General features: G+C 60.6%; 45 protein-coding genes and 1 riboswitch (2 of these 46 cut by a window edge). Of the genes, 19 read left to right on the top strand and 26 right to left on the bottom strand.

Annotation, left to right across the window (positions count from 1 at the left end):
* A protein-coding gene (locus tag QQL64_RS12795) for a DedA family protein (protein ID WP_284400238.1) crosses the window boundary here: on the top strand, nt 1-254 show its final stretch. It extends 364 nt beyond the left edge of the window; the window shows 254 of its 618 coding nt (coding positions 365-618); its start codon lies beyond the left edge, outside the window; the stop codon is at nt 252-254.
* Here QQL64_RS12795 and QQL64_RS12790 read toward each other — a convergent pair.
* The 12 genes from QQL64_RS12790 to QQL64_RS12735 all read right to left on the bottom strand — a co-directional run bounded on the left by QQL64_RS12790 (nt 251) and on the right by QQL64_RS12735 (nt 17,259).
* Nucleotides 251-1,024, bottom strand: coding sequence for a bestrophin-like domain (locus tag QQL64_RS12790; RefSeq protein WP_284400235.1), 774 nt, complete (start codon nt 1,022-1,024; stop codon nt 251-253). The two genes, QQL64_RS12795 and QQL64_RS12790, sit on opposite strands and share 4 nt — an antisense overlap.
* Before the next feature lie 141 nt (nt 1,025-1,165).
* The gene (locus QQL64_RS12785; RefSeq protein WP_284400233.1) at nt 1,166-2,680 is read right to left on the bottom strand and encodes an efflux transporter outer membrane subunit; all 1,515 of its coding nucleotides are present in this window, start codon (nt 2,678-2,680) and stop codon (nt 1,166-1,168) included.
* A gap of 2 nt (nt 2,681-2,682) precedes the next feature.
* On the bottom strand, nt 2,683-5,778 hold the full coding sequence (locus QQL64_RS12780) for an efflux RND transporter permease subunit (RefSeq protein ID WP_284400231.1): 3,096 nt from the start codon (nt 5,776-5,778) through the stop codon (nt 2,683-2,685).
* Complete coding sequence (locus QQL64_RS12775; RefSeq protein WP_284400229.1) at nt 5,771-6,898, bottom strand: efflux RND transporter periplasmic adaptor subunit; 1,128 nt, start codon at nt 6,896-6,898, stop codon at nt 5,771-5,773. The genes QQL64_RS12780 and QQL64_RS12775 overlap by 8 nt, the downstream gene beginning before the upstream one ends.
* A gap of 246 nt (nt 6,899-7,144) precedes the next feature.
* A complete protein-coding gene (locus QQL64_RS12770; protein ID WP_284400224.1) occupies nt 7,145-8,812 on the bottom strand; it encodes a Na/Pi cotransporter family protein in 1,668 nt (555 codons plus the stop codon).
* A gap of 220 nt (nt 8,813-9,032) precedes the next feature.
* Nucleotides 9,033-11,699: a magnesium-translocating P-type ATPase gene (gene mgtA, locus QQL64_RS12765; protein WP_284400221.1), complete on the bottom strand. Its 2,667-nt coding sequence runs from the start codon at nt 11,697-11,699 to the stop codon at nt 9,033-9,035.
* Nucleotides 11,700-11,853: 154 nt separating this feature from the next.
* The gene (locus QQL64_RS12760) at nt 11,854-12,108 is read right to left on the bottom strand and encodes a hypothetical protein (RefSeq protein WP_284400218.1); all 255 of its coding nucleotides are present in this window, start codon (nt 12,106-12,108) and stop codon (nt 11,854-11,856) included.
* A 370-nt stretch (nt 12,109-12,478) separates the two neighbouring features.
* Complete coding sequence (locus QQL64_RS12755; RefSeq protein ID WP_284400215.1) at nt 12,479-13,891, bottom strand: dienelactone hydrolase family protein; 1,413 nt, start codon at nt 13,889-13,891, stop codon at nt 12,479-12,481.
* Between the two features lie 14 nt (nt 13,892-13,905).
* Nucleotides 13,906-14,799, bottom strand: a complete 894-nt coding sequence (gene cyoE, locus QQL64_RS12750; protein WP_284400213.1) for a heme o synthase — start codon at nt 14,797-14,799, stop codon at nt 13,906-13,908.
* Entirely contained in the window at nt 14,796-15,953 is a 1,158-nt protein-coding gene (locus tag QQL64_RS12745) for a COX15/CtaA family protein (protein ID WP_284400211.1), read from the bottom strand. Before QQL64_RS12745 ends, cyoE begins: the two co-directional genes overlap by 4 nt.
* Nucleotides 15,953-16,522 (bottom strand): hypothetical protein, encoded by a 570-nt coding sequence (locus QQL64_RS12740; RefSeq protein WP_284400209.1) that lies wholly within the window; start codon nt 16,520-16,522, stop codon nt 15,953-15,955. Before QQL64_RS12740 ends, QQL64_RS12745 begins: the two co-directional genes overlap by 1 nt.
* Nucleotides 16,519-17,259 carry an SURF1 family protein gene (locus tag QQL64_RS12735; RefSeq protein ID WP_284400207.1) on the bottom strand — a complete coding sequence of 247 codons (741 nt, stop codon included), beginning with the start codon at nt 17,257-17,259 and terminating at the stop codon, nt 16,519-16,521. The genes QQL64_RS12740 and QQL64_RS12735 overlap by 4 nt, the downstream gene beginning before the upstream one ends.
* Nucleotides 17,260-17,318: 59 nt before the next feature.
* Between QQL64_RS12735 and QQL64_RS12730 the strand changes: the two genes are divergently transcribed.
* Nucleotides 17,319-17,534, top strand: a complete 216-nt coding sequence (locus QQL64_RS12730; RefSeq protein WP_284400204.1) for a twin transmembrane helix small protein — start codon at nt 17,319-17,321, stop codon at nt 17,532-17,534.
* Between the two features lie 292 nt (nt 17,535-17,826).
* On the opposite strand, the gene QQL64_RS12725 is transcribed toward QQL64_RS12730, so the two are convergent.
* The 5 genes from QQL64_RS12725 to QQL64_RS12705 are packed head-to-tail and all read right to left on the bottom strand — an operon-like array spanning nt 17,827 to nt 22,111.
* Complete coding sequence (locus QQL64_RS12725; RefSeq protein WP_284400201.1) at nt 17,827-18,714, bottom strand: cytochrome c oxidase subunit 3; 888 nt, start codon at nt 18,712-18,714, stop codon at nt 17,827-17,829.
* Between the two features lie 51 nt (nt 18,715-18,765).
* Complete coding sequence (locus QQL64_RS12720) at nt 18,766-18,972, bottom strand: hypothetical protein (RefSeq protein ID WP_284400199.1); 207 nt, start codon at nt 18,970-18,972, stop codon at nt 18,766-18,768.
* On the bottom strand, nt 18,953-20,578 hold the full coding sequence (gene ctaD, locus QQL64_RS12715) for a cytochrome c oxidase subunit I (protein ID WP_284400197.1): 1,626 nt from the start codon (nt 20,576-20,578) through the stop codon (nt 18,953-18,955). The genes QQL64_RS12720 and ctaD overlap by 20 nt, the downstream gene beginning before the upstream one ends.
* A gap of 59 nt (nt 20,579-20,637) precedes the next feature.
* Nucleotides 20,638-21,606, bottom strand: a complete 969-nt coding sequence (gene coxB, locus QQL64_RS12710; protein ID WP_284400196.1) for a cytochrome c oxidase subunit II — start codon at nt 21,604-21,606, stop codon at nt 20,638-20,640.
* Nucleotides 21,607-21,625: 19 nt separating this feature from the next.
* Nucleotides 21,626-22,111, bottom strand: a complete 486-nt coding sequence (locus QQL64_RS12705; RefSeq protein WP_284400195.1) for a DUF2244 domain-containing protein — start codon at nt 22,109-22,111, stop codon at nt 21,626-21,628.
* A gap of 358 nt (nt 22,112-22,469) precedes the next feature.
* Between QQL64_RS12705 and putA the strand changes: the two genes are divergently transcribed.
* Both putA and QQL64_RS12695 read left to right on the top strand, forming a co-directional pair.
* Entirely contained in the window at nt 22,470-25,655 is a 3,186-nt protein-coding gene (gene putA, locus QQL64_RS12700) for a bifunctional proline dehydrogenase/L-glutamate gamma-semialdehyde dehydrogenase PutA (RefSeq protein WP_284400193.1), read from the top strand.
* A gap of 137 nt (nt 25,656-25,792) precedes the next feature.
* A complete protein-coding gene (locus QQL64_RS12695; RefSeq protein ID WP_284400192.1) occupies nt 25,793-26,872 on the top strand; it encodes an AraC family transcriptional regulator in 1,080 nt (359 codons plus the stop codon).
* Nucleotides 26,873-26,893: 21 nt separating this feature from the next.
* On the opposite strand, the gene QQL64_RS12690 is transcribed toward QQL64_RS12695, so the two are convergent.
* Nucleotides 26,894-27,658: a DUF4386 domain-containing protein gene (locus tag QQL64_RS12690; protein ID WP_284400190.1), complete on the bottom strand. Its 765-nt coding sequence runs from the start codon at nt 27,656-27,658 to the stop codon at nt 26,894-26,896.
* Between the two features lie 218 nt (nt 27,659-27,876).
* Complete coding sequence (locus QQL64_RS12685; RefSeq protein ID WP_284400188.1) at nt 27,877-30,102, bottom strand: NADP-dependent isocitrate dehydrogenase; 2,226 nt, start codon at nt 30,100-30,102, stop codon at nt 27,877-27,879.
* 315 nt (nt 30,103-30,417) lie between these two features.
* On the opposite strand from QQL64_RS12685, the gene QQL64_RS12680 reads away from it, so the two are divergent.
* Nucleotides 30,418-30,783 (top strand): hypothetical protein, encoded by a 366-nt coding sequence (locus tag QQL64_RS12680; protein ID WP_284400183.1) that lies wholly within the window; start codon nt 30,418-30,420, stop codon nt 30,781-30,783.
* A gap of 502 nt (nt 30,784-31,285) precedes the next feature.
* A complete protein-coding gene (locus QQL64_RS12675) occupies nt 31,286-34,387 on the top strand; it encodes a TonB-dependent receptor plug domain-containing protein (RefSeq protein ID WP_284400180.1) in 3,102 nt (1,033 codons plus the stop codon).
* Between the two features lie 120 nt (nt 34,388-34,507).
* Here QQL64_RS12675 and QQL64_RS12670 read toward each other — a convergent pair whose 3' ends face one another.
* From QQL64_RS12670 to QQL64_RS12650, 5 genes are all read right to left on the bottom strand, one after another.
* Nucleotides 34,508-34,996 (bottom strand): hypothetical protein, encoded by a 489-nt coding sequence (locus QQL64_RS12670; RefSeq protein ID WP_284400176.1) that lies wholly within the window; start codon nt 34,994-34,996, stop codon nt 34,508-34,510.
* A gap of 15 nt (nt 34,997-35,011) precedes the next feature.
* Nucleotides 35,012-35,299 (bottom strand): LysM peptidoglycan-binding domain-containing protein, encoded by a 288-nt coding sequence (locus tag QQL64_RS12665; RefSeq protein ID WP_284400173.1) that lies wholly within the window; start codon nt 35,297-35,299, stop codon nt 35,012-35,014.
* A gap of 221 nt (nt 35,300-35,520) precedes the next feature.
* On the bottom strand, nt 35,521-38,646 hold the full coding sequence (locus QQL64_RS12660) for an efflux RND transporter permease subunit (RefSeq protein ID WP_284400172.1): 3,126 nt from the start codon (nt 38,644-38,646) through the stop codon (nt 35,521-35,523).
* A 191-nt stretch (nt 38,647-38,837) separates the two neighbouring features.
* Complete coding sequence (locus QQL64_RS12655; protein ID WP_284400170.1) at nt 38,838-42,074, bottom strand: efflux RND transporter permease subunit; 3,237 nt, start codon at nt 42,072-42,074, stop codon at nt 38,838-38,840.
* Between the two features lie 181 nt (nt 42,075-42,255).
* Entirely contained in the window at nt 42,256-43,533 is a 1,278-nt protein-coding gene (locus QQL64_RS12650) for an efflux RND transporter periplasmic adaptor subunit (RefSeq protein WP_284400169.1), read from the bottom strand.
* A gap of 411 nt (nt 43,534-43,944) precedes the next feature.
* Between QQL64_RS12650 and QQL64_RS12645 the strand changes: the two genes are divergently transcribed.
* From QQL64_RS12645 to QQL64_RS12605, 9 genes are all read left to right on the top strand, one after another.
* Nucleotides 43,945-44,466, top strand: coding sequence for a c-type cytochrome (locus QQL64_RS12645; protein WP_284400167.1), 522 nt, complete (start codon nt 43,945-43,947; stop codon nt 44,464-44,466).
* Nucleotides 44,467-44,577: 111 nt separating this feature from the next.
* Nucleotides 44,578-45,264 carry an alpha/beta hydrolase gene (locus tag QQL64_RS12640; RefSeq protein ID WP_284400166.1) on the top strand — a complete coding sequence of 229 codons (687 nt, stop codon included), beginning with the start codon at nt 44,578-44,580 and terminating at the stop codon, nt 45,262-45,264.
* 122 nt (nt 45,265-45,386) lie between these two features.
* Nucleotides 45,387-46,505, top strand: coding sequence for a cell division protein ZapE (zapE, locus tag QQL64_RS12635; protein WP_284400165.1), 1,119 nt, complete (start codon nt 45,387-45,389; stop codon nt 46,503-46,505).
* Between the two features lie 74 nt (nt 46,506-46,579).
* Nucleotides 46,580-46,966, top strand: a complete 387-nt coding sequence (locus QQL64_RS12630) for a peptidase C13 (RefSeq protein ID WP_284400164.1) — start codon at nt 46,580-46,582, stop codon at nt 46,964-46,966.
* Between the two features lie 10 nt (nt 46,967-46,976).
* The gene (locus QQL64_RS12625) at nt 46,977-47,840 is read left to right on the top strand and encodes a type 1 glutamine amidotransferase domain-containing protein (RefSeq protein ID WP_284400162.1); all 864 of its coding nucleotides are present in this window, start codon (nt 46,977-46,979) and stop codon (nt 47,838-47,840) included.
* Between the two features lie 133 nt (nt 47,841-47,973).
* Nucleotides 47,974-48,297, top strand: coding sequence for a metalloregulator ArsR/SmtB family transcription factor (locus tag QQL64_RS12620; RefSeq protein ID WP_284400160.1), 324 nt, complete (start codon nt 47,974-47,976; stop codon nt 48,295-48,297).
* 27 nt (nt 48,298-48,324) lie between these two features.
* A complete protein-coding gene (locus QQL64_RS12615) occupies nt 48,325-49,728 on the top strand; it encodes a DUF2867 domain-containing protein (protein WP_284400158.1) in 1,404 nt (467 codons plus the stop codon).
* Between the two features lie 97 nt (nt 49,729-49,825).
* On the top strand, nt 49,826-50,062 hold the full coding sequence (locus QQL64_RS12610) for a hypothetical protein (RefSeq protein WP_284400156.1): 237 nt from the start codon (nt 49,826-49,828) through the stop codon (nt 50,060-50,062).
* Between the two features lie 107 nt (nt 50,063-50,169).
* A riboswitch (cobalamin riboswitch) is annotated at nt 50,170-50,378 on the top strand.
* 197 nt (nt 50,379-50,575) lie between these two features.
* The gene (locus QQL64_RS12605; protein ID WP_284400153.1) at nt 50,576-53,083 is read left to right on the top strand and encodes a ribonucleoside-diphosphate reductase subunit alpha; all 2,508 of its coding nucleotides are present in this window, start codon (nt 50,576-50,578) and stop codon (nt 53,081-53,083) included.
* Between the two features lie 90 nt (nt 53,084-53,173).
* On the opposite strand, the gene QQL64_RS12600 is transcribed toward QQL64_RS12605, so the two are convergent.
* Nucleotides 53,174-53,467: a GIY-YIG nuclease family protein gene (locus QQL64_RS12600; protein ID WP_284400151.1), complete on the bottom strand. Its 294-nt coding sequence runs from the start codon at nt 53,465-53,467 to the stop codon at nt 53,174-53,176.
* 136 nt (nt 53,468-53,603) lie between these two features.
* On the opposite strand from QQL64_RS12600, the gene QQL64_RS12595 reads away from it, so the two are divergent.
* Nucleotides 53,604-54,626 carry a ribonucleotide-diphosphate reductase subunit beta gene (locus QQL64_RS12595; RefSeq protein WP_284400148.1) on the top strand — a complete coding sequence of 341 codons (1,023 nt, stop codon included), beginning with the start codon at nt 53,604-53,606 and terminating at the stop codon, nt 54,624-54,626.
* A 12-nt stretch (nt 54,627-54,638) separates the two neighbouring features.
* Nucleotides 54,639-55,076, top strand: a complete 438-nt coding sequence (locus QQL64_RS12590) for a GNAT family N-acetyltransferase (protein ID WP_284400145.1) — start codon at nt 54,639-54,641, stop codon at nt 55,074-55,076.
* A gap of 47 nt (nt 55,077-55,123) precedes the next feature.
* On the opposite strand, the gene QQL64_RS12585 is transcribed toward QQL64_RS12590, so the two are convergent.
* Nucleotides 55,124-55,753 carry a DUF2076 domain-containing protein gene (locus QQL64_RS12585; protein WP_284400144.1) on the bottom strand — a complete coding sequence of 210 codons (630 nt, stop codon included), beginning with the start codon at nt 55,751-55,753 and terminating at the stop codon, nt 55,124-55,126.
* Nucleotides 55,754-55,959: 206 nt separating this feature from the next.
* Here QQL64_RS12585 and QQL64_RS12580 point away from each other — a divergent pair, with 206 nt between their 5' ends.
* Together QQL64_RS12580 and QQL64_RS12575 are read left to right on the top strand one after the other, a co-directional pair.
* Nucleotides 55,960-56,346 carry a BlaI/MecI/CopY family transcriptional regulator gene (locus tag QQL64_RS12580; RefSeq protein WP_284400143.1) on the top strand — a complete coding sequence of 129 codons (387 nt, stop codon included), beginning with the start codon at nt 55,960-55,962 and terminating at the stop codon, nt 56,344-56,346.
* Nucleotides 56,346-57,671, top strand: partial view of a M56 family metallopeptidase gene (locus tag QQL64_RS12575; protein WP_284400142.1) — the 5' portion only. 555 nt of this gene lie beyond the right edge of the window; 1,326 of the gene's 1,881 nt are visible here — the first part of the coding sequence; it begins with the start codon at nt 56,346-56,348; its stop codon lies off the right edge, out of view. Before QQL64_RS12580 ends, QQL64_RS12575 begins: the two co-directional genes overlap by 1 nt.

Here is a 57,671-nt window from a genome sequence, read left to right as displayed (position 1 = left end):
CGGCGGTCTACATCACCGCCGGCGCGACGCATCGCGTTACCTTTATGCGCTTTCTGCTGCTTGATGGCCTGGCCGCATTGATCAGCGTGCCGTTCTGGGTCTACCTGGGCTACTTCGGCGCGAACCGGCACGAGTGGCTGGTGATGTGGATCCGTCGCGGCCAGAGCAGCCTATGGGTGCTTGGCGGTCTGGCCGCACTGGTGGTGCTGATCCTGTGGTGGCGTCACAGCAAGCGCAAGCAGCTTGCTCGCTAGTGAGCGGCGGCATTCCCTGGTGCGGATAGTTGCATGTGCAAATCCGCGCTCAAGGTTTGCATGCTCTGCTGACTGACCTGAATGAGTCCGCTTACCGGCGAATCGAGATCCGCAATCAGGCTGACCGCAATCGCCACCATCAGCACCGGCACAAACGTGGCCAACGCCCCCCGGTGACGCTGTCCGTAGCCGACCACCACCGACGTCATGATCGACAACAAGGCCAACAGCACCCAGATGTCCAAAGGTATGCGATTGAGTCTGGCTGCTATGCGCTTGCCGTCCAGGTCGATCATGTCGTTCAGCGCTGACACGTAGATCGCTACGATCGGCGTCGGGGTTTGTTGCGCTTCGGCGGTGGCTTCACTCCATAGTTCGTCCTGGATCTGCTTGGAGCGCTGGACCGCGCTGTTCCGCGCATCTTCTTCAGCCGCATTCCCATAGATCGCAATGCGTGAGTCGACGTAATCGCGCAGCAGAACCGGCGCCTTGCTGCGAACGGGTTCGGCCTGCATGCCTGCGCGTAAATAGGCGGTGCCGATCGCGTTGGCTTCGTCGATCACCAGTTCCTTGCGTAGATCGAAGCGGCTCAGCGCCATCGACATGGAAAAGCCAATGAGCAGGCTGAGCAAGATCGCAATCTGATTGCGCGTCTCGTGAACCTGCTTTTCCCAGTCTTTATCGTCACGATTTTTTGCCAGCGCCCGCAGACGGAAGCCTATTTCGTGCGCCAGCAGCAGCACGCCGCCGGCCACAAAAAACAGTGCCATGGGATGATCGAGCAGGTACATCGCATTCCCCTCTGCCAGATGTCCAATCCAGTCAGCGCTGCCGCGTGACGCGGCAGCACCTTACAACTCCACGACACTTTAGCTTCTTACGAGCCGGCCGTAAGCATCGACGGCTTATAACTACTGCGCCGGAACGCCAGGTGCCGCAACTACATCCTTGCGATTCCACCAACCGCCGCCCAACGCCTGGAACAGTGCAACGGTATCGGCATAGCGGGCAGCGCGCGCCTGAATCAGGGCCAGCTCGGCCTGTCGATACGTTACCTGTGCGTTGAGCAAAGCAACCATGCTGATATCGCCCAGCGCGAATTGCTTCTGCGCGATGCTCAGGCTGCGTGCGGCAGCCTGTTCGGCGCGTGCCGTGGCAGCCATGGCCTCGGCGTCGGATTGCACGGCATGCAGCGAGTCAGCCACGTTCTGCAAAGCCGACATCACCGTGCTGCGATACTGCTCGGCGGCTTGGCGATAGGTAGCTTCAGCAGCGCGCTGGCGATGCTTGAGCGTACCGGCATCGAAAATCGGTTCAGTGATCGCGGCGCCGAGATTCCAGAAGCCGGTGCCGGAACCGAACAGGCTGTGCATCTGGTCGGTGGCGCTACCCCAATTGGCGGTGATCTGGATATTGGGCAAGCGAGCGGCGAAAGCCACCCCGACCTGCGCGCAAGCCGCATGCAACTGAGCGTCCGCCACGCGCACATCCGGGCGCTGCTCGACCAGACGGGCCGGCAAGCTCATCGGCAAATCTTGCGGCAGTTGCAGCGCATCGAGTTCGAAGTGTGCCGGTACATCCTGGTCCGGCGAACGGCCGCTGAGCACGGCGAGCAGGTCGCGTTGCTGCGCGAGCTGCTTCTGCAACGGGGGCAACGTCGCGCGTGTCTGTTCCAGCGTGGCTTCCTGCGAGGCGATATCGCTTTCCGCCACGTCGCCCAACGAAAATTGTCGACGATTCGTGTCGAGGATCTTCGACTGGCTGTCGATCATGTCCTGCGTTGCCGCAATCTGCGCGCGCAGCGATGCCTCGCCTACGGCCGCGTTAACCAGGTTTGTGGTGAGCGTGAGATAGGTTGCCTCCAACTGGAAGCGCTGCACGTCCGCCTGGGCCACGAGCGATTCCACTTGACGTCGATTGCTACCCCACAAGTCTGGCGTGTACGAAATACTGAGCTGTGCGGTAGTAAGGCTGTAGAACGTTGCTCCCGAGAAAGCGGGGCTCGCCAGTGTTCCCGCAATCTTCTGACGCGTTGAATTGACGCCGGCATCGACTTCGGGGAAATACGCGCCGCGCTGCGCGTACACGTTTTCCCACGCTGCCTTCAGCGCATGCTGCGCCGCTGCCAGATCGGGATTGTGTTTGAGCGAATCATCGACCAGCGCGTTCAACGGTTCGGAGTGGAACAAGGTCCACCACTGCCCTGGAATATCCATCTCGCGCACGAACTGCTGCGCGTTGCCACCCGGACCTGATGCCGATGCCGTGGTCTGCGGCATCGGTGTGGGTGCATAGCTTTGGCCGGCCGGAGCCGCCGGCCGCTGGTAGTTCGGTCCGACTGCGCACGCGCCGAGTGCGAGACAAATGCCAACAGCAAGCGTGCTACGACTGATGCGCCATGATGCAACGTTGTGTATTGCGTTCATGGTCAGATCTCCGCCGCCGACGGCGCAATGCCCCAACGTTTCTGGATAAAGTTTTCCAGTCCGAAATAAAAGCCGGGAAGGATGTAGAGCGTAAGCAAGGTCGCGATCGGCAAGCCGCCTACCACGACAGTAGCCAGGCCACGCTGCACGTCGGTGCCGATACCTGTAGCCAAAGCCGCGGGCAACATGCCGATACTGGCGACGGTCGCCGTCATGAGTACAGGACGGAATCGTTCCGTCGCACCCACTAGCACCGCTTCGTTGAGCGACAAGCCCTCCTTCCGCACGCGATTGATGTTCGACACCATGATGATGCCGTTCTGCACCGCCACGCCGAACAAGGCGATGAAGCCGACGGCCGTAGCGATGTTCAAGGTTTCACCACGAAGATGCAGCGATATCAAACCACCCACGGTCGCCAAGGGCACCACGGCCAGCACTAAGACAGCCTGATGGAACTTGCCGAATTCGGCGAACAAAAGCACCGCCATGATCGCGAGCACCAATCCCATGACCACGATCAGCCGTGCCTGGGCACGCTGCTCGTTTTCGAAATTGCCGGCCCATTCGAGCCGGTATTTCTGCGGGTCGAAATGGACCTTCGCAGCGATTTGCGTCTGTGCATCGACAAGGTAATCCGACAGCGCGCGATCGCGGTTGTCGATGCGAATGGTCAATTCACGCTTGTTATGCTCGTGCGCAATGGTGCTTTCACCCATCGCCAAGGCGATATGCGCCACCTGTTTGAGCGGCACCTGCGCGCCGGTGGCGGATGTCAACGGCAATTCGCCAACGGCCTGGATACTGTTGGCTACGTCATTGGATGTGCGTGCGGTGACATTGTAGATGCGGTCGGCCACATAGACCTGAGTAATCGGCGCACCACCGATAACGGTCTGGATCAGGTTGGTGATGTCGCTGACATTGACGCCATAACGTGCGGCCGCATCTCGGTCCGCCGTGATGGCCAACTGGGGAATCGGCGGTTCCTGGAAGATCGACGCATCGCCCGTGCCGCGCACGCCCTTGAGTACGTCCACCATCTCTCCGCCTATACGGCGCATTTCCTTCAAATCGTCGCCATAGATGCGTAGCACCAGCGGACTGTGCGCGCCGCCGACCATATCGTTCTCGCCATCGATGATCGGCTGACTGATGCCTACCGAGATGCCGGGAATCTGCTGCATCCGCGCGTTGAATTTACGCAAAAATTCCGCTTTGGTCTCGCCATTGGCCCAGGTGCTGTACGGTTTCAGACCCACACCCGCTTCGACATGCGATGGTGTCCACGGGTCGCTGCCAGTGTCGTTGCGGCCAAGCTGCGTGACGATATACGAGACCTCGGGAAATTCGCGCACGACTTTACGCAGCTGCGACGTCATCGCGCTGGCTTTGTCCAGCGACAGGCCTGTCGGCATTTGCACCTGCAGCCACAGAGAGCCCTCGTCCAAGTCGGGCAAGAACTCGCGACCGATCGTCGCCCCAAGTATCAGTACGCCGAAGAACGCGACCGCAGCGACCGAATAGGCGATCGGCAGCCGGTGCAATAGCCTTCCCAGGCTTGCCGTATAAGCGGCCTGCAATCTCTCCAACGGCTTGTTGTGGAACAACTTGCGTGGCTTGCGCAGTGCGAGATAGGCCAGACCCGGCGTCAATGTCACGGTGCACAACAGCGCGGCCAGCAAGGCATAGCCCACGGTAAAGGCCATCGGGCGAAACAGCTTGCCTTCCGCGTGCTCGAAAGCGAACAGCGGCAGGTAAGCCGTAATGATGATCAGCGTAGCGAAAAAGATCGAACGACCCACGTGACCCGTCACCAACATCACGTCGTCTTCAGTCAGCACCTCGTTGGGTTTGTGTTCGCGTTGCCGCAAGATGGCTTCCGTGACGACGATGGCACCATCGACGATCACGCCAAAATCGATCGCGCCCAGCGAAAACAGATTCGCCGACATGCGGGTGAATTGCATCAGGATGAACACAGTGACCAGTGACATCGGAATGGCCACGGCGGCCACCAGTGCCGAACGCGGGCTACCGAGAAACAGGATCAGCACGATGCAGACCAGGCCAATGCCTTCCATCACCGTGTGAAAAACTTTTTCCTTGGTTGCGTTGACCAGATCGTCGCGGTCGATATAAGGCACGATTCGCACATCTTGCGCACTAAGCTGTTTGTTGAGCTCGTCGACCTTGGCGTGAACGCCGTCGAGTACGCGCGAAGGATTTTCATACTTCAGCAGATCGACAATGCCCTCGATGGTATCGGGGTTGTTGTCTTTGCCGAGAATGCCTTCGCGTACCTGATGGCCATAGCGCAACTCACCTAGCTCGCGCACCAACACCGGCACGCCGTTGTTCTGCGTGACCACGATGTCGCCAAGGTCTTTCAGCGAATGCACCATGCCGATGCCGCGCACGATGTACGACTGTTCACCACGGGTGATGCGACCGCCACCAGCGTTGGAGGTGTTGGCGGATATCGCCGCGGTGACTTGATTGACGCTGACGCCGTAGTGGAGCAGCTGCGTGGGATCCAATTCCAGCTGGAATTCCTTGGTGAAGCCGCCGAAGTTATCGACGTTGATAACGCCGGGAACTTGCTGCAACCCTGGAATCACAATCCAGGTCTGGATCTCGGACAGCTGCATCAGATTCTTGGTCTTGGACTCCAGCGTGTAACGATAAATTTCACCCGCCGGACCACTCACGGGATCGAGCCCCGGCGTGATGCCCGGCGGTAGCGTGACCTGGCTGATGCGCTCCACGATGCGCTGGCGCTCCCAGTAATCGTCCGCGCCGTCCTTGAATACCATCGTGATCAGCGACAGGCCGAACGTGCTGCTGGAACGCATACTCACCAGGCCTTGCGTATCGGCCAATCCACGCTCCAGTGGTGTGGTGATCTGTTGTTCGATTTCTTCGGCGGCCAGACCCGGCACCTGGGTGGTGACCTGAGCAGTCACGTCGCTCAGCTCCGGATAGGCTTCGATGGACAACTGGGTCCAGGAGTAATAGCCGAAGCACACCACAAGAATCGTGACGACCATGAACAACATGCGCTTCTCGAAGCAGAAGCGGAAGATCGCGTTAATCATTGAGCAATACTCCGCCCCTGACGATCACGCGATCACCCGCCTTGAGCCCTTTGAGCACACGCGTATCGCCCGATTCGTCGTAACTCAGATCAACGGTGCGACGCTCGAACGTCCACGGTGAGACTTCCACAAACACGCTGACGTTGTCGTTGTTCATCAGCAGGGCCGACTCCGGCACGAACACTTGCGCGGGCTGCGGAATGTCGATGCTGACATTGGCATACATGTTCGGCTTCAGCCGTCCATCCTGATTGGGGAATGCTGCGCGCACGAGATCGCGTCGCGTATCCGACTGCAGCAGCGGATTGACGAACGTCACGGTGCCGTTGAAAGCCTGATCCGGATATGCCATCAGGGTGGCGTGCACTTTCTGGCCCTTGGCGACCTGGCCGACATCGCTCTCCGGCACATTGGAGGTGATCCATACCGAGTCGAGATTGGAGATGGTCATCATCGCGGCGGTGGCGTCGTTGACGTACGTGCCCGGCGATACCGACAACGCGGTGACATAACCGCTGGCCGGCGCGACGATCTGCATCGGCCGCTTCGCCTGAGCACCCGGTGCACCGCCCACCGCCGTGAGCCGCGTCTGGGCGCGATTGAATTCGGCCAAGGCCTGGTTGTAGCCGCTCTGCGCCGCTTCCAGATCCTTGGTGGCGTTACCGCCGGCTTCTTTCACACCGCGCGCGCGGTCCAGAGTCTTTTTGGCCAGGTCGAGTGCGTCGTGTGCTTTGTCGACATCGGCATACGCCTGTGCGAGGTCGCCGGAGTCGATGATCGCAAGCAATTGTCCACGGGTGACGTGATCGCCCAGGCCGACTTTCAGCTCGACGACTTTGCCGGTCAGCGGCGGGAGCACATTGGCTGTGCGTGCCGGATCGGCCTCGACGTTCCCCGGGAACACCAAGGCATGCGGCGCCTCGCGCATTTCAACCGGTTGCACGACCAGCTCTTTGCGCAGCGGCGAATCGCTGGGCACTTTCAGCAAGCCGTTATCGACGGTGAAAGCGGGCGCCGTCTCCGTCGCCTCATTCGCGCCGTGCGAGCAGGCGGCCATGCTCAAAGCAACGGCAATCACGAAGGACAGTCGCGATCCATTTTTATTCAATTGATGAAACATAGATTTCCCCTTCGGCATGACGCTCGAATGCACTCCGCATCACCACAAGGCCACAGAGCTATTGCAATACGGTGAAAGGAGGGCTGGCCGCTGCTCAGGCAACGGCCGGGCACGTCCCGGACCGCGGTTAGGCCGCCTAAAGCCACCGCCTCCGGGGAAGCTCCTTGAAGGAGCCGCACGCGGCGCGCGAGGGTCAGTAAGGCGAGTTAATACTGGGTGGTTCGGCTTGCGTGTGACTGTCCAAGTTCAGGCTTTTCCTTCTGCTACATGGTTGGAATTCGGTTCGCGAACCAGCCGGTTCTGCAACAGGCCGGCACGCTCCAGAGGCAGATAGGCCAGTGCCGCGAGGTGCGAGTGGATGCGCTTGAGATCGCGCAGAATGCGTAGATAGACATCACCACCACCGCCATCGCGCTGTTCACGCAGGGCGCGGATATGCCGATCGGAGGCTTCGTTTTCCAATCGCCACAGCAATTCTTTACGCTCGACCAGCTGCTGCGCTGCACGCAGATCGCCGCGCATGAACACGGTGATGCCCAACCGCAGGCTTTCCATGATCTGCGTGTGCATGACCGCGAGGTCCTGGATATCGTCGGCGGAAAAATCCTGCCCGCTCTGGGCCTTCTTGGCGGCGAACTCCATCAGGTTGTTGGCGGTGATATCGCCGATATGCTCGATGTTGATCACGAACGCATGGATCTCCTGGCTGCGTTCGCCGTCTTCCTCATTCAACGCTTCGCCAACCAGATCGGCGAGATATTGACGGATAGCGATGCCGAGACGATCCAGCGACGGATCCATCCGGCTGATGGCGGACGCGCGTGCCGCATCGTCCGTGCCGAATACCTCGACCAGATTGGTGAGCATGCTTTCGACCGTATCGGCCATGCGCATGGCTTCGCGGGTGGCGTTGACCAGTGCCACGTTGGCGCTATCGAGCGCCGCTTCATCGAGATACAGCGGTAAGCCCGGGTCGGCCGGACGCGGTGGCTCCGGTTGCAAACGAACCAAAATTTGCGCGAGGCGCTCCACCGGCAAAATGAAAATCAGCGCCAGCCCCAAGTTGAACGCGGTATGGAAGTTCACCGCCATACGCGCTGGCGAAGCACCGAGCGGCGCCAGCCAATGCGTCAGCGGGTGCAGCAACGGCAGGCAAACCAGGCAACCGAATGCACGTACCAGCAAATTGCCTAGCGGCAGGCGACGAGCAACGGGTGTGTTCGCTTCAAGCAACGCCGGCAGGGTGCTGCCGAGATTGGCTCCCAGCACCAAGGCCAGTGCCTCGGGTGCGTCGATGACACCTGCCGTGGCGAATGAGACGATCAACAACACCACGGCGACGCTGGAATGGCACAGCCACGTCAGTATGGCGGCCGCCAGCAGCGCCAGCATGGGTTCGTCGGACAAGCTTTGCATCACCGCGCGCAGCGCCTGCGCGTTCTGGATCGGCGCCATCGTCAGCACCAGCAAATGCAATGCGAGCAGCATCAGGCCAAGACCGATGCCGACACGACCGAGGTTCTGATAGCGCACATCGTCACTGCGACGATGCAGGGCCGTGCCGAGCAGGATCATGATGGGCGCGATCACCGCGATATCGAACGACATCACTTGCACGATCAGCGTGGTACCGACATTGGCGCCCAGCATCACCGCCAAGCCCGGTGCGAGGCCGAGGAAACCGCTGGCCGCGAACGAGGTGGCCATCATGCCGGTGGCGGTACTGCTCTGCAGCAGCGCGGTGAGGCACACGCCAAACGCGAAGGCAGCCGGGCGCCGGCCCAGATAACGGCCAAGCCAACGACGCAGCGCGCTGCCGTAGCCGCGCAGCACGCCGCTGGTGACCATGTGCGTACCCCATAACAGCAGGGCGACATAGCCGGCGATGTCAAACAAGGCGAATGTGCCTTTCATGTCGGCAACTCCAAAACATGTTTCGCGGCCACCGTCGATACCGCGGGACCGCACCGCTCCTTCTCCCCTTGGGGCAGAAGGTTGGGATGAGGGGCCAATCTTGCGTAATTCCACCTTGCGAAGCGTGCTTCGATGCAACGCTATCGCAAGATCAACCCTTCACCACCATCCTCCCCCCGAAGGGGAGAGGAAGTACCACCAGTTCTATGAAATGGCTCGTTCAGAGCCAACGCCCGTAACGGCGGATATACAGCAATTTCATCATCTGCGTCAGCGCCATATACGCCAGCACGGTCACCGCCAGCCACGCGTAGTAGATGTTGGGCAATTGCAGCATGCCGATCTTCGTGCCGAGCGCGGTGTAGGGGATCACCATGCCGATCACGATGATCGCCGTAGTCAGGCCCAGCACCGGCGCTGCCGCGACACTCTGCAGGAAGGGGATCCTGCGCGTGCGGATCATGTGCACCACCAGCGTCTGCGTCAGCAGGCTTTCGATAAACCAGCCGGACTGGAAAAACGCCTGGTGGTCCGCACTATTGGCGCCGAACACGTACCACAGCAACGCAAAGGTGGTCATGTCGAACACCGAACTGGCCGGCCCGATCCACACCATGAAACGACCGATGTCGCCGGCATCCCACTTCTGCGGTTTGCGCAGGTAATCATCGTCCATGCGGTCGAACGGAATCGATAGCTGCGAGATGTCGTACAACAGATTCAGCACCAGCACCTGTAGCGGCAACATCGGCAGGAACGGCAGGAACGCGCTGGCGACCAGCATGCTCAGTACATTGCCGAAATTGGAGCTGGCGGTCATCTTGATGTACTTCATGATGTTGCCGAAGGTGATGCGCCCTTCGAGCACACCCTCCTCCAACACCATCAAGTTCTTTTCCAGCAGGATGATGTCTGCCGATTCCTTGGCGATATCGGTGGCGGTATCCACCGAGATACCGACATCCGCCTCGCGCAATGCCGGCGCGTCGTTGATGCCATCGCCGAGGAAGCCGACGGTGTGACCCTGGCGCTGCAGCGATTTCACCACGCGCGCCTTCTGCAGCGGCGACATCTTGGCAAACACGGTGGTGCGCTTGACCATCGCGTCGAGCGCTGCATCGTCCAGCGGTTCGATGTCGCGACCCTGCGCGGAGTGCTCCACGTCCAGACCCACTTCGCGGCAGATCTTGCGTGTCACCGCTTCGTTGTCGCCGGTAATCACCTTCACTTCGACGCCGTGGTGATGCAGCGCGGCGATCGCAGTGGCCGCGGTGTCCTTGGGCGGATCGAGGAAGGCCAGGCAACCGACGGCGGTCAATCCCGTCTCGTCAGCGACACCATAGGTGCGATTGCTCGGTGGCTGCTGCTTGATCGCCACCACGAGTACGCGCAGACCATCCTCATTGAGGCGACGCGTCATCGCTTTGATCTCGCGACGACGTTCGTCGGTCATCGGCACGATCTCGTCACCACTCCGCACCGTGGTACAGATGGAGAGCATTTCCTCGACCGCGCCCTTGCACACCAGCAGATGCTGGCTGTCGCCGTTGGCCAGCACCACCGACATGCGACGGCGTTGGAAGTCGAACGGAATCTCGTCCACTACGCGATAGCGCGCCACGATCGGCTCGAGATCGCGATGTGCCAGCACGGCCTTGTCCATCAGGTTCTTCAGGCCGGTCTGGAAGTGGCTGTTGAGGTAGCCGTATTCCAGTGCGTCTTCCGAATCCTCACCGTCCAGATCCAGGTGACGCTCCAGCACGATCTTGTCGAGCGTGAGGGTGCCGGTCTTGTCGGTGCACAGCACATCCATCGCGCCGAAGTTCTGGATCGCGTTGAGCCGCTTCACCACCACCTTACGCCGGGACATCGCCATCGCGCCCTTGGCGAGATTGGCGGTAACGATCAGCGGCAGCATTTCCGGCGTCAGGCCGACGGCGACCGACAGCGCGAACAGCAGCGCCTCTAGAAAACCGTGCTTGTACCACTGGATGCCCAGCACCACCGGCACCATCACCAGCATGAAGCGGATCAGCAGCCAGCTAACGCTGCTGACGCCACGATCGAAGCTGGTCTGCACGCGCTCGCCGACAATGGTGCGCGCCAGCGAACCCAGATAGGTACGCGAACCGGTCGCCACCGCCACCGCAGTGGCCGTGCCGCTGACGACGTTGGTGCCCATGTAGCAGACGGTGGGCAGGTCGAGCGGATTGCCCTCCTGCGCGCCATGCGCACCACTGTCCACCACATGTGCCTGAGCCGGACCGGCCTTCTCCACCGGCAGCGATTCGCCGGTGAGGATGGCCTGGCTGATAAACAGATCCTTCGCCGTCAGCAAGCGCAGATCGGCGGGCACCATGTCGCCCGCCGCCAGATGCACGATGTCGCCCACCACCAGCTCGCCGACCGGCACTTCGATGCGCTCGCTATGTTCGTCCGAGGCGCGGCGCGTGACGGTGGCCGTGTTGCGCACCATCGCCTTGAGCTTTTCCGCAGCCTTGGTGGAACGGTATTCCTGGCTGAAGCTGAGCAGCACGCTGATGCCGACCATCACCGCAATGATGATCGGCCCCGACAGATCGTCCGGCGTGAGGAACACCTGCACTCCCGCCAGAATCAGCAGCACGACGATGAAGGGGTTCTTGAACGCGCGCAGCAGCTGGACCGTCCAGTGCGGCGGCTTCTCGTGCGACACCTCGTTCACACCGTCGCGCGCCAGCCGCTCGGTGATCTGCTCCTCGTTGAGACCGGCCGCACTGGTATCCAGCTCGACCAGCAGCGCCTCGTTCTCCTTGAATGCATCCTGGGCGGCGGTCGCGCGCAGCGGCGCGGCCGTTACCTTGGCGACAGCCTTGGCCATAACAGCCTGGGTGGATTGCTTCATCATGTTTCGCTTCCGTGGATGAATGTGCGTGCGACACGGAGGCGAGCGTTTGAGACGACTAGCTTCCGCTATGGCGATCCGCGCTCAGGGCGATGCCGCCCCGGCCGGAAAACCGACCATGGCGGAGGCCACCCTTTGCGCAGATTGCTACGGCGCATCAGTGGCTTGATACCAGATGAAGATGACGGGACGTGCGCGGCAAGTCCGCGGCGGGGTGTTCGTGCCAATGCGACAGGGGGCGACCCTGGCCAGCCTCGATCTGCCAATGCATATCGATCGGAGCCCGCTCGGCCTGCTTGTTCAGCGGCTGGGGAACGGTCACGGTGAACGGAACGCGCACAGCATCGCGCCGGCCAGCCACGGAAAACCGGCCTGCGGTGCGGAGGCGAAAGAAATCGCGAAGGAGCTTCATCGGCCCATCTCCTTAAAAACGGTGCTCACGGCACCGTTAGGAGCGGGCCGGACTTCCCTAGCCTAGGAAAGCGCCGGCCAACCGCTGGCGGTTGCCGCGAACGATCAGCTTGTTATGCAATGCCGGCACCCGATGCGAGCGGATGTCGACGTTGCGACTAGGGTAAACGTCCATATGCCTTGGTTAAGTTCGGACAGAGGCCCGGTCGGCCAATAGCGCGCCGGCGGGCGCGTGCATTGTCTTGCTGCGGTGCGGGAGTGTCAAGCGCCTGCAATAAACTTATTCATGCTGGATGGCCTAAAACGCAGCGAGCGCAGGCGCTCATCTTCGTTGTCATTTCTCAGGCCCGACTTCGGCGGCAAAACCTTCGTCAGTGTTGCCACACGACATCGCCGTCCACCGCGTAAAGCCGGCATCCGGGGTGAGCCGCGCCACATTTCGCCAACGCAAAGGCGACCGGATCGGGACCCAGTGAGGCCGCATCCCAGCCGCCATCCGGCGCGACCGCAAACGCACGAGGCCTGGCCATCATCAGGAATTTCTCGTAACCGAGCCGACCCTGGGGATTCAAATAGGGCACCGCGCTTTCGTCGCTCAGTTGCGCAAAATGACTGGGAGGGGGAGCGGGCGTAGGGCGCACCCAGACCACTTCATTATCGACGGCATAAAGGCGGCAGCCGGTGGTCACCCTTTGACAATGCCTCATCGCCCAGAGAATCGGGTCAAATCCACCGGTTGCCTCTCCGGCGCCATGAATTCCGATGGCAATAGCTCGCGGCAACTCCTTTCCAAGGAATTGCTGATAGTAGGCAGCGCCGCGACCTCCGCTGATGGCGTTGAGATAAGGCAGCGCCTGCAGATCGGTAAGGTCGGCGTAGTGGCTGGGTGCAGGTGCTGTTTGCGGCAAGTACTCGGGGTGCACGAGGGTATTGGGCAAATGGACTCGCCCAAGGAACGCATCGAGTTTTGGCGCCCAGATAGGCAATCCCTCAGCGGACCCCAGCAGATTGTGCGAATTGGTTCCGAATCTCCCATAGGCCACCAATTCAGCGGGCGCGCCCTCCGCTGTGTAGTGCTCGTACATCGCACGCCACACCGGCGTTGCAAATACTTGGTCGTTATCGCCGAAGAACCAGATCGACGGCGTTGACACCTCGCTGCCGAGTTGCCCCGCCGCGGTGATCAATGCGCCATCCGGGTCACGACATTTCGAATCCTTCATGCCGCCGGCGAAACTCACCAATCCCTTCACGCCAGGCACATCGAGCGCACCGAGGGATAGAGCATTCCAGCCACCGAAACTCTGACCGGCCACAACAATCTGCGAGCCGTCGATGTAGGGCTGCTGCTTCAGGTAGTTGATGGCCGCGCGGATGTCCTTCGCGGCATCGAGCCCCGTCGCCAGATCTTCACAACTACGCGCAGACAAATGCCCTCCCGATCCGCCATAACCACGCATCATCGGCAACGCCACCGCATAACCACGCGACAGAAAATAGTAAGCCGAAAAAGTAAGCCGGTACCTGGGCTGCTGATCGGGCGGCACACCTCCGGTGGAACCGTGATTCATAACGGCCAACGGAAACGGTCCAGGGCCGTCCGGGGTATAGACCGTCATCACTAAGGTGACCGGATCAGCGGGATCACTGGCGACACGAAGAACCCGCTCGTGCAGCAACGCCGCATCGGGTGCTTTCTCTACATCAGAAGGATCGTCTGCAAAGACCAGTTGTGTAGCAAGCAACGACATCAGGAAGACGATTAGCAGGCTCTTCTTTGTCATACCCACCACGCTTTCTACTGTAGTAATCCGCGGGAAGTTGTAGCGGATTCGATGATCCAGTGATCGGCCAACAGAAACGCGAATAATGCCATCAAGTAGACAATCGAATACTTGAACACTCGCATGGCGAAATATTCGTCCGGCGGGTTCATCAGACGAATGGCGTAGTACAGAAAGCCACTACCCAGCACGGCAGCCCCGCCGAAGTAGATCAGCCCGCTGTAGCCAGTGACAGGCGGCAGCAGACTCACCAGCACCAACAGTATGGTGTAGAGAAGGATTTGCCAGCGTGTGTAGGGGACGCCGTGGGTAACCGGCAGCATCGGTATTTCTGCGCGGGCGTAGTCATCGCGGCGGAAGATCGCCAGTGCCCAGAAATGCGGCGGCGTCCACACGAAAATGATCAGGCACAGTTGCAACGCGAAGGGATGCAGCGCACCGGTCACCGCCGTCCAGCCCAGCACCGGTGGAATCGCACCTGCCAAACCGCCGATCACGATGTTCTGCGGCGTGGCGCGCTTCAGATACGCGGTATAGACAAGCGCATAGCCGATCAGGCCGCCGAACGTAAGTACGGCGGTCAGCGTATTGACCAGCAGCCCCAGCACCAGCATCGAGACGATGCCAAGCACGACGGCGAACACCAGCACCTGCCTCGGCGTGAGTTTGCCCGTGGCGAGCGGACGTCGCGCAGTGCGCGCCATCAGCTTGTCGATGCGCTCATCGATGAGATGATTGAATGCGGCAGCCGAGCCCGAGGCCATCCAGATACCCAGCGTGCCGAACACCAGCGCACGCCACGGCGGAATACCCGGTACGGCGAGGAACATGCCGATGACTGCGCAGAACACCAACAGCGCAACGACACGCGGTTTGGTCAACTGCAAATATTCGCGAACAAGACTCATGCGAGCGATTCCGCGGCATCGAAACGCCACGGCTGCAGGCGCGCAAAATTCGCCAGCAGCGTGAACAACAACAACGCAGCACCACCGTTATGCAGCGTAGCAACCGGTAACGGCAGTCCGAAGTGTACGTTGCTGATACCGAGCATGACCTGGATCACCAACACAACGCCAACCGCAGTGCCGCCGAAGCGGAAACCGTTTCGCATCAACCGATACGAAAGCCACGCGAGATAGCAGAACACCACCAGTGCGCCGATCCGATGCGCGATCTGGATGGCGCTACGCGCCGCCATATCGAGGATACCGCCTTCATAATTGACGCCGATCTCACGCCACAACACGAAGCCCTGACGGAAATCGGTGGGCGGCGCCCACTGCCCTAGGCACGTCGGAAAATCCGTGCCGCAGGCGAGCGATGCGTAGTTGGCCGAGGTCCAGCCGCCCAACGCAATCTGGCAGGCCAGCAGCACGATACCGAACAGAACAGCTCTGCGTAGTCCTGCATAACGGTCATCCGGCGTACCGATGCCGGTATAGCGCAAGGCCGCATACGCAAGCAGCCCGAAGGTCGTCATGCCGCCGAGCAGATGCCCCATCACTACGATGGGTTTGAGCAGCAAGGTGACCGTCCACATGCCCAGCATCGCCTGAAAGATAATCACCGCCAGCGCCAGCACGCTCACCTTGGATGCAAAACGTTCGCGCAACCATAACGCACCCATGGTCGGTAGCAGGATCGCCAGCAGCGCGAGACCCGACGACCAGTCACGTTCGCCATGCAAATACAGCGTCACGCCCACCGTTGCGAATAAGGCGCTGATCAAGATGGCAAGCAGCGTGACGCGATCACGCCGCGCCGCCAGCAACGCGAGCATCAGTACAAGCACACCCAGCGTGCCGGCCAGCATGCGATGCACCTGTTCGCGCCATGCTTTGTCTGCCTCGTACGGTCGATCCGGGAACGCAGCGTTGGCTTGGGCCACGGCTTGCGCATGTTCCGGCCAGGTTGCTTTGCCATAGCAAGTGGGCCAGTCGGGGCAGGACAGGCCCGCATTGGAAAGGCGCACGAAAGCGCCGAACATCACCAGGCCGAACGCGAACACCGCCGCCAGCACAGCGAGATAAGGCACGATTTTTCGGAGGCGCAACGACATTAGCGGACAACCTTCTGCAGATCCTTGCGTAGGCCGCTAGGATCGAAGCCGGCAGGATACAGCGTCAGCGCGGTACCGTCGGATTCCACCAGCAACGCACTCACGGTATCGGGGGTGGTCGGGCGATAGGTAGCCAGCTGACCGTCCACATCCGTGCCGAGCTGCCAGAAGTTTTCCATGCCGTTGGTGGCGGCATCCGCCGGTGGCTGGCCGAGATAGAGCAGACGTACGCGCGACATGTTGTTGTTGAGCGTGATGCGCGCGGCAGCCATCTTGGTCAGGACATCCACGCAATGCGCGGCGCAATTCGGGCCGACCAGCGCGATTAGCGTGAGGCGCGGCGAACTATCGCGCCATAACCACATGCGACCATCGGCGATACGCACCCTTACGTGCTCTTGCTCGAAATTGCGCTGCGGCACGATCGGCTCGCCATAACCTTTACCGACCGGTTGCCAACCGCTGAGATTGAGCAAGGCGGCCGCAATGATCGGTGCGGTAAACACGAATACGACCAGCAGAAATTTGAGGCGGCTGGCGCGCAATGCGCGGTCGGTCGGTGGAGTCATGACTTGCTCTTGTTCGGACGGCGTTTCGTTCGATGTAGAACGAGGAAGATCACCACCGCCGCGATGGCGAAAGTGAACCATTGAAAAGCATAAGCGCGATGCCGCGCTGGCGGCATCGAAGAAAGATCCAGTGTATGCACGCGCACATAGATCGACGCCGGATCGGCGTCCAACGCCAAGACTCGCGGATAAAGCGTGGTATGCAGATCGGCAGCCACCTGATTCATATCCAGATAGATCGACGTCTTAGGCCACTGGGTTTGCTGCGCCAACGCGTTACCGCCCATTTCCAGACCGGTGCCGGGCGGTGGCTCATAGAGGCCTTGCAGGGTTTGCTGATCGGTGGGAAGCGGCGGCAATTGCGGCGCCTTGTCCGTGCCGTTACCAGGCAGAAAACCCAGATCGACCAGCAGCAGTTTGCTTTGATTGCTAGGCTGGAACGGCGCATACACTTCGGCACCGCCAAGATCGTCGTGCTTGGGGTTATCGAGCAGATAGAGACGATCGACCAGATAACGACCCTGCACGCGTACCCGTGGATAAGCATCCAGCGGCGGCTGCGCGGCCACCGCATCGAACGGCTGCACCGGCACGCTGGCCGCTGCGGCATACCGTCGCAGAAGTCCGTCCTTGTAGTCGGCGCGATGCAGCTGCCAGATGCCAAGACGCACAAAAACCAGGGCGCCAGCCACCGTCAGCAGCACCGACCACCACGACGGACGACGCATCCAGCTCACGCTGTGGCTCCGCGACAGATGGCTATACTGGCAATGTCGAGCTTCTTCAGGCCTATCACGTGGAAACCATCTACAAAGTCGCGCTGATAATCATGTTCCTGGTGGTGGTGTTCAACCTCGGCCAGGCACTGTATTTCATGATGACCGACAAAGACGGCAGCAAGCGCACGGTATGGGCCTTGACCCGCCGCATCAGCTTTTCCCTGCTGCTGATCGCCATGGTGATCATCGGCATCAAGATGGGCTGGATCCACCCCCACGGCGTGGGCCAGTAATTGTAGCGGGGCGCATTCGTCGGCGCGGGAAGCTGCGACCTTTAGCGCCGCTCTGCCTCCTCTCCCCTTCGGGGCACGCGGGGAGAGTACATGGATGTACTCGGCTCTGAGGAGCGAGGAGAGGATTGAGGTGAGGGGCCAATCTTGCGATCAGCCTTCATCAGAGCAAGCTTCGAAGCACCATCTATACAAGATTGGCCCCTCATCCCAACCTTCTCCCCGAAGGGGAGAAGGGGCAAAAGAAAAAAAGCCCGCCTTCCGGCGGGCTTTTTTGCTCTGAATAGCAACGCGCTCAGAGGATGTAAACGAACATGAAAAGGCCCAGCCACACCACGTCCACAAAGTGCCAGTACCAGGCCACGGCTTCGAAGCCGAAGTGATGATCCTTGCTGAAATGGCCTGCCAGTACGCGCAGCCAGATGATCGCCAGCATGATCGTGCCCAGGGTCACGTGCAGACCGTGGAAGCCGGTGAGCATGAAGAAGGTGCAGCCGTAGACACCGGTGCCTAGCGTAAGGTTGAGGTCCTTGTAGGCCTCCATGTACTCATGCGCCTGGCAGTACAAGAAGCTTGCGCCCAACAGCACCGTGAAGCCCAGGAACAGCAACACCTTGCCGCGATGGCCGGCCTTTAACGCATGGTGCGCAATCGTTACGGTGACGCTGGAACTAAGCAGGATCAGCGTATTCAACAGCGGCAGGCCCCACGGCCCCACCGTCTCGAAGCTGCCGCCCACGTGCGCCGGACCGTTGCCACCACCCGAACCCCACGAAGCCGCGTAATCGCTCCACAGGAACTGATGGGTCAGTACGCCATGACCGTAACCGCCCAGCCACGGCACAGAGAACATGCGGATGTAGAACAGCGCGCCGAAGAACGCGCCGAAGAACATCACTTCGGAGAAGATGAACCACATCATGCCCATGCGGAACGAGCGATCCACCTGGCTGTTGTAGCGACCGGCCATCGACTCGTGAATGACCGAGCGGAACCAGCCGAAGAACATAAGCAGGATGCCGATGAAACCGATCAGCAACAGCGTCTTGCCGAAGCTGCTCTCGCCCGGTTCCGCGTTGAGCCAGTGCGCCGCACCGAATACGGTGAGGAACATGACCACCGCGGCCACGATCGGCCATTGGCTCTTGCTCGGTACGTAGTAAATGTCTTGCTGCTGACCCATGGTCTCGTTCCCGTAGATGTTCCTGGTGACCTACGTCCCGCCGCAGCGGGGTTACTGCATGAGTGAATCGGTCACTTGCGGATGCTGTGGCGGATTGTGCTGAAGCCAGACCATCTGCAGGATCGAAAACACGAATACCGCAATAGCGATGACACCTACCACCGCGGCGGTGCGTCTGGCACGACGCAACCGCTGCTCCTGCCCTGCATCGAGCAGCTGGTGATCAAGCATCAGGCGATCAATCTTCGACGTGGCCATGCGCTAGCTCCTCGTCGTGAATCACCGGCGCCACCGAGAAAGAATGGTGCGGCGGCGGCGACGACAACGTCCACTCCAGACCCTTGGCACCTTCCCACACGCGATCGGTGGCCTTCTTCTTGGAGAACCACACGCAATGGATGATCACGCCAAGGAAGATCAGCTGCGAGGCGCCGAACAGGAAACCGCCGATCGAGCTGATCATGTTGAAGTTGGCGAAGGCCACGTTGTAATCCGGGATACGGCGCGGCATGCCGGCCAAACCGAGGAAGTGCTGCGGGAAGAACAACACGTTCACCCAGACAACCGAATTCCAGAAGTGCACCTTACCCCAGAACTCGCTGTACATATGACCGGTCCACTTCGGGATCCAGTAATACGTAGCCGCCATGATCGCAAAGATCGCGCCGGTCACCAGCACATAGTGGAAGTGCGCCACCACGAAATACGTGTCGTGGTACGCGAAGTCCGCCGGCACCAGCGCCAGCATCAGGCCGGAGAAGCCGCCGATGGTGAACAGAATGACGAACGCCACCGCAAACAACATCGGTGTCTCGAACGTCATCGAACCGCCCCACATCGTGGCGACCCAGTTGAACACTTTCACACCGGTCGGCACGGCGATCAGCATGGTGGCGTACATGAAGAAGATTTCGGCGCCCAGCGGCAAGCCCACCGCGAACATGTGGTGCGCCCACACGATGAACGAGAGGAACGCGATCGAGGCGATCGCGAACACCATCGCCTTGTAACCGAAGATCGGTTTGCGCGCGAAGGTCGGAATGATCTCCGAGATGATCCCGAACGCCGGCAGGATCATGATGTACACCTCGGGGTGACCGAAGAACCAGAACACGTGCTGGAACAGCACTGGATCGCCGCCGCCCGCCGCATCGAAGAAGTGCGTGTTGAAGTACTTGTCGGTGAGCAGCATGGTTACCGCGCCCGCCAGCACCGGCATCACTGCGATCAGCAGGAATGCCGTGATCAGCCAGCTCCACACGAACACCGGCATCTTCAGCAGATCCATGCCCGGCGCGCGCATATTGAGGATGGTGGCGATGATGTTGATCGCGCCCATGATCGAACTGATACCCATCAAGTGCACTGCGAACACCACATAGGCGAGCGATGCACTCTGCAGCGACAGCGGCGGATACATCGTCCAGCCGCCGGCAGGACCGCCGCCCGGCAGGAACAACGTGGACAGCATCAGCGCGAACGCGAATGGCAGAATCCAGAACGACAGATTGTTCATGCGCGGCAACGCCATATCCGGCGCACCGACCATCATCGGGATCATCCAGTTGCCCAGGCCCACGAAGGCCGGCATCACCGCGCCGAAGATCATGACCAGCGCATGCATCGTGGTCATTTCGTTGAAAAAGTACGGTTGCACCAACTGCATGCCCGGCTTGAACAGCTCGGCGCGGATCACCATCGCGAAGCTGCCGCCGATGAAGAACATCAGCAGCGAGAAGACCAGGTACAGCGTGCCGATGTCCTTATGATTGGTGGACATCACCCAACGCTGAAAGAAATTCTGATGCTCGTGGTGTTCGTCGTGATGCTCATCGTGGTGGTCGTGGGTGGCTGCTTGGGCCATAGCCTTGAACCTCTACCTAATGAATGCGTTTGCGTGAACTGCGTAAGCAGCCGAGTGAATCAACCTTGTGTGCCATGCGCCGGCGCGACCTGCGCCGTCGCCTGTGCCGGCGCCGCAGCAGCCGTGGACGCAGGCGCCGGTGCCGCGGGAGCGGCCGGCTTCTGTTGGTCGGCCAGCCACTTGGCGAAGTCTTCCTTGGAAACCGCCTTGACCACGATCGGCATAAAGCCATGATCCTGGCCGCACAGCTCGGCGCACTGGCCGCGGTACACGCCCGGTTCCTTGATATTGGTCCACGTGGCATTCACCACGCCGGGGATCGCGTCCATCTTCCAACCCAATGCGGGCACGAACCAGGAATGGATGACGTCGTCGGCGGTGATCACGAAGCGGATCTTGGTGTCGATCGGCACCACCAGCGGCTTATCGACGTTCAGGAGATAGGTGTTGTAGCCATCCACCTTGACCGCATACGGATCGAGGCCGGAGTTGAGCTGACGGGTGGCGTTGCTCTGATCGTCCAGCTTGGACATGAAGCCGACGTTGCTGATCGCCTTGCCCTGGTAATCGACGTAGTCGTAACGCCACTTCCACTGATAGCCGGTGACCTTCACCGTCATCTCCGAACCCGTGGTGTCGGAGAACTGGCGCAAGCCGTCGGTCGCCAGCCAGGCCAGCGTGATGAGGATGATGACCGGAATGACGGTCCAGATAATTTCGACAGTGGTGTTGTGCGACCACTTCTCGGCCACCGCACCGCGCGATTTGCGGAAGCGGAACATGGCGATGAACATCGCGCCGAACACCAGGATGCCGATCACCACGCAGACGCCCAGCGCCACGTTGTTGAGCATGTACGGCACATGGGAATACGTCGTCACGCCGGGCGTGAGATTCAACTGCCCAGGCTCCGGATTCGCCTGCGCGATACCGCCGAACAATCCAAGGGCCGCTATCCCCAATGCCCTCACTGCGTGCCTAAAACCTTTTGGCTTGATGCCGTGCTTCCCGATGCCGCCAACTGTCATGTTTGCACCTTTGTTGAACCTACCTGCGCGACTGGGATTGAATATCGGCCAGCAGCACCTTGAGTTTCCGGAATAACGCGGTGCGTTCCTCATCGGCGAGGAAAGCCCCGACTTCCAGCTTGCGTCCGTGCGACGACAACAACAATCGGTTACGTCCCTCCCCTGACTCCAGCAGCACGCGCACCCAATAGGGTTGGAAGCGCATGCAACGGCGACCTGGCAGGGTCTGCACCTCCAGCGACGTGTCGTCGAGGGTGATGCGTTCGCTGCGGTCGCCGGTCCGCCAGGCCACGCTCAAGGCGATAGCCACTGCGGAAGCCTCGATCAGGGCGAACAGTGGGGCGAACACATCCCCCTGCCACGCTCCCAGACCTGCCGTTATCAACGCCAGGGCAGCCAACACCAGGATCAGCCGACGCAAGCCGCGTCGGCTGAGCACGCGATTGGGCCGAAGCCACAATGTCACGTACGGCAGGCCGCCGAGGGCTGGTCGAAGCACGATCATGGGAGTCCGGCGTGCCTGGAACACTCCGATCATAGGCCGCGACGCCACGGCCGGCAAGGATGAGTGCAGCGTGTGCGAGTGGCGGCGAAGGACGCTGGCGTGCGAGGAAAAGTCGCCGCATGTGCAGATTTGTCGCAGAGTACGTGTCGAAACGCGGTCATCGATTTGCGATGTGCGGCGTGCGTTCCATTTTTATCGATTGCTACAAATTGTCGCGGCCAGCCGATCGGTCGGGTTCGCTTTGCTCACCCCTACCTGCATCGCCTGGTCCTTCCCTGCCCGCCATACGGATGCGCCCAGCCGGTACCCCACCGTACAATTCGCAATTCCCCACCTTCCGGCAGCGCGCCACGCCATCGTGACCCAACCCATTCTCAGCCCCGAACTGCCGACCGGCCCTACCCCGGCCCGCGCGCGCATCACCGCCGCGTGGCTCCGCGACGAAACCGAAGCGGTCAACGACCTGCTCGCCCAGGCCACGCTGCCGCCGGCGGAGCGCGAAAAGGTGATCGATGTCGCCGCGGACCTGGTCTCCCGCGTGCGCGCCCGCGCCAAGGACCAGAGCGCGGTCGAGTCCTTCATGCGCCAGTACGACCTCTCCAGCGAGGAGGGCGTACTCCTTATGTGTGTGGCCGAAGCGCTGCTGCGCATTCCGGACAAAGCCACCGCCGACAAGTTGATCCGCGACAAACTGGGCGACGCCAACTGGAAGAAGCACCTGGGCGAGAGCGAGTCGCTGTTCGTCAACGCCTCCACCTGGGGTTTGATGCTCACCGGCAAGCTGGTGAACCTGGCCGAAGAAACCCGCCACGACTTCACCGGCGCGCTGCGTCGTCTGGTCGGCCGCGCGGGCGAACCGGCGATTCGTCTGGCCGTGCGCCAAGCGATGCGCATCATGGGTCATCAGTTCGTGATGGGGCAGACCATCGACGACGCGCTCGATCGCTGCGCCAAGAAGGAATACGCGGTCTACCGTTATTCCTACGACATGCTCGGCGAATCGGCACTTACCAGCGACACCGCCGAGCGCTACCAGCAGGACTATCGCAAGGCGATCGCCGCCATCGGCGCGCGCGGTCCGTTCGCCAATCACACGGATGCACCGTCGATCTCGGTGAAGCTCTCCGCGCTGCATCCGCGCTATGAAGTGGCGAACCGCGAGCGCGCACGCCGCGATCTCACCGCCAAATTGCTGGAGCTTTCGCAGCTGGCGATGAAGCAGGGCATTGCGCTTTCGGTCGACGCCGAAGAAGCCGACCGTCTCGAACTGTCGCTGGACATCATCGGCGACGTTTTCGCACATCCTTCACTGCACGGCTGGAACGGCTTGGGCATCGTGGTGCAGGCGTACTCCAAGCGCACGCCGTTCGTGATCGACTGGCTGATCGAAACCGCGCGCGCCGCCGGCCGCCGCTGGTACGTGCGCCTGGTGAAGGGCGCTTACTGGGATGCGGAGATCAAGCGCGCTCAGGAGCTGGGTCTGTCCGGTTATCCGCTCTATACGCGCAAGCCGAATACCGACGTTTCCTATCTCGGCTGCGCGCACAAGCTGTTCGACGCGGGCAGCGAGCTGATCTATCCGCAGTTCGCTACCCACAACGCGCATAGCATCGCCGCCGTGCATCACATCGCGCGCGGACGTCCGTTCGAATTCCAGCGATTGCACGGCATGGGCACGGATCTGTACGCCGAAGTGATCGGCAAGCAGAACCTCAACGTGCCGTGCCGCGTGTACGCGCCGGTCGGCACGCATGAAGACCTGCTGCCGTATCTGGTGCGCCGCCTGCTCGAAAACGGCGCCAACACCAGCTTCGTCAACCGCGTAGTAGACGAAACGCTGCCGGTGCGCGATCTCGTGGCCGATCCCTGCGAAACCGTGCGCCGCTTCGCTTCCCAGAATCAATCAAATCTGTCGCATCCGCGCATTCCCCTGCCGGTCAATCTTTTCGGTGAACTTCGGAAGAATTCCATGGGCATCAACTTCTCCAACGACAACGAACTGAAGGCCCTCGCCGAGGCGGTCAACGCAACACGTCATCCAGGAGCGGCCAACTCATGGACGGCTACACCGCTGGTGCCGGGCGCGCAAAGCAACGGCCCGACGGTGCAGGTCACCAATCCCGCCGACCGCCGCGACAACGTCGGCAGCTATGTCAGCGCCGATGCTGCGCTGGTCGACAAGGCGCTGGCCAACGGTGTGGCCGCCCAACCGAACTGGGACCGTCTGCCCGCCGCCAGCCGCGCCGCGATCCTGGAACACGCCGCCGATCAGCTCGAAGCGCGCCGCGGCGAATTCATCGCGCTATGTGTGCGCGAAGCCGGCAAGAGCCTGCCCGACGCCATCGCCGAAATCCGCGAAGCCGCCGACTTCCTGCGCTACTACGCCACCATGGCGCGCCGCTTGTTCGGTCATCCGGAGCAGTTACCCGGCCCCACTGGCGAGAGCAATCAGCTTTATTTGAATGGCCGCGGCGTATTCGTCTGCATCAGCCCGTGGAACTTCCCGCTGGCGATCTTCCTCGGCCAGGTGTCCGCCGCACTCGCCGCGGGCAACAGCGTGATCGCCAAACCGGCCGAACAAACCAGCCTGATCGGCTACGTCGCCGTGAAGCTATTGCACGATGCCGGCGTGCCGGCCGACGTGCTGCAGTACCTGCCGGGCGACGGCGCAGTGGTCGGTGCCGCACTGACGAAAGATCCGCGCGTTGCCGGCGTGGCCTTCACCGGCTCCACGGAAACCGCCTGGGCGATCAACCGCGCGCTGGCTGCGCGCAACGCACCCATCGCCGCCTTGATCGCGGAAACCGGTGGCCAGAACGCGATGATCGCCGACTCCTCCGCCCTGCCCGAGCAGATCGTCAAAGACGTGATCGCCTCTGCCTTCCAGTCCGCCGGCCAGCGCTGCTCCGCCGCGCGCGTGCTGTTCGTGCAGGAAGACATCGTCGACAAGGTGGTCGGCATGCTCTCCGGCGCGATGGCCGAACTGAAGGTCGGCGATCCCGGCCAGCTGTCCACCGACGTGGGCCCGGTGATCGACGAGGATGCGCTGAAGATCCTCAATGATCACGCCGCACGCATGGACAAGGAAGCTTCGATGATCGCCGAGGCCAAGCTCGACCCGGCGATGACCGGACACGGCACCTTCTTCGCCCCGCGCGCCTACGAAATCCCCTCGCTCGATGTGCTCAAGCGCGAAGTGTTCGGCCCTGTGCTGCACGTAATCCGCTGGAAAGGCAGCGAGCTGGCCAAGGTAGTCGACGCCATCAACGCCACCGGCTACGGCCTGACGCTCGGTGTGCACAGCCGCATCGACGACACCGTGGAATACATCCGCAGCCACGCCCGCGTCGGCAACTGCTACGTCAACCGCAACCAGATCGGTGCAGTGGTCGGCGTGCAGCCCTTCGGCGGCGAAAGCCTCTCCGGCACCGGCCCGAAAGCCGGCGGCCCGCACTACCTGCTGCGTTTCGCGGGCGAGCGCACGCTCACCATCAACACCACCGCCGCCGGCGGCAACGCCTCGCTGCTCACCATCGGCGAATAACCGGTTTAACGCCCCTCCTCTTTGGGGAGGGGACGTCAAGAACGAGCCGCCTTGTGCGCCGCGCCAACCACCCCGGCGCCACACGTGCTAGAACACAGTTCTGCGCCGAGGCGGGTCGGCACGGGGGAAGGTCTGGCATGTCACAACTGGCATTCGAATTGCAGCATCCGCGGCGCATGTCGCCGCTGGCGGCTGAACCCGATCCGCGTGCGCTGACCGCCGACATTCCACCCAATGTATTGGTGCACCTCACCGAGCTTGCGGCCCGTCGCGGCATTTCCAGCGAGCCGTGGTTCGCCGGCCTCGGCATCACTCGCCAGCAGATCAACGACCCCACCGTACGTGTGTCATATCGACAAGCGCGCACGGTGATCGCGCGAGGTCTGAAGGTGTTGCGCGATCCCGCGCTGGGTCTGCTGATCGGCCGCAACGAAACCATCGGCAGCTTCGGCCTGCTCGGCCTCGCGATGATGACCTCGCGCAACTTCGGCGAGGCGATGAGCGTCGGCATCGAAAATCACCGCATCTGCGGCAGCCTGCTCGATGTCGATTTCGCCGTGATCGACCCGCAAACCGTCGCCGTGCAGGCGTGGCCGCGCTTCGGTGAAATCGAACTGCTGCCCTTCCTGTGCGAAGAACTGTTCTCCAGCTGCCTGGCGATCACACGCGAACTGGTCGGACCGAAACTATTGCCGGTGCGCATGGAACTCACTTATCCGGCACCCGCCTACGTCAACGAATACGTAGCGACATTCCAGTGCGACGTCCGCTTCGGCGCCCAGCACAACCGCGTTCTTATCGACACCCAATGGCTGGAACATCCACTGCCCGGCTACAACCCGCTAACGTCGCGGCAAGCGCTGGCGCTTTGCCACCAGCAACTGCGCGGCACCAGTAGTTCCGATGAAATCGTCGGCTCGGTCGAACGCCTGCTGCGCAGCCGTCTGCGCGAACACCCGCGACTCACCGAAGTCGCACGCACCTTGCATCTCAGCGAACGCTCTCTGCGACGCAAACTCGCCGACAGCGGCCGCATCTTCCGCGAAATCCACGACCGCGTGCGTGCCGAACGTGCGCTGGAATTGCTGCGCGCAGGTCAATTGAGCGTGGCCGAAATCGGTATCGAACTGGGTTTCAGCGATCCACGCGAATTTCGTCGCGCCTTCAAACGCTGGACCGGCATGCCGCCGCAAGTCGCGCGTCGAAGCATGCCCTGATCACTACCGCGAGTTTTTTTGCTAAGCGAGCGGGAATGGAGCGAACACCTCGCCTTGCGGTTCGGACATCCACATTCTCCATTTTTCGACGTTCAATCCCACGATGGCTAGCCAGAGGGCTGTCGAACCTTCGCCGGGCAAACAGGGAAAGAGAATATAGGGATACAAACGAGCATCCAGCGACGGCGCCAGGAAGCTCAGAAAGCCGTGCGTGAAGTAACAGAGCCCGGCAAGTGAAAACAGAATGCCGATGAGACGGGGCAAGAAACCCGAGCGAAAAATGAGATACCCGCCCAGGAGTTCATCAAGCCCGTAGAAGACGAACGAGATGAGCAGGCCTGCATCCTGCAACTGCAATGAAACGTACGACAAGACCTGCAGTTGTTCGGGATTGAATGCGCCCAAGTTGCTCCCTTCTATCGCCAGCTTCAACGGCACGTACGCGTTGAGCATGTCGAGGCCTTCGATAGCTGTCCCGACCAGCCCGCAACACATCGCCGTGGCTGCAACGATGACATTCACCCGCCGCATCAAGATGAAGATGATGATCTCGCCGGGTATGTTACAGAGCAGCAAGAGCAGGTGCGCCGAGAAGCCAAAACGGAACAGTGTCTCGTGCGCCAAGATGTTGTGGACTGTCGCTGCGACGTCACCGTTTACGATCAGCGCGTTTCGAACATAGCCAATATCGAACGCACCAGTCACGATCCCGATCAGAGCCAAGATGCCGGCGATTCTCGCCAGACGACGAGGAGGAAATCGTTCCGAATCAGCATGCGACATCATGACGACCTCTACATCAGGATTAGCCCGCTCGACCTATGAAGAGAGTGATTACCGTCCGTCTTGAGTCCGAAACGGACATCCGAAGCTTGCCTACTCGTGGTGTCGGCCACAAGGCCCCTTTCTAAAAACGAGCCATCGCCCTCTGTGTCCGCGAAGGTCTTATCGAGTAATAAAAAAACGGGGCCCGAGGGCCCCGTTTTTCATCAGCATAGCTTTGCTTACAACGCCGCCAACGCCGCATTGAACGTCTCGCTCGGCCGCATGGCCTTGCTCACCAGTTTGATATCCGGATGGTAGTAACCGTGGATATCGACCGGCTGTCCTTGCGCACCATTGAGTTCACCGACAATCTTTGCTTCGTTCTCGGTCAGCGCCTTGGCCAGCGGCGCGAATTTCGCCTTGAGCGCAGCATCTTCGTTCTGCTCGGCCAAAGCCTGTGCCCAATACATGGCAAGGTAGAAATGGCTGCCGCGATTGTCGAGTTCGCCAACTTTACGCGCGGGCGATTTGTTGTTGTCGAGGAATTTGCCGGTAGCTTTGTCTAGCGCCTTGGCCAATACGCCGGCCGGGGCGTTGTCGTAACTGTTGCTAAGGTGTTCGAGCGAGGCGGCCAGCGCGAGGAACTCGCCCAACGAGTCCCAGCGCAGGCAGTTCTCTTCCAGGAACTGCTGCACGTGCTTAGGCGCTGAGCCGCCGGCACCGGTTTCGAACAGGCCGCCGCCAGCCATCAGCGGCACGATGGAAAGCATCTTGGCGCTGGTGCCCAGTTCCATGATCGGGAACAGGTCGGTGAGGTAGTCGCGCAGCACGTTGCCGGTGACGGAAATGGTGTCCTGGCCCTTGCGGATGCGCTCCAGCGAGAAACGGGTGGCGTCGACCGGCGAAAGGGTACGGATGTCCAGACCGCTGAGGTCGTGATCTTTAAGGTAACGCTCTACTTTCTTGATCACTTGCGCGTCATGAGCGCGGTTTTTGTCGAGCCAGAACACGGCGGGCGTGTTGCTGAGGCGTGCGCGTGTCACGGCCAGCTTCACCCAATCCTGGATCGGTGCGTCTTTGACCTGGCACATGCGCCAGATGTCGCCAGCTTCCACGTTCTGCTCGAGCAGCACCTTGCCGTTGGCGTCGGTGACGCGCACCACGCCATCGCCGGCAATCTGGAAGGTCTTGTCGTGCGAACCGTATTCTTCGGCCGCCTGCGCCATCAGGCCGACGTTGGGTACGCTGCCCATGGTCGCCGGATCGTAGGCGCCGTGCGCTTTGCAGTCTTCGATCACGGCCTGATAGACGTCGGCATAGCAGCGATCCGGAATCACCGCCTTGGTGTCCTGCAGCTTGCCTTCGGCGTTCCACATCTTGCCGGAGTCGCGGATCATCGCGGGCATCGAAGCATCGATGATCACGTCGCTGGGCACGTGCAGGTTGGTGATGCCCTTGTCGGAATTCACCATCGCCAGCGCGGGACGCTTGGCATATTCGGCCTGGATGTCAGCGGTGATTTCGGCCTGCTTGTCGGCCGGCAGCGACGGCAGACGCGCATACAGATCGCCGATGCCGTTGTTCGGATTGAAGCCGATGCTCTTGAGCGTCGCGGCATGCTTGGTCAACACGTCCTTGTAGAACTCGTTGACGACCTGGCCGAACATGATGGGGTCGGAGACCTTCATCATCGTGGCCTTCAGATGCAGCGAGAACAGCACGCCTTGCTTCTTCGCGTCTTCGATCTGCGCATCGATGAAGCTGGCCAGCGCCTTTTTGCTCATCACCGACGCATCGATGATTTCACCAGCAGTGATCGCGGTCTTTTCTTTCAGAACGGTGTGGTTGCCATCCTTGCCGAACCATTCGATCTTGGCGACGGTCGGCTGATCCACCAGCGCGGATTTCTCGCTGCCGTAGAAATCACCACCATCCATGTGCGCGACATGGGTCTTCGAATCCTTGCTCCACGCACCCATCTTGTGCGGATGCTTGCGCGCGTAGTTCTTCACCGAAAGCGGTGCGCGGCGATCGGAATTGCCTTCACGCAGCACGGGATTCACCGCACTGCCTTTGACCTTGTCGTAGCGGGCACGCACATTCCAGTCACTGACGTCTTTCGGTTCTTCGGGATAATCGGGCAGCGGATAACCTTGGGCTTGCAGCTCCTTGATCGCCGCCTTGAGCTGCGGCATCGAAGCACTGATGTTGGGCAGCTTGATGATGTTCGCTTCCGGGGTGGTCGCCAGCTCGCCCAGTTCGGTCAGATCATCGGAGACTTTCTGATTCTCCTTCAGGATGTCCGGAAACTGCGCAAGGATGCGGCCGGCGAGCGAGATATCGCGCGTTTCCACCGCAATATTCGCCGTGCTGGTGTAAGCGGCGATGATCGGCAGCAGGGATTGCGTGGCGAGATAAGGGGCTTCATCCGTCAGCGTGTAGATGATCTTCGGCGTGTGGGGCATGGTCTACGAAACCTCTTTGGCTACGGCGTGTACTTGTTGGGGAGCGCCGCCCAGGGGGACAAGGAGACATGCGACGCAAATCACGCTAGTGGCGTCGGATCATCCAAAATCAACCGTTGCGATGGCGACCGGATCCATAAAACTCCTCATTGTCGCGTTTTCCATGGATACGGGAAAGCGCGTAGCCGCCCTCTGGGTACGTAGGGCCGCGAGGGGCAAGCGCCACGCTTGGATGGGCTAGCCCGGCATACGCCCGCGCATGCAGGTCCCGTTCCAGCTACCATCCGGCAGCTGTGCATGCCCTGGGGGAGACGCATGAACGGATTGAGCCAACGCATCGTCGATTACATTGCCGAACTGATGCCGTTGTACACGTTCCAGTTTGCCGATGGCCGCGATTGCGCGCTGTCGATGGTGGACGGCACCTTGGTGATGCCGGTGGACGAATCCGGCGCCCAGCAGGAAGAAGGTTGGGTGGCGGTGTTGTGGCAGGGCGATGCGCAGCGGCGATCGGAAGTACCCGGTCCGTTGATCGCCTACCAGGCCGCCTTGCGTTGCGCGGAACTGCATGGCATTGGTCGGCTATCGGCCGAGGTCGCGGCGCATCGACATATTCTTTTGACCCGCTTGCGCGAGATCTGCGGCGATCTGCTGCATATCGAAATGGCCACGCGTTTTTGAATGCCTGAATGATTCATATACGTGGTGTGTACAAAACCTAATGCGTAACATTTTTCGCGTCTGTCATTTCGGCGATGTCATATAACGGCGCAGCGCTGTCGCGCGAACGAGATCGACGTTTGCGTATTCATTGCTCGCGAAGCTTTTCTGATCGCAACGCCTTTGGCGCCTGATATTCACGCGCTAAATCATTAGCTTACAAAATCGGCTTTTCGCCCCCTCGATAGCGTCGCTAACACGCGGCCGACGAGCGCTCGTTTTTCAGTTCAAAAACCTTCGTTTTTAGGTCATCGAGCACGCAATTTCTTGCTGTTTGTGACAAGTGGTCATGTCGGAAAACGCACAAATTGGTACTCGATTTCGCATTGGTTTTGCGTATATGACTCTGTTGGGTTGCGGATAACCGCTTAGCGCAACCAAAAGTGAAATTACTAGAAAAGAAAAGTGCACTAAGGAGTTGGCAGGAATGTAACCACCACCAGGTAAAACGGGGAGTATTGCCGTGAACCTACAACATCAAAAGATCGCTCATGCGATTCACATGGCATTGGCACTGAGTAGCTGTGTATGGACAACGATTGCGGTAGCTCAAACCGCAACGCCTGCACCATCCCCCACAGCAACACCGAGCCAGACGACATCAACTGCAACAAGTACACAGCCGCAAACCAACGCGCAAACCGCAACGCCTCCACCGTCCAACAAGACGGTGACCCTGCAAGGCATCACCGTTACCGGCTCGCTGATCCGCAGCGTGGACGTGGAAACGGCACAGCCCATCACCGCGATCTCGCATGAGGCACTGCAGCAGCAGGGCTTCGTGAGCGTCGGATCGATTCTGCAGAACGTGCCTTCGGTGGGCTCCGCCGGCACCAGCAACCAAAGCTCGCTGGGCGATATCGTCGGTCAATACGCCAGCCTGCGTGGCCTCGGCGCACCGCGTACCCTGATCCTTGTCGATGGCGAACGCTACACGACCGATATCTTCGGTCAGACCGATCTGAGCACGATCCCGAGCTCGCTGATCGACAACGTGCAGATCCTGCAGGACGGTGCTTCGTCGGTCTATGGCTCCGACGCCATTGCCGGTGTGATCAACATCATCACCAAGAACGTGGATGGCCTGTATCTCGATACGTACAACAGTACCTACTCACCAGGTAACAACGGCAAGACCAACCAGTTCAGCCTGACCGGTGGCAAAAAGTTCAAGCGTGGTTCGTTCACGTTCAACATGACGTTCCAAAACATCAACGCACTCACGGCCGCCCAAGGCTGGTACAGCAAGTACGGTTACGCCAGTTTTCCGCAGTTTCCCCAGAGCATGCAGGCGTCCGACTACGGCACCATTACTACGGTCAATGGTGCGTCGATCGCACCGCTGACAGTCAATGCAGGCCAAAACGGGCTCAACATCGCCAACTACCACCTCAATACGTTTGGTGCCGTATATCCCAGCCCCTATTTCAACAACGACTATGCCAATTCCGCGCCACTCGAGACGCTGATACCGAACAACCGGCTGCACTCGTACACGTTGAAAGGTGATTTCAAACTGACCGACCATATCTCGGCGGTCTTCACCGGCACCTACAACTCCAACAACGCTACCGTCGGCATCGGCGGCTATCCGCTGAGTTCGCTGACACCGGCCAACGGCGTGAATCTGGCAAACGCGCTGGGCCTGCCCCCGGGCAGCCTCGGCACCGCCTACTTCCCCACGCTGTCCCCGAACAGCTATTACAACCCCATGCCGGGTAACACCCTCGGGTTTAGCTTGCCTCTGCTGGAGCCTAATCGCATCACAGTGAACAACATCAAGCAGTACGGTTTCCGTACTGGCCTCGAAGGCGATTTCTCCCTGGGCGAGAGGCAATTCAACTGGAACACTTACTACAGCGACTACCGCTATATCCAGGACAATGGCGGTCCCGGCAACCTCAATCTGGTGCATCTATACAATGCGATTGGGCCGTCCTTCTTGGGCCCCAACGGCCAGGTGGAGTGCGGCACCCCGGGCAATGTGATTGCCGGTTGCGTACCGCTCAATCCGTTCTCCGGCGCGGGCGGGCTCACCCCGGCTGAAACCAATTACCTCAACATCAACTACTTTACGCACTCGTGGAGCCAGCAGCGCAACATCGAAGCCAATTTGAACGGCGACATGTTCACGCTACCGCAGTCGCTCGGCAGCGGCGACGCAACCTTCGCCGTGGGCGGCGACCACCGCGACGTGTCCGGTGCCGTGACGCCCGATTACTACACGCAGCAAGGCCTCAACACGAACCTGCAACAGAACCCCGGCCATGGCTCGTACGGGATCAACGAGGCTTACGCCGAGGTCAACATTCCTTTGCTGAAGGACATAACGGGTGCACAGTTGTTGGACTTCGACGTCTCGCATCGCTTCTCGCACTACACCAACTTCGGTGATACCAACAACAACTCGTACAAGCTGTCCTATCAGCCGATCACTGATGTACTGATACGCGCAAGCTATGGCACCGGCTTCCGTGCACCGTCGATTTCCAATCTGTATGGCGGCACGATGCAGAGCTTCACGAGCTACACCGATCCGTGCGACGTCAACTTCGGCCTGACCGGCGTACCGATTGTCGAGCAGCGCTGCATCAACGGCTTCGCTGGCCTACCGGCCGTCGGCCCCGGCTTTACGCAACTTCAAACGAATGGCTTGCCGATATCCAACCCCAACAGCACCAGCACGACGCCGTATTTTACGGGCGCCAACCCTAAGCTGAGGCCGGAAACGTCCAAGAACTACACCGCGGGCATCGTCTACAGCCCGAGCTGGTTGACCGGCTTCAATTTCACGGTGGACGCGTATCGGATTCGTGTCGACAACATCATCACCCTGCCGGCCGCAAACGCCATCCTGGACAACTGCTATCTGCTGGGCGAAACGCAGCAGTGTGCGCAGTTCCAGCGCTCGCCGACAAATTTGCAGGTCGTCAACCTGCTGCAGGCCGTGGTCAACCAGGGCTTTGTGGATGAACGCGGCACCGACCTGACAATAAGCTATCTGTTCCCGGATACGCCGGTGGGCAAGTTCAAGATCGACACCAATGGCACCTACATCAATTCGTTGCGGGAGCAATCGGTGACCGGCGGCCCAGTCGTCTCCTGGAACCTGGGTGCATACGATCCCGTCCTCGGCCCGGTGTGGCGCTTCCGTGATACCACCAACCTCAACTGGAACTACAACAGCTTCGGCGCCACCTGGACGATTCGCTACTACTCCTCGCTGCAGGAATCCTGCCATCCGGATGTGCCTGCGTTACAGGAATTCTTCCCGTGCACCGAGCCCAATGGCAACGTGCAGGGAAATCAAGCCGGGCTGTATAGGCAGGCTCCTGTGGCCTTCAACGATCTGCAGGTGTACTGGAACACGCCGTGGAAGGGACGGATCTCGCTAGGCGCCACCAACGTCTTCAATCGCCGTGCCCAGTTGTCTTACACCGGCGTGCAAGGCGTGGCAGGTCCGTTGGGCCCGACCGGTACGGACGGCTTCTCGCTCTATCCATACAACCCGCAGTACGACATCGGTCGTGTGATCTATCTGAAGATTACGCAGCAGCTGTTCTGATGCCGCCCCTGCGCTGGCAGAGCGTCGAGAGACACCCTGCCAATACGGACCAACGGTACATGGCAACACAAAGGGCGCGGTTTAGACCGCGCCCTTTTTTATGGCGAACCTGCGCCGCGATTACTTGACCGAGAAATCTTTGCTGGCGACTGACTGACCATTCAAGGAAATATCAACCTTGTAGTTGCCGGTCGGCCATCCACTCGGCTTGCTGATGTGGAATTCGGTGTTGGCCGGACCGGTGGGGTTGATGGTCTTGGTGTCTTCTTTCACCGTTTGGCCGTCCTGATAACTCCACTTCACGCCGAACGCTGCGGTACCGGCGCCGCCTGTAGCGATCGATGCATAGATAGTGTCCTTCGGTGTGAAGCTGGTAGTGGCCGTGGTGATCTTTTGGTCGGCGTCGACAGCGCTGCCAAGGTCGACCGAGGTCACGCTGACCGCTGCTGGAGCAGCAGGCGCGGGCGTTGGCGCGGGCTGGGTTGCTGCAGGCGCGGGAGCGGGCGCGGGCGGCGGTGCGGACGCCTCTTCCTTTTTGCCGCATGCACCCAGTGCAAGTGCGGCTGCCAACGATACGGCGAATATCACAGGCTTGCGACTGATCTTCATGCGTATCTCCTTAGCTCACGGATTGGCGGGAATTTTCAGCACCTGACCCGGCTTGATCCGGTTGGGGTCGCTGAGTTGATCGGTGTTGGCTTCGAAGATCGCTTTCCATTTGTTCGCGTCGCCATAGAAGTGCTTGGCTATCTTCGACAGGCTGTCGCCTGACACAACGGTGTAGGTTTGCACCGGGTCCGCAGTGGAACTGGAACCCGATTGCACATCGCTGAAATCAGCCTTGGTTGGCGCGGTGGAACTAGAGCCGCTTTGCACATCCGAAAAATCCGGCTTGTTGGTCTCGTTACCCATGAATGCACCTCACCATCGGATAGAACGCTTGAGAGCTGGTAGTCCGATAACGCCTGAGATAGCGCAGCACTTCAAAATTCAGCACTGCGAAGCGAGCCTCGGGGTTATGAGACCGGCCTTGAGAGATAACCGACCATAAGTTAATAGGCAGTGATGACCTGTATCTGACAGCCCGAGACGATGGACTATCAGCCGGTTGAAATCCCGTTAAAACCAGGTGATTAACCGGCAGGCACAACACGGCCCGCGCGGTGTCGCGCACGCCAGGCCGCCCAGCGCTCGCTGAGACAGGAGAAGATGACGTAAAGCGCAGGCGTGCTGAGCAGCGTCAGGCTCTGCGAGATCAGCAAGCCGCCGATCAAGGCGATACCCAGCGGACGGCGCAGATCCGAACCTTCGCCCATGCCGATCGCAATCGGCAACGCTGCGAGGATCGCCACCATGGTGGTCATCATGATCGGGCGGAAGCGCACCAGGCTGGCTTCGCGCGCAGCCTCCAACGGCGTCTTGCCGTGTTCGCGCTGCGCAACCAACGCGAAGTCGATCATCATGATCGCGTTTTTCTTCACGATGCCGATCAGCAGTACCAGGGCGATCTGCGCGATGATCGACAACTCGGTATTCGTCAGCCACAACGCCAGCAAGGCGCCGACACCGGCCGCCGGCAAGGTGGAGAGAATGGTGACAGGATGAATCAAGCTCTCGTACAAAATGCCGAGCACGATGTAGACCGTCAGGATCGCACCGAACACCAGCCACAGCATGCCGCTTTGCGATTGCTGGAAGCGGCGGAAGTCGCCGCCGACATTGAGCTTGATATCGCCCGGCATGCGCATGTTGTCAGCAGTGGCCTGCACGATCTGCAACGCCTCGCCCATGCTCGAGCCCGGCGCGAGATTGAAGCTCAAATCCATGGTGGTGTACTGATTCATGTGCGACACCTGGGTCGGCGCGAGGCCAGGTACCTGATGCGCAAAAGCGGATAGCCGCACCATCGTGCCGTTCTTGGCAGGCACCAGAATCTGGTCGATGGATTTGGGCGTCGCCGTCTGCGACGGCAATGCGTTGACCACCACCTTGTATTGATTCAGGGCGGAATAAATGGTGCTGACCTGACGTTGGCCGAACGAGTCGTAGATCACCGAATCGATGGTGCCGACGTTGACGCCCAGACGCGCCGCCTTGTCACGGTCGATCACGATGTTCTGTTGCAGGCCGGCGTCGTCCAGGTCACTGCCGACATCGCGCAGTTTGGGATTCTTTCGCAACTCATCGACCAGCTTGGGCAACCATTCCTGCAGTTGTGCCGTGTCGTTACCCTGCAGCGATATCTGGTATTGCGCGCCTTGGTTGGTACCGCCGCCGCCAAAGCTCGGCAGATCCTGGATCGCACGCAAGCGAACGTTGAGGTCGGGATATTTGGCCGCCTTGGCGCCGAGGCGGGCCAAAGCCGTAAGCGTGTCGTCCTTGCGCCCCTCGGCGTGCGTCTTCAACTGGATATCGAACGTGCCGGAGGCACCCTGACGCGTACTGCCGAGGCGCGAACCGACCACCGCGACATCACGATCGTGCAGCAGCATCGTGATCAGACGCTGCTGGCGATTCACCGAATCCTGGAAGGAGACGGTGGCACCCGAGGTGGCGCGTCCACGAATCAGGCCGGTGTCCTGCGCCGGGAACAGGCTGGTCTTGATCTGGCCCGACATGATGATCGCCACCGTCAAGCCGATCAGGATCAACGGTGTCAGCGAGAACAAAAGCGCGTGCCGCAAGGAGAAATCCAGCGACACCTGATAGAACTTGAGCAAGCCTTCGTGGAATCGATCCAGCGCACGTCCCAGTTTGGACGGCTTGTCGGGTTCGTGGTGACCGCTCAAGAAAAGCCCGCACAACGACGACGTCAATGTCAGCGACACCAACGCCGACACTACAATCGCCGCCACCAGCGTCAAGGTGAACTCCTTGAAGAACATGCCGGTGATGCCGCCCATGAACAACAGCGGGATAAACACCGCCACCAGCGAAGCGGTAATCGACACGATGGTGAAACCGATCTCGCGTGCGCCGCTGAGCGCAGCGTCCAAGCGACTCATGCCCTGATCGATATGGCGGATGATGTTCTCGATCACCACGATCGCATCGTCCACCACGAAGCCGATTGCAACCACCAGCGCCAGCAAGGTGAGATTGTTGAGCGTGAACCCCAGTGCGTACATCACGATCGCCGCACCCGCCAGCGATAACGGCACAGCGGCGGCAGCGATCAAGGTGGGAGCCAGACGCCGCAGGAACAACGCCATCACCAGCACGACCATCGCCAAGCTGATCAGCAACGTGGCCTGCACCTCGTGCAGCGAAGCGCGGATGGTGGGGGTATCGTCGAAATACGGTGTTAGCTTGGTGCCCGGTTGCAGGAAGCTGCGCAGCAGCGGCACTTCCGCTTTCACGCGATCGACGGTGCCGATGATGTTGGCATTCGACTGCTTGTAGACATACATCAGGATCGCCGGCTTGCCCTGAAACCAGGCAACCTGGTACGCATCCTGCTGGCCATCGTAGACGTTGGCGACGTCTCTCAGACGCACCGGCACGCCCTTGCCGTTGGTGGCGATCACCAGGCCGGCAAAGTCAGCCGCCGTATGCAGCGAATCGTTGGCTTGCACGGCCATCGTGGTCTTGCCGTCGGACAAGAAGCCTTGTGGTTCGAACACATTGGCGGCAGTGAGTGCGTTGCGCAGCTGATCGGGCGAAATACCCATCGCGTTGAGCGCGCGCAGATTGACGTCGACACGAACAGCCGGCGTCGCTGCACCGATAATGTCGACCTCGGACACACCCGCAAGCTGACGCAGACGCTGTGCCAGCAGCGAATCGGCCACGTCGTACAGATCGCGCGCCGACTGCGTATCGGACGTCAGCGCAAATGCGATGACCGGATCGTCGTTGGGATTGGCTTTCGTATAACTCGGCGGACTGTTGAGACCGGAGGGTAGATCGGGCGCAGCAGCATTGATGGCCGCCTGTACGTCGCGCGCTGCATCGTCGATGTTGCGCCCGGCGTTGAACATCAGGAACACCTGCGTGCTGCCCAGCGAACTGGACGAGCGCATCGTGTCGATGCCTGGCACCTGGCCCAGATGGCGCTCCAGCGGCGCGGCCACGGTGGATGCCATGTTGTCGGCGCTGGCCCCGGCCTGGCTGGCCTGCACGAAGATCACCGGAAACTGCATGTCCGGCAGTGCCGAGACACCCAGCAAGGCGTAGCAGATCACTCCGACCGCGAACACGCCCATCGCCAGTAACGAAGTGCCGATCGGGCGACGGATGAAGGGGCCGGAAATGTTCATACTTGAATCAACGTGCGGGGAGCAGAAAGGTTGATGGCCTTACTCCTTCTCCCCTCCGGGGAGAAGGTGGCCCGCAGGGTCGGATGAGGGGCCAGTCTTGCGTAAATGGTGATTCGAAGCACGCTTCGTTATAGCTCATCGCAAGAGCAACCCCTCACCTCAATCCTCTCCCCAAAGGGGAGAGGAGGAAATTAGGTCGCCCGCTGCGCATGCCGCAGCGCTCGCCGCTCCCTACGCTCACCCAGCCAATCCGAGAACCGCTCCATATACAGATAGATCACTGGCGTGGTGTACAGCGTCACCAGCTGCGAAAGCAGCAGACCGCCCACGATCGACACACCCAGCGGACGCCGCAGTTCCGCGCCGATGCCGTTGCCCAACGCCAGCGGCAAGGCGCCAAGCATGGCGGCCGCGGTGGTCATCATGATCGGACGGAAACGCAGCAAACAGGCGCGGTGAATCGCCTCGCGCGGCTTCATACCGGTGCGCTGCGCCTCGATCGCGAAGTCGATCATCATGATCGCGTTCTTTTTCACGATACCGATCAGCAGCACGATGCCCACGATGCCATCCACCGACAGACTCATGTTGCACAGGATCAGCGCCAGCAGGGCACCCACACCGGCGGGCGGCAGCGTCGAGATGATGGTGATCGGGTGGATGTAGCTTTCATACAGCACGCCCAGCACGATGTAGATCACGATGATCGACGCAAGCAGCAGCAACGCCTCGTTGCTGAGCGAGGAGGAGAACTCCGCCGCCTTGCCGATGAACTGCCCGCGCACCTGCGGCGGGAAGTTGAGCTGCTTTTCGACAGCGTGAATCGCATCCACTGCTTCGGACAGCGAATAACCCGGCGCCAGATTGAACGAGACCGTCACCGCCGGTAGCTGCTGCTGATGGCTGATCACCAGTGCCGCATTGGTCACTTCCGAGCTCACCAGCGACGCCAGCGGAATGGTGCCGCCGGCGCCCAGGATGATGCCAGTGTTGGCCACGCCAATACCGGTGGAGGTGGAGGAGTTGCTCGACGTGGCCTGGCCGAAGGTGGTGGCGTTGCTGCCGGTCAGCGCACCGCTGCCGTTGCTCTTTACCGTCAGCTGGTTGAGCAGCGAGGTGCTGCTGCGGAATTGCGGCTCCACTTCCAACACCACGCGGTACTGGTTCAGCTGCGTAAAGATGGTGGAGATCTGACGCTGGCCGAACGAGTCGTACAGCGTGTCATCGATGGTCTGCACCGGCACGCCCAGCGTGCTGGCCTTGTCACGGTCGATGGTGAGCTTGAGTGCCGTGCCCTGGTTGGCCAGGTTGTTGTCCACGTCGGCCAACTCGGGACGCTGGCGCAGCGCCTGCGTCATCTGAGTAGCGTACGTGGATAACTCATCCGCATTTACGTCGGACATCGAATACTGGTATTCGGTGGCGGCAACGCGGGTGTCCAGCGTCACGTCCTGCACGGGTTTCAGGTACAGGGCGACACCAGGAATATTGGCCGCGTCGTTCTGCAGGCTCGCCACCACGTCATCCAGGCTGGCGCGCTTGCGGCGATCCTTCAGCACGATGCTGAGCTGGCCCTGGTTGAGCGTGGGGTTGATCGAACCGGCGCCGATAAACGCCGCCACACCCGCCACGTTGGGATCTTTTTGCAACGCATCGGCAACCGCTTTCGTGCGCTGTTCCATTTGCGGGAATGCGACGTTCTGGTCGGCCTGCACCACACCGGTGATCATGCCGGTGTCCTGTTCGGGCAGCAGGCCCTTGGGGATCACGATGTACAGGAAGATCGTGATGCCGATGGCGACGAAGGCCACCACGATCATCAAGCGCTGATGATCGAGCACCCAATCCAATGAGCTTTCGTACAAACCGACTGTGCGCGCCCACACGGTGCGCTTGCCAGCCGCAGCGTGACGCTCGTGCGCATCGTCGCCTTCCGGCAATGAGTCGGGCTTGAGCAAGTAGGCGCACATCATCGGAGTGAGCGTCAGCGACACCAACATCGAGATGACGACGGCGGTGGCGAGCACCCAGGCGAATTCGTGGAACAGGCGGCCGGTGACACCCGGCATCAGCAGCAACGGCAGGAATACCGCGATCAGCGAGACAGTCAACGACAGCACGGTGAAGCCGATTTCCTTGGCACCGATTTCCGCCGCTTCCTTGCCGTCTTTGCCTTGCTCGATGTAGCGCACGATGTTTTCGATCATCACGATCGCATCGTCCACTACGAAGCCGGTCGCGACGGTCAGCGCCATCAGCGAGAGGTTGTCCAGCGACATGCCGGCGAACGACATCACGCCGAAGGTACCCAGCAGCGACAGCGGCACCGCCACCGAGGGAATGATCGTGGCCCACAAGCGGCGCAGGAACACGAAGATCACCGCCACCACCAAGGCGATGGTGAGCAGCAGGGTGAACTGCACGTCTTCCACCGAAGCGCGGATGGTGACGGTGCGGTCGGCGAAGATATCCAGATGCACGTCGGCCGGCAACACGCTGCGCAGCTGCGGCAGAATTTGCCGGATCTGTGCCACTGTCTGCACGATGTTCGCGCCCGGCTGGCGACGGATATCCAGCAACACCGCCGGCTTACCGTTGGCCCACGCCGCGAGCTGGTCGTTCTCGACACCATCGACCACCTTCGCGATGTCGGCCAGACGAACAGGCGCGTTGTTAGTGCTGTTGTACGAAATGATGGTGTTTTTGTACTCGGCCGCGGTCGCCAACTGGTCGTTGGTCGAAATGGTGTACGACTGCGTGGCGCCGTTGAGCGTGCCCTTGGGTGCGTTGACGTTGGCCTCGGTCAGCGCATTGCGCACGTCTTCCATGGTCAAGCCGAGGTTGGCGAGCTGCGCAGGATTAACCTGGATACGCACTGCCGGACGCACGTTGCCGGCAATCGACACCAGGCCCACGCCCTGCACCTGCGACAGTTTTTGCGCCAGGATCGAATCGGCCAGATCGTTCACATAGCGCAACTGCCGGCTGTCGGAGGTGAGCATCAGCGTCATGATCGGCGCATCGGCCGGATTCACGCGGTTGTAGACCGGCGGATACGGCAGCGTGGTCGGCAAGGTGCCGCGCGCTTGATTGATCGCCGCCTGCACGTCCTGCGCCGCGATGTCGATATCGCGGTCCATGTTGAACTGCAACACGATGGTCGAGAGACCTGCGGACGAATCCGAGGTCATCATGTCCAGACCGGAGATCTGGCCCAGGTTGCGTTCCAGCGGCGTGGTGACCAGCGAAGCCATGGTGGCTGCGCTGGCACCCGGATATTGCGTGGTGACTACCAGGCTGGGCGCTTCGATTTCAGGCAGCGCCGACACCGGCAGTTCGCGATAACCAAGCACGCCGAGCAGCAGCACCGCCACCATCAGGAGAGCGGTGGCAATGGGCCGGCGGATGAAGAGCGTCGAAAATCCCATGGGTCTCGGAACCGTCCGTAAGTTGGAGCTCGCTTAAGCCCCTCTCCCGGTGGGAGAGGGGTTGGGGTGAGGGTGCGATCAGAGCGCAGTAGAGAAGTCTTGCGTTGATAGCCCGATAACGCGCTTCGCCCGAACCCTCACCCCCCAGCCCGCTCCCCGAGGGGAGAGGGCGCATGTTTCGTCAGCCGCCACCACCGCGACGACCACCACCTTTCTTCTTACTCGCATCCGAAGCAATCGGCGCCGGCGGAACCTCACCCGGCTTGAGCGCCTGCACCTTGCTGCCCGGCTTCAGGCGGAACTGGCCTTCGGTCACTACTTGGTCGCCTTCAGTCAGGCCCTTGCTCACCATCACGTGGCTGTCGCCCACTTCGCCGGCTACCGTCACTGGTTGCATCGCCACGGTCTGGTCCGGCTGCAGTTTGTAAACGAAATCGCCATCGGGTCCGCGCTGTACCGCCTGTGCGGGAATCACCAAGCCGCCGGTTACGGTACGCACACGCAATTGCACATTCACGAACTGTCCCGGCCACAGCGCGCTCTTCGGATTGTTGAACTCCGCGCGCATCTTGAAGGTGCCGGTGCTGGTGTCGATCTGGTTATCGACCACTTGCAGGAAACCGGTGGTATCGAGCGGGTGCGAATCGCTGCGGTCCAACGCAATCACTTGCAGCTTGTCGTCGCCGTTCTGGGACGCATCGCGCACTGCCTCGAGGTTCTGCTCGGGCAGGCTGAAGATCACGTAGATCGGCTGGATCTGAGTCAACGTGACGATCGAGGTGGTGGTGGTGACCACGTTGCCCGGGTCCACATTGCGGATACCGGCCACACCATCGATCGGCGAGATGATCTTGGTGAAATCCAGTTGCACCTTGGCCGAGCGTGCGCTGGCTTCGTCGGCCAGCACGGTGGCCCTGAGCAGCGCGACGTTGTTGCGGAAGGTGTCCATGTCCAACGCGGCGACATAGCCGTTGGCAACCAGTTTCTGGTTGCGGTCCAGCGTGCTTATCGCCGTCGCCAGCGATGCCTCGTCCTGTTTCTGTTTGGCCGTGGCCTGGTCAAAGGCGGCCTGGAAAGTGCGCGGATCGATCTGGGCGATCACATCGCCCTTCTTCACCGCCTGGCCTTCCTTGAAGTTGATGGTCCACATCTGACCGGCCACTTGCGGATTGACCGTCACCGTATTGAGCGCCGTCACCGTGCCCAGCGCCGTCAGATAAACCGGCACGCTTTGCTTGACGGTAGGCTCGACGGTGACTGGCACCGGCGCATTGTCCTTGTCCTGGCCGTTGGCGCCGGACTGTCCCTGACCCTGGCTATCTGCGCCGCCTTGCCCCGAATGCTGCCCGCCGTGACCGCTTCCGGCTGCTGCTTCAGGTTTGTGTAGCAAGCGGAATGCAACCCCACCCACCACAAGCACGGCGATCACGATCAACGCGATCTTCCAAAAACGCGACATGTGAAACTCCTGGATTAAACGGCAAGGCCACCCGACCCTGCCGGTGCGATTAATGCACCTGCCCTAAAACCTTGGAAACAAGCATAGGGTCTGCTCAACGAGATTGGACAATGCCGGTTGACAGGGGTGCCGCATGACCGATGGCAGGGTCCATGAACCCCAAGCGTAGCAGCGAAGCATGACCGCGTGCCTGCAACGCCCGCCTCATCAGATATGCGCAAACTGCTCTGCGAACCCGCGGGACAGGCCTCAAACTTGCTGCAGGCTTCGTCTATACTCCGAAACTTGTTGCCCGCGGCGGGTTCGTTACCGTCGCGGCAAGGTCGCCGGGGGGCGGCAGGGCATACCACGGCGACCGTGGTGGCTTTCCAGATTTCATATGATGACTGGAGTAATTGCGTGAGCGGTTCCATGAGCAAATCCGACCAGAGTTTCCTGCGTCAGTTCTCGTTGCTTATCGCCGGACTCGGCGTACTGACCCTGGTTCTGATCTTCACAGCCTTGACGATCTACGAGCACGAGCCGAAGGAAGTCGATCCGAACGCCGCGAAGCAGCTCGCCGCCAGCCTTGCCCCGAACGGCGCCGTGTATGCCGGCAACACCGGTCGCGCCGCGATGGAAGCTGCGCAAGAAGCTGCGACCAAGGCCGCCGCCGCGCAGGTCGCTTACGGCGGCACCACCGACGGCAAGACCATTTACGACAACCTCTGCCACGCCTGCCATACCGCCGGCGTTGCCGGTGCTCCGGTACTGGGCAACAAGTCCATGTGGGCACCGCGTATCGCCGAAGGCCTGGACACCCTGGTGCAACATGCCATCAACGGCTACCACGGCCCGGATGGCAACATGATGCCTGCCAAGGGCGGCAACCCCGCGCTGACCGACGCGCAGGTGAAAGCGGCGGTGACCTGGATTGTGGATCAGGCGAAGTAATCTTCGCTGTCGCGCCGTACACGCAACGCCGCCTTCGGGTGGCGTTGTCGTTTTTGCGCCTGGGCGACAAACAAAAAACGCGCGACTGGCCTGCCAGTTATCATGTCATCCATGAACTCCACCACCCCCCTCCCCGATCCATCCAGCTTTCCGGATCAGCTCACCGAATTCACGTTGCACGGCCCCGTCGGTTCGCTTGAGGCCATCAGCGACACTGCCGAGCGCCCCGGCGCACGCCGCGGCGTGGCCGTGATCTGCCATCCCAACTCCAAGGACGGCGGCACCATGCGCAACAAAGTGGTGACCATGCTGGAACGCAGCCTGCGCGAGTCGGGCCTGGATACGCTGCGCTTCAATTTCCGCAGCGCCGGTGAATCGGAAGGTAACTACGACAACGGTAAGGGCGAAAGCGACGATCTCGCCGCCGTGGTGTCGTGGGTGCGCAAGGTGCGTCCCAACGATGTGCTGTGGCTGGCCGGCTTTTCCTTCGGCAGCTATGTCACCTTGCGCAGCGCTGTTGCGCTTAAGGCCGACGCGCTGATCAGCATCGCGCCGCCGGTCGGGCGCTGGTCGCTCGAAACCCTCGCGCTACCTTCCTGCCCATGGCTGGTGGTGATGGGTGAGGACGACGAAGTGGTCGAGCCGCAAGCGGTGTTCGATTGGATCGACAGCCTCGATCCGCCGCCCGAACTGATCCGCATGCCGGAAACCGGCCACTTCTTTCATCGCCGCCTGATGGATTTGCGCGGCTCGGTGAAACACGCCATACGTGACTGGCTACCGCCGCTCCGCGATTGATACCCGCGAATAACTCGTCGTCCCGGCGAAAGCCGGGACCCAGTGACTTACCTGCCGCCAAGAAGCTGGGTCCCGGCTTTCGCCGGGACGACGAACTAGGTAATTAGAGGCTCCCGCAAGTTATGCCTGACATTTCACTCGGCGCGCCCAGCGCGCGTTACCAGGAAGGCGTCGCCGCGCACCGCTGGACGCCCGATCCCGCGCAGCTGGCGGTGTTGCCGGAATTCGACCGCATGCAAGCAGCGTTTTGCACGAACGTCGAAAACAACGGCGGTCTATTTGGCCGTCTAAAATCGCTGCTAGGCGCGGAAGAGCGCGTCGCCGTGCCCGGCCTTTACCTATGGGGCAGCGTCGGTCGCGGCAAGACGTTCCTGATGGATCTGTTTGCGTCCAGCCTGCCGCACGGCGTAGCGCTGCGGCGTCATTTCCACCGGTTCATGGGTGAAGTGCACGAACAATTGCGTGATTTGGGCGAGCGCCAGGATCCACTGATCGAAGTCGCCGCGAACATCGCCGCGCGTTGCCGCGTGCTGTGTCTGGACGAATTTCTGGTCAACGACATCGGCGATGCGATGATCCTGTCCAACCTGTTCGACGCCTTGTTCGCACGCGGCGTCACCCTCGTCACCACATCGAACACGGTGCCAGCGAATCTTTACAAGGACGGTTTGCAACGCGCACGCTTTCTGCCGGCCATCGCTTCGATCGAAGCGCATTGCCATGTGATCGAAATGATCTCCGCGCACGACTGGCGCCTGCGCGCGCTGACGCATGCACCGGTGTATCACATACCGCCGGGCGCCGAAGCCGAGCGTTCGCTAGCACGTATCTTTTCCAGCCAGGCGCAAGGCCAGATCGTCGATGGCGGCGAGATAACGATCAACGACCGCCCGATTCCGGTACGCAAACGCGCCGACAATATTTTATGGTTCGACTTCGCGGCACTGTGCGACGGTCCGCGCGCCGTGGCCGACTACATCGCACTGGCCAAAGCCGGCCCGGCAATCATCATCTCCAATGTGCCGCAGTTCACCCTCTACAGTGAAGACCCGGCCAAACGCTTCGTGCAACTGGTCGACGAGTTCTACGACCGCCACGTCAAACTGATCCTTTCCGCCGCCGCACCGATCACCGAGCTGTACGACGGCGAACGCCTGCGTGCCGAATTCGGACGCACCGAATCGCGCCTGATCGAAATGCAAAGCGAGGAATACCTGGCGCTACCTCATCGGGCGGATTGATACATCTTCCCCGCTTCACCGGCGCGGGCTCGAACTGCTACCGTGTCCACCTCTACCCTGGCCTGGGAGCGATCATGCTTACTGTTCTCGCCTTTGCGCTCCTGACGGGCGCGCCGCAAGTCGCACCGGTCGATACGTTCAACACGCGCGTCATGCGCGGCAAGATGGTCGAAGCAGGCCCCACCGGACCGGCCTACCAGAAATTGTTCTGGGCAAAGACCGGCAATCCGATGACGGATGCGCTGAGAGGCTGCATCGCCAGCAACATACCGGCAGACAAATCGCCGTTTACGCTGGTGGTCGATATTTCGCCCGACGGGCATCCCTTGAACGTGGAAGTCCGCGCACCGACGCCCATCGCCAAGTGTCTGGCTAGCCAGTTCTCGACGTGGACCTTCCCGGCCCCGCCGAAACTCCCGGACGCGATCAATTATCCGATCGAGATCGATGTAAGCATGTAGGAGGCTGCACATGGCGACCGTGCTGATCCCGCTACCGCACATTGACTACGATCCCAGCGAAGTGGCGGTGCCGTGGCGCGTGCTGACCGAGGCCGGCCATCGTGTCGTGTTCGCTACGCCGGATGGCCACATCGCCGCAGCCGATCCGATCATGCTGAGCGGTGAAGGGCTCGACCTTTGGGGCTGGATTCCCGGCTTGCGTCGCCTGCCGTTGTTCGGACTGCTGTTACGAGCCAATCGCGATGCGCGCCGCGATCACGCCTTGCTCGCACAAGACAAGGCGTTCCGCGCACCGCTGCATTGGGATGCGACGGACGCAGCGATGTTCGATGGCTTGCTGTTGCCGGGCGGCCACTGCGCACGCGGCGTACGCATCTATCTTGAAAGCGACGAACTGAAAAACCTGGTCGCTGCCTTCTTTGCTGCAGATAAGCCAGTCGCAGCCATCTGCCATGGCGTGCTGCTCGCCGCACGCAGTCGACGCGACAATGGTCGCTCGGTGTTGTATGGCCGTCGCACTACCGCGCTGACCTGGGCGCTCGAGAAATCCGCATGGTCGCTCACCCGCATCACGCGTTTCTGGGATCCGCACTACTACCGCACCTATCGCGAAGAGCCCGGTCAACCGGTGGGTTATATGTCGGTGCAACAGGAAGTCACGCGAGCCTTGGCCGATCCCGCCGATTTTCTCGATGTGCCGAACGACGCGCCGCACTATCGCCGCAAAACATCCGGGCTGGTGCGCGATAGCGACAATGACGACACGCCTGCATTCGTGGTGCGCGACGGCAACTATCTCTCCGCACGTTGGCCCGGCGATGTGCATCGCTTTGCACATGAATTTGCCCTCATGTTAGCTGGCGCCGGAACATAGCGATCGGAATAACCGCTGCCGATACACCCTTGACTGGCGTGGAGCCTGGATTGTCCTTGGACACTCCAGGTACTTGACGAGCAGCGGTCTCGTAGGTAATCATTTAACTAATATGTTAATTGCTTAATTACTTATGGCCGTCGATCGCATTTTTGATGCCCTTGCCTCACGTCCTCGGCGGGAAATACTTGCTTACCTTTCCGCGCAGGAACTTACCGCCGGCGACCTCGCCAGCCGATTTGATATGAGCGCGCCGGCCGTGTCGCGACATCTTTCCGTATTGGAGTCAGCCGGACTGGTGAGCAGCGAGCGCCGTGGGCAATACGTCTACTACCAGCTCAACAGCCACAACCTGGTCAACACGCTCACCGGCTTTGCATTTGAGATCTGCCCTAATGGCAGGCCGCTCAAACGGGAGTCGCGCAAGATGCGCGCCGCTAAGAAGCAAGGCACCTAAGTCCACTTCACACGCAGAGGGGTGTCCATGTCGATCGCAGAAGTTGCAATAGGACTGCCGTTTTCAACTCCATCGCGCGTTGTGCGCAGCTTTCCTTCTGCTCGATTGCAATCATCGAGTGGTGGGCTTCCGGTAGAGGTATCGCTGATAGCGCAACTAGGCCATGGCGCTGGGAACCAATTGGTTGCTGGCGTCATGGCAAGGCAAAGCGCCCACCCCAACTTCATAGATGAACTGAATGAACCGTCGGCCAGGATAGGTGATACCGACTTCTCAAAGGGCGATGCCACATCCCTTTACTTATTCACCGTGGGCGCAAACGGCCATCCATTCCATCGGCACGCGGGACATCGCGTATTCACCGCCGTGTCTGGCAGTGGGGGCGCGCGACTGCGATTCTCAAGTGCGACGGATGCCGAGATCGAACGTAATCCTGCGTGTTTTATAGCCGCTATGCGCTGCGTTGAGATACCGCCTGATTGTCTTTTTACTGTTCGTTTCGGCGGGAATACCTGGCATCAGTTCACGCCACTGCGGGAACATTCCGTGCATCCGGCATTGTTCGCGATCTCGTGCCACACCAATGAATTAGGCGGCTTCTTGCCAGACGCATTGAGACAGCAGGTACTAACGAACGGAGCCACCATTCCGGCCCTAACAGAATTGCTCCCGCCAAGTGTCGAAGATTTGTTGCGCAGCACACCCTTCGACCGCACACGAGTACCCACCATAGCCTTGGCACTGGATGCACCGACCGACACATGGCACAGCACAATTTGCCGCGTCGTGCGCGGCATCGCAGGCAGGCTGCGGGGATATTGGGCACATTGCCGGCGCACAGCGGGTTATTTGTGGGACAGCGGGATGGCCGTTGCCGCGCTCGATCGGGCGCCCGAAAAATCACTTCTTCTCCAGCAGCTAACGGATGGCCCTGTCCATTATCAGGACACGTTTCTCATCAGCCTGTTCGACGCCTCGCTATCACGATTAGGTTCGCGGCACCTGCTGGCCGAATTGCTTGAAGGTTTTGTGCAGAGCCCGCCGGTCAGCGTCAGTTACCTCATGGCACTTCGCAACATGCTGGTAAGGCCGTTGGGTTTGCGCACTTCCCGCTTGGGATGCCCGGTGTCGTCTTTGCTGTCGCCGCAAAGTGACAACGTGTTCGCTGGTCGCTTTCCCGTGCGCGAACAATTGGCCGATGTCAACGATACCTGCTGCCAGGTTGTCCTTGGCGCCAATGACAAGCACCTGCTATTTCGCTCTTGCGTGGGCGTAGCCATCGACGGAAACCGGGTTGATATCACCCTCGGCATACGAGTGCGCTGCAAGAACACATTCGGACGCATGTACATGAAGCTAATTGACCGTATTCATCGCCGCTACATCGCGCCGACCTTGTTGCGGCACGCCGTGGAGCACTTGCGCAGGTAAGCTAATCTTAGCCGTCCACCAAACCGGGATAAGTGGCATGCGCGCACCAGTAGGTTCGGTCGTCGGACTTTGTTCCGCCTCCGCCACGATGTCCGCCATGGGCATGGCGTTCCTGGGCTACTGGGGCATTCACGAGCCTGCCCCCTGGCGCGGGAGCGACATCATCGTGGTCTGCCTGGCCTTCGCCAGCTTCGCCGCGCTGGCTTCGGTGGTGTGGTTCATCACCACGCCGGTGTCGGAAGAAGGCGCAGAGAGGATCGTCGCCGCCCGGCGGGCGTTCGCCCTCGGTGTGGTGTTGATGTGGCTGTCGATCGTCGTCGCCGTGATCCCTTAGCGAACACGGATCGCAAATATCCTGCAGGCCGCATCCCGCCTGGTCTTAAACCGCTTATCCACCGGCTTATCCACAATTTCTTGGGTTGACCGGGCCCTCTGACCCCGATATGTTGTGTCCCGTCGGTGCCACCCCCGTAAAGGTACGGGAGCGGCTTGAGGGAATCCGGTGTGAATCCGGGACTGCCCCGCAGCGGTAAGCGGAAACGAAAGCCCAGTCACGCACTGGCCCGAAGGGGTCGGGAAGCAGGGCCAGTAGGCGGGTCGCAAGACCCATGTCCGCGAGTCCGAAGACCTGCCGACAACGGCATGACCGGAGTGTCATGCCGCTGGTGACGGCCTCCGCGGGGAGGCGTGTCGCACGACGCGGCGCAATACCGTGTCCTGCGACCTACCGCGGCAACCGCCACGTCAGCCCTGCGCGCGGGAGCAGGCGGTTGAAACCTGGAGTCCATCCCGATCGAACCGGACCCTTCGTCTGGCCGGGTTGGCTCCGCAGCCCGGAGCGTCCGACATGCAGCCTATCGATACCGAATCGCGCGAGCGCACCGCCGCCCGCGCGGACACGTCCTCTTTATCCGCCGACACTGAAACGTCGACCTACCCCACACCCGTCACGATGCCTGTCACTGCCGAAGCACCTTTCGCCCTCACTCCTCCACATAACCCCGGCCAGATGCGCGTGACCAAGCGCAACGGCGGCCAGGAAATTGTCGACGTCAACAAAATCGTGCGCGCCGTTACGCGCAGCGCCGAAGGTCTACACGGCGTCGATCCGCTGCGCGTAGCGCTCAAGACCATCGGCGGTTTGTACGATGGCGCGACCACGCAAGAGCTGGATCAGCTTTCCATCCGCACTGCCGCCGCACTGACCGCGGAAGAACCCGAATACGGCCAGCTGGCCGCACGCCTGCTCGGTGCCTATATCGAGAAGGAAGTGAGCGGCCAGGAAATCCAGAGCTTCTCGCAATCCATCGCACGTGGCGCGGAGCTGGGCATTCTCAACGCACGCCTGCGCGATTTCGTAGCGGCGAACGCGCGCAAGCTCAATGACGCGATCGATCCGCTCGCCACGCGCCGCTTCGAATATTTCGGCCTACGCACGGTGTACGACCGTTATCTGCTGCGTCATCCGCAAATGCGCAAGGTGATCGAGACGCCACAGCACTTCTTCATGCGCATCGCCTGCGCACTGGGCGGCAACGAGATCGGCGAAACGCTGGAGCTTTATCGCTTGCTGTCTTCGCTGGAATACATCGCCAGCTCGCCGACGTTGTTCAATGCGGGTACGTCGCATGAGCAGCTCAGCTCCTGCTTCCTGCTCGACTCGCCGACCGATTCGCTCGAATCGATCTACGAGAAGTACGGCGATGTCGCCAAACTCAGCAAATTCGCCGGTGGCATCGGCCTGGCCTATTCGCGCGTGCGTTCGCGCGGCTCGCTGATCAAGGGTACCAACGGCCACTCCAACGGTTTGGTGCCGTGGCTAAAAACCTTGGATGCCTCGGTCGCCGCAGTGAACCAGGGCGGCAAGCGCAAGGGCGCGGCCTGCGTATATCTGGAACCGTGGCATGCGGACATCGAGGAATTCCTCGAGCTGCGCGACAACACCGGAGACGAGGCTCGCCGCACGCACAACCTCAATCTCGCCAACTGGATTCCCGACGAATTCATGCGCCGGGTGGAACACGATGGCGACTGGTCGCTGTTCGATCCCAAGGTCGTGCCGCACTTCGTAGATACGTGGGGTGCTGCGTTCGAGCAGGCCTATCACCAGGCCGAGGCGCAGGGCCTTGCGGTGAAAACCGTAAAGGCGCGCGAGCTTTACGCACGCATGCTGCGCACGCTGGCGCAGACCGGCAACGGCTGGATGACCTTCAAGGATCGCAGCAACGCCACCAGCAACCAGACGGCCAAGGCCGAGAACGTCATCCATCTTTCGAACCTGTGCACCGAGATTCTGGAAGTAACCAACGCCGGCGAAACGGCCGTGTGCAACTTGGGTTCGATCAATCTCGCTCGCCACGTGGTGGACGGTGCGTTCGACTTCGACAAGCTCGCCTCTACGGTGCGTACTGCCGTCCGCCAGCTCGATCGCGTGATCGACCTCAACTTCTATCCGATCGATACCGCTGCCGTCGCCAACCGCAAGTGGCGGCCGGTGGGTTTGGGCGTGATGGGCTTGCAGGACGTGTTCTTCAAGCTGCGTCTGCCGTTCGATTCGGCCGAAGCGATGGATCTGTCGACGCGCATTGCGGAGGAAATCTACTTCAACGCATTGTCGCAATCGAACGTACTGGCCGAGCAGCATGGTGCGCATCCGGGCTTTGCCGAGAGTCGCGCCGCGAATGGCGAACTGCAGTTCGACTACTGGTCGAACGCTGCTCCGCACGACAATGCTCGCTGGAACGCCTTGCGCGAAGCGATCAAGACGAAGGGGCTGCGCAATTCGCTGCTGATTGCGATTGCACCCACCGCCACGATTGCCTCCATCGCCGGTTGCTACGAATGCATCGAGCCGCAGGTAAGCAACCTGTTCAAGCGCGAGACCTTGTCGGGTGATTTCTTGGTGGTGAACCGCTATCTGGCGGACGAGCTAAAAGCGCTCGGCCTGTGGACGTCGGAAGTTCGTGACGCGATCAAGCTGGCCGAAGGCTCGATCCAAGGTATCGCCGCCATTCCCGAACGGTTGCGCACGATCTACCGCACCGTGTGGGAAGTGCCGCAGAAAGCGTTGATCGATCTTGCCGCCGCACGCGGCGCGTATATCGACCAGAGTCAGTCGCTGAACCTGTTCATGGAGAATCCGAACATCGGTCAGCTCAGCTCCATGTACATGTACGCGTGGAAGGCAGGCGTCAAGACGACCTATTACTTGCGCTCGCGACCGGCGACGAAGATTGCGAAGACGACCGTGACGGCCGCGACGTCCACGGCACCTGCTCCGGATGCGCAGGAAGAGGCTACCGCGGCCGTGTTCTGCTCGTTGGAGAATCCGGAGTATTGCGAGGCATGCCAGTAAACCAACATTCCGTCGTCCCGGCGAAAGCCGGGACCTAGTGACTTCAAGGCCATCAAGACGCTGGGTCCCGGCGTTCGCCGGGACGACGGGTTAGAGGAGAGTGTGGTAGAGGTCGTGCCAGTACGGATTGGTGTTTTCTATCAGCTCCAGCTTCCATTTCCGACGCCAACGCTTGAGTGACTTCTCCCGTTTTATCGCTGATTCCAGCGTGTCATGCAGTTCATACCAAACAAGGTCTTTCACGGAATAACGTTCCGTAAATCCAGCGATGAAGCCGCCGCGATGCTGCCAAACACGTCGTATCAAATCGGATGTAACACCGACATACAGCGTTCCATTCCGACCGCTGGCCAACATGTAAACGCAAGGCTGACGCAATCGCATATGACGAACTCATTCAACACTGCCCGGATCGTCTCTCGTACTCCAGGAGTATGTGAATACTTCCATTACGCGCACATCCGTCGTCCTGGCACACGCCCGGACCCAGCGCCTCCCTACACTATCTGATCGAGTCCCTATGTCGAACTCATCCAATCCGCAAAACATTCTCGACCCCGGCTTCGAACTCACGCTGCGCCCGATGCGCTACCCCGAGTTCTATGAGATGTACCGCAACGCGATCAAGAACACCTGGACGGTCGAGGAAGTGGATTTCTCGCTCGATACAACCGATCTCAAGTCGAAGATGACGGATGCGGATCGCCACCTGATTCATCGCCTCGTCGCCTTCTTCGCTACCGGCGACGCCATCGTGTCGAACAATCTGGTACTGAACCTGTACCAGCACATCAATGCGCCGGAAGCGCGCATGTATCTTTCGCGCCAGCTGTTCGAGGAAGCACTGCACGTGCAGTTCTATCTCACGCTGTTGGACACGTACATCCCCGATCCGAACGAGCGCAACAAGGCCTTCTCGGCGATCGAGAACATTCCTTCCATTCGCCAGAAAGGTGCGTTCTGTTTCAAATGGATCGACTCGATTCAGAACCTGCGACGGCTGGAAACACGCGAAGAGCGCCGGCAGTTCCTGCTCAACCTGATCTGCTTCGCCGCCTGCATTGAAGGATTGTTCTTCTTCGCCGCGTTCGCTTACGTGTATTTTCTGCGTTCACGCGGCCTGCTGCATGGACTCGCTTCGGGTACCAACTGGGTGTTTCGCGACGAATCGGGCCATATGGCTTTCGCCTTCGAAGTGGTGCGCACCGTGCGCGCGCAGGAGCCGGATCTGTTCGACGCTGAGATGCAGGCGCAGGTCGAAGCGATGCTAGAAGAAGCCATCGCCTGCGAAACGCAATTCGCCGAAGACGTACTTTCCGGCGGCGTCGCCGGTCTGTCAGTGAAAGACATGCGCCAGTATCTGGAATACTGTGCAGACCAGCGCCTTGCCCAGCTCGATCTACCGAAAAAGTACGGCACCAAGAACCCCTTCGACTTCATGGATCTGCAGGACGTGCAGGAAGTCACCAACTTCTTCGAGCGCCGCGTTTCGGCGTATCAGGTCGGCGTGGAAGGCGAAGTTGCGTTCGATATGACGTTCTGACGATCATCGGCTATGAACACACCTGTCATCACCGTCACGGATACACCCGATGCAGCGGATCTGGCAGTGATCCGTCAGCGCCTCGATCAATTCAATGTCGAGGCCAGCGGTATGGCCGATCAGCGCGCACTCGCAATACTGGTAAAAGATCCCGCGACGGGAGAGCTGCTCGGCGGAATCACCGGACGCTCGTCGCGCGGACTGCTATTTCTCGATATGTTTTTTCTGCCCGAGTCCATGCGCGGTGCCGGCCTGGGCAGCAGGGTGCTGCAGATGGCGGAAGACGAAGGTCGGCGGCGTGGCTGTCGTTCCGCCGTGCTCCACACCAACACCTTCCAGGCACCCGGGTTTTATAGAAAGCACGGCTGGCGCGAGTTTGGTGCGATCCCTTGCGATCCACCCGGCACCAGCCGCATCTTCTTTACCAAAGATCTTGCCCAGACAACATGAGCTCTTGCGGGTTGGGTTGAACGCAGCCAACTCCAACAAGCAGGGGTTCACGTCCAGCTGCTGTCGTCGTCGGCACCGCCACCAAAGCCATCGTCATTGAAGTCGGCGGAAGAGAAATCCTGGTCGCCGCCGTTGCTGTTGCCGTCGAAGAAATTGTTCTCGGTGACATTCTCGATCACTTCGGGCTGTCCGCCGCCGAAGAAGCCGCCGCCGTGATGGCCGCCCAGCAGGTTTTCGAGACCGTCGAACAGGAACATGCCGCCCGCCACACCTGCTGCCGTGGTGGCCGCGCTGGAGAGGAAGCTCGAACCGCCACTTTGCGGTGCCGCAGGCGCGCCGCCAAACAAACGCTCACGCCAGGTTGGCGCGGGGGCCTGCTGTTGAGGTGGGTACGGCGGCGGCGTTGCGCTCCACGCGGGTTGCTGTCCACCCAGGAAGCTGCCGCCTGCTGACTGCTGCCCGGACAACTGGCCCTGCAGTTGCGTGATCTGTGCCTTCGCTGCATCCAGCGCGTGTTGCTGCAACAGACTTCGCTGCACCAGGAGATAGAGCGCGTCGGGCTGACCAGCCAGGCGTTGCCGGATCAGCTCATCGGCCTGCGCGTCCTTGGACACACCGCTTACTGCGGCCAGGCGCTGAAGGAAATCGTCGAGAAGAGTTTGTTCCTGGGGAGTCATGGGGTTTCCATTGTTATGAATGCCAACACGGTGCGGGCCATTTGGAAGTATGCGCAAGATGTGTGACCTCAAGGGGCGCGCTAGATACGCCGCGCAGCGCGATGATGCCCGCGTTCAGTTCATCCTTTCCGGCTCGAATGGCCTATTGACTACAAGTGTAGTCATGGCGTAGCTTGACTACACTTGTAGTCACGAACCCCTTAGCCATGTCCAAGCCATCCATTGGCGATCAGGAGCTTGCGCTCCTGCACTATCTGGCCGAACACGAGAACGCCTCGGTGGGCGAAGTCGCCGCCGATTTTGGCGAGTCGCGCGGTCTGGCTCGCTCCACCGTGCTGACGATGATGGAGCGCTTGCGCACCAAGTCCTATCTGCGGCGGCGGCATGTGCATGGCGTTTATCGCTACAGCACAGCGACCGGTACGGGTGAGGTGGTGAGCAACGCAGTCGGACAGTTCGTCGAAAAAACGCTCTCGGGTTCGCTCTCACCGTTCGTGGCGTGGATGTCTGAGAAGGCCGATGTCAGCGATAGCGAACTGGCCGAGCTCGAAGCCTTGGTCGCGCAACTGCAATTGCGTCGAAAGGAGTCCTGATGATGGATACGTTTGCCGGTTTCATCGACACCTTGTTCGTGCGGCTGGCCTGGACTGCCGCTCAGGCGACGGTACTGATCGGTGTGCTCTGGCTGCTGGGACGCTGCCTGCCGCGTCTTTCGCCGGCGATCCGCTGCATGCTTTGGTGGCTGGTTGCCTTGCAGCTTGTACTCGGGATGACAGTCAGCACGCCGTTCGAGTTGCACTGGGCGGCGTCTGTGGATGCACCTGTCACCATCACGAGTCACATCGTGCGAGAGGTGCACGACGATATCGCCGGGATGCCGGTTGCAACACATGCATGGTCGGCACCCTACACATCGACTGCTCCTGGAGAGGCTGGGCCGGCTTGGTCGTGGACCAAGGTGATCGTGTTGTCGTGGCTGCTGGGTGTGCTGCTGCAGATGCTATTTGCCATCAAGCAATGGCGCGAAAGCCGTGCGCTCGTTCGCGATGCGCAACCCATGCATAACGCTGCGCTCCAAGTGTTGTGCGCCGAACAGGCACGTTTGGTTGGGCTACGCCACATCCCGCATATGCGCGTATCGAATGCGATCGTCTCGCCGCAAGTGACCGGCTTATGGCGCCCGCTGGTGCTGTTGCCCGCCGATCAAACCTTGTCCCGCGAAGAATTGACGATGGCCATGGCGCACGAACTGGCGCACCTCCACCGTGGCGATCTTTGGTTGGGCTGGGTGCCAGCCATCGCACAATGCTTGTTCTTCTTCCATCCGCTGGTGCGGTGGGCGATGCGTGAATACGCGGTGTACCGAGAAGCCGCCTGCGATGCGCAGGTGCTGCAACAACACCAGGCGGCACCGCAAACCTACGGTCATCTATTGCTGCGCCTCGGTGTGTCCCATCCCGTGCACGCCGGTTTGGCTGGCGCCTCCTCGACATTTCAACATCTGAAAAGGCGATTGATCATGCTGCAGCAAAGCGTCAACGAAACAACGCCGCGCGTGCGTAGCTGGTTACTGGTGGTAGCGATCGCACTCGCCGGCGTTTTTCCCTACCGCGTTACCGCGACCCATTCTCTGCAAGCGCAGGACACGGCGCAAACCGCAAATAGTGACGTCGCGCCGGTGTCCGCGATACCTGCCGCGCCTGCTACGCCTCCCGCACCTCCCGTACCCGCTGCCCCTCCCGTACCCGCTGTGCCTCCCGTGCCCGCAGTGCCTCCGGTACCGCCTGCTCCTCCCGCCGCGCACAATCTCGGCTTCAACGCCCGCTTCGTGGATATCGATACCCATGCCAACGCAAGCCGCGGTATCGCGTTGTTCGATGGCGACACCGTCATGGTCAACGGCAGTGATCGAGATCTG

Source organism: Dyella lipolytica (assembly GCF_030160075.1).
In the GTDB taxonomy this organism is placed as follows: Bacteria; Pseudomonadota; Gammaproteobacteria; order Xanthomonadales; family Rhodanobacteraceae; genus Dyella_B; species Dyella_B lipolytica.
This window is presented reverse-complemented; position numbering and strand designations above follow the sequence as displayed.

What these genes read in the sequence shown, in the direction of transcription:
- QQL64_RS12650 (WP_284400169.1), bottom strand. Translation starts at nt 43,533, where the DNA reads ATGTCGCGTTTTTGGAAGATCGCGTTGATCGTGATCGCCGTGCTTGTG.
- QQL64_RS12620 (WP_284400160.1), top strand. Translation starts at nt 47,974, where the DNA reads ATGGCCGTCGATCGCATTTTTGATGCCCTTGCCTCACGTCCTCGGCGG.
- QQL64_RS12595 (WP_284400148.1), top strand. Translation starts at nt 53,604, where the DNA reads ATGTCGAACTCATCCAATCCGCAAAACATTCTCGACCCCGGCTTCGAA.
- QQL64_RS12775 (WP_284400229.1), bottom strand. Translation starts at nt 6,898, where the DNA reads ATGTTTCATCAATTGAATAAAAATGGATCGCGACTGTCCTTCGTGATT.
- QQL64_RS12585 (WP_284400144.1), bottom strand. Translation starts at nt 55,753, where the DNA reads ATGACTCCCCAGGAACAAACTCTTCTCGACGATTTCCTTCAGCGCCTG.
- ctaD (WP_284400197.1), bottom strand. Translation starts at nt 20,578, where the DNA reads ATGGCCCAAGCAGCCACCCACGACCACCACGATGAGCATCACGACGAA.
- QQL64_RS12615 (WP_284400158.1), top strand. Translation starts at nt 48,325, where the DNA reads ATGTCGATCGCAGAAGTTGCAATAGGACTGCCGTTTTCAACTCCATCG.
- QQL64_RS12685 (WP_284400188.1), bottom strand. Translation starts at nt 30,102, where the DNA reads ATGCCCCACACGCCGAAGATCATCTACACGCTGACGGATGAAGCCCCT.
- QQL64_RS12790 (WP_284400235.1), bottom strand. Translation starts at nt 1,024, where the DNA reads ATGGCACTGTTTTTTGTGGCCGGCGGCGTGCTGCTGCTGGCGCACGAA.
- QQL64_RS12640 (WP_284400166.1), top strand. Translation starts at nt 44,578, where the DNA reads ATGAACTCCACCACCCCCCTCCCCGATCCATCCAGCTTTCCGGATCAG.
- QQL64_RS12695 (WP_284400192.1), top strand. Translation starts at nt 25,793, where the DNA reads ATGTCACAACTGGCATTCGAATTGCAGCATCCGCGGCGCATGTCGCCG.
- QQL64_RS12770 (WP_284400224.1), bottom strand. Translation starts at nt 8,812, where the DNA reads ATGAAAGGCACATTCGCCTTGTTTGACATCGCCGGCTATGTCGCCCTG.
- QQL64_RS12680 (WP_284400183.1), top strand. Translation starts at nt 30,418, where the DNA reads ATGAACGGATTGAGCCAACGCATCGTCGATTACATTGCCGAACTGATG.
- QQL64_RS12625 (WP_284400162.1), top strand. Translation starts at nt 46,977, where the DNA reads ATGGCGACCGTGCTGATCCCGCTACCGCACATTGACTACGATCCCAGC.
- QQL64_RS12785 (WP_284400233.1), bottom strand. Translation starts at nt 2,680, where the DNA reads ATGAACGCAATACACAACGTTGCATCATGGCGCATCAGTCGTAGCACG.
- QQL64_RS12745 (WP_284400211.1), bottom strand. Translation starts at nt 15,953, where the DNA reads ATGTCGTTGCGCCTCCGAAAAATCGTGCCTTATCTCGCTGTGCTGGCG.
- QQL64_RS12760 (WP_284400218.1), bottom strand. Translation starts at nt 12,108, where the DNA reads ATGAAGCTCCTTCGCGATTTCTTTCGCCTCCGCACCGCAGGCCGGTTT.
- QQL64_RS12605 (WP_284400153.1), top strand. Translation starts at nt 50,576, where the DNA reads ATGCAGCCTATCGATACCGAATCGCGCGAGCGCACCGCCGCCCGCGCG.
- mgtA (WP_284400221.1), bottom strand. Translation starts at nt 11,699, where the DNA reads ATGATGAAGCAATCCACCCAGGCTGTTATGGCCAAGGCTGTCGCCAAG.
- QQL64_RS12755 (WP_284400215.1), bottom strand. Translation starts at nt 13,891, where the DNA reads ATGACAAAGAAGAGCCTGCTAATCGTCTTCCTGATGTCGTTGCTTGCT.
- QQL64_RS12580 (WP_284400143.1), top strand. Translation starts at nt 55,960, where the DNA reads ATGTCCAAGCCATCCATTGGCGATCAGGAGCTTGCGCTCCTGCACTAT.
- zapE (WP_284400165.1), top strand. Translation starts at nt 45,387, where the DNA reads ATGCCTGACATTTCACTCGGCGCGCCCAGCGCGCGTTACCAGGAAGGC.
- QQL64_RS12610 (WP_284400156.1), top strand. Translation starts at nt 49,826, where the DNA reads ATGGGCATGGCGTTCCTGGGCTACTGGGGCATTCACGAGCCTGCCCCC.
- QQL64_RS12590 (WP_284400145.1), top strand. Translation starts at nt 54,639, where the DNA reads ATGAACACACCTGTCATCACCGTCACGGATACACCCGATGCAGCGGAT.
- QQL64_RS12665 (WP_284400173.1), bottom strand. Translation starts at nt 35,299, where the DNA reads ATGGGTAACGAGACCAACAAGCCGGATTTTTCGGATGTGCAAAGCGGC.
- QQL64_RS12725 (WP_284400201.1), bottom strand. Translation starts at nt 18,714, where the DNA reads ATGGGTCAGCAGCAAGACATTTACTACGTACCGAGCAAGAGCCAATGG.
- coxB (WP_284400196.1), bottom strand. Translation starts at nt 21,606, where the DNA reads ATGACAGTTGGCGGCATCGGGAAGCACGGCATCAAGCCAAAAGGTTTT.
- QQL64_RS12690 (WP_284400190.1), bottom strand. Translation starts at nt 27,658, where the DNA reads ATGATGTCGCATGCTGATTCGGAACGATTTCCTCCTCGTCGTCTGGCG.
- QQL64_RS12740 (WP_284400209.1), bottom strand. Translation starts at nt 16,522, where the DNA reads ATGACTCCACCGACCGACCGCGCATTGCGCGCCAGCCGCCTCAAATTT.
- QQL64_RS12660 (WP_284400172.1), bottom strand. Translation starts at nt 38,646, where the DNA reads ATGAACATTTCCGGCCCCTTCATCCGTCGCCCGATCGGCACTTCGTTA.
- cyoE (WP_284400213.1), bottom strand. Translation starts at nt 14,799, where the DNA reads ATGAGTCTTGTTCGCGAATATTTGCAGTTGACCAAACCGCGTGTCGTT.
- QQL64_RS12670 (WP_284400176.1), bottom strand. Translation starts at nt 34,996, where the DNA reads ATGAAGATCAGTCGCAAGCCTGTGATATTCGCCGTATCGTTGGCAGCC.
- QQL64_RS12655 (WP_284400170.1), bottom strand. Translation starts at nt 42,074, where the DNA reads ATGGGATTTTCGACGCTCTTCATCCGCCGGCCCATTGCCACCGCTCTC.
- QQL64_RS12645 (WP_284400167.1), top strand. Translation starts at nt 43,945, where the DNA reads ATGAGCAAATCCGACCAGAGTTTCCTGCGTCAGTTCTCGTTGCTTATC.
- QQL64_RS12720 (WP_284400199.1), bottom strand. Translation starts at nt 18,972, where the DNA reads ATGGCCACGTCGAAGATTGATCGCCTGATGCTTGATCACCAGCTGCTC.
- QQL64_RS12780 (WP_284400231.1), bottom strand. Translation starts at nt 5,778, where the DNA reads ATGATTAACGCGATCTTCCGCTTCTGCTTCGAGAAGCGCATGTTGTTC.
- QQL64_RS12630 (WP_284400164.1), top strand. Translation starts at nt 46,580, where the DNA reads ATGCTTACTGTTCTCGCCTTTGCGCTCCTGACGGGCGCGCCGCAAGTC.
- QQL64_RS12705 (WP_284400195.1), bottom strand. Translation starts at nt 22,111, where the DNA reads ATGATCGTGCTTCGACCAGCCCTCGGCGGCCTGCCGTACGTGACATTG.
- QQL64_RS12600 (WP_284400151.1), bottom strand. Translation starts at nt 53,467, where the DNA reads ATGCGATTGCGTCAGCCTTGCGTTTACATGTTGGCCAGCGGTCGGAAT.